A 57,671-nucleotide genomic window follows, 5' to 3' on the forward strand; every position below is an offset into this window, starting at 1 on the left:
TCCCAATACAAAAAAAATGAATTTATTCATTTCGACTTTAAATTTTGGATTGTTAATAGAATCTGATTTTGTATATAATGGATAGGGAGACGCCAACATGGCGTCTCTACGTGAGGAAATGAAAATTTATTTTGTAAAAAAGAAATTAAGACCTGCGCTTACAGCTTGTCTGTCTGTTTTATATATTGCCTTGGCTCCTAAAAAAGGCTCGATATAAAACCTGTCGTTTAACTTGACACAATATTTTAATCCCGCTTCTATACTTACCTTTGTTTCCTTTTCAGGTATATGTTCTACCCCCCAAGGACTAAGATAAAAACCTAGTCTGCTTTTGGTAGTCGGATATGAATATAAGATAATGCTTTCGGGTATCAGGATTCCTATCAAGCCTAAAATTCCAAGCCCGGTATTTTTACTATCTTTCAATAGATAAAAACCAATTACTTGCCCTGCTCCTGTGTAAGCATAGAATTGATTTGAAGAGGTAACCCCTATTCTTCCTGAATAAGAAACTCCAAACCTTTCCCCGGATGCTTCAAGAATAAATCCTCCAGCATTAGTATTGTAACTTTCTATATAATTGGAGTGATGAATTTGCGCTCCGAATTTTACAGTAGCTTCACCTGCAAATTTTTCAAAGTTGGATTTTGTCTGCGCAAGTGCTGTTCTAAAAGTCAGACACGTCAGAATGCAGGACAACATGAAATACTTTTTCATTTATAAAATGATCTGTTATAAAAATCAGAATTAAAAATATTGAATACTAAAGCAATCTATTGATCACTAAAGATTAATGGTAATTTATATGAAACTAATGATTATTTAACTTTTCAGTAACTCCAATAATTACGCCAAAATTTCCATCGGTCTGGATCCAGTTCTTCTCTGGTATATAAGCCCTCGATACAAAGCCATCCAGGTATAGAGCATTTTTACACCCGGCATCTTTAAAGTATTGAGCAAAATCATAAAAGTTAATTTCGTTTTTTGATATGGCAAAGATAATATTTCCGTCCGGCAAAATTCCAACACCATTTCTGATATTAAGATTTTGGGAACCCTTTTGAAAAACAGGATGAATGGTTCCATCTATAACCAGCATAGGCCCGGACTGAGTAGCATACTTAATATCTTTTGATTTAAACTCCGAAGTTTGAGAGATATATGCTTTATTATTGGTGGTGATATAAAAAACTCCATTTGGTTTCATATGGAAATTACCATTCCCGGAACCTGTATTTAATTTGGAAATTACTTTAGCATCTTCTATATACAAACCTTGAGGAGAATTATCTTTTTGGTACATCCCTCCATTCATGGCAAATACTAGTTTTTGATGATTTTCCTCAGCTAATAATTTCAGATTCTGAAGGCTTCTGATAATATTGCCATCTTTATCTTTCCAATAAAATTTAAGATCTGCTTTATTTAAATCAATCGTATAGGAAACTATGTCATTTTCATAATTTTTAAATCCATATAGAAAAAACAATGTTGACAGGATGCATCCAAAGACCAGTATACCAGATAATACTCTGCTTATTTTCATAAAAATAATTTAATTAAAATGGGAAAAATTTGAGCGTCTTTCGTTTTTTCATTTTTCTTAATGGCATCCTAAATAGCAATATACGTAAAATTTTTATTGTATAACTTTATGAACAGACAGTCTGCTTGAGCCGCTTATTGGTTAAATTGAAAGTAATTAATTACAATAAAGATCAATTAAAATACCTTGGTTCAAACTTATTAGATAGTAAAATATGTTAAAGGGTGGCGGGATTTGAACCCACGACCCTAAGTATAATTCTGTCATAAGCTATATGCCATTCAACCCTTTTTAGAAACAAAAGAGACTTCTTCATGCGCATATATGACAACTGTATACGTTTTAATTAAAACCTAATAATCGAAATTTTTTATGCCCGAAACCTTCGCAGATAAAGTAGTTGATTTCAATCGTCATTTACAATATATGGGTGAATTACCAGAAGGTTTTCAGGTAATGAATCCCTATCTTCATAATCCTGAAACAATGGAGGTTATGAAGCAATTTTATTATAAATATTATAACGATCAGATAAAACGAAAATTTATCATTGGAATCAATCCCAGCAGACACGGAGCCGGTGTTACAGGTGTTCCTTTTACAGATACCAAACGGTTGGAAAAAGTTTGTGGGATAGAAATGAAATCTGCCTATACTCATGAAATATCTTCTGTATTCATGTATGAAATGATTACGGAATACGGAGGTGCTGAAGATTTCTATAAAGATTATTATATCAACTCTCCATTTCCTTTAGCAATTATCAGACAATCAAAGAGCGGTAAATGGCTCAATGCGAATTACTATGATGATCCAGCTCTTTTTAAATTGGTGAAAACTTTTATGATCCAGTCTTTGCAAAAGCATATCAGTCTGGGATTAAATACTTCTGAAGTATTTGTATTGGGAAAGAAAAATGCAGAATTCATACATTTGCTAAACAAAGAAGCAAAGCTATTTGATTGCATAAAAGTTCTTGAACACCCACGTTTTATTCAACAGTATAAATTGAAACAAAAGGATTTGTATATATACAAATATATTCAGGCATTGAAAAGTTAATGAACTATACTTCTCTATTTTTATTTATTTAATAGAAGAGTGATTGCAAATGAAGGCATCGGAAAAACATATCATTTACACCATTGGGCATTCCAATCATAGCCTAGAGGAGTTTATTGGTATTTTAAAATCCTTTGACATTAAATTACTCGCTGATGTGCGTCGTTTGCCAGGATCACGCAAGTTCCCTTATTTCAATAAAGAAAGTCTTAAAATCTCTTTAGAAAAAAAAGAGATAAATTACATTCATATTGAAGGTTTGGGCGGAAGAAGAAAAATGAGACGAGACTCGAAAAATAACAGATGGCGCAATGAATCTTTCCGGGGCTATGCAGATTATATGGAAACGGAAGAATTTACCAATGCAGTAAGTGATCTGGAATCCATTGCTTTGAAACAACCGACATCTTATATGTGTTCTGAAGCAGTTTGGTGGAGTTGTCACCGATCAATGATATCTGATTATCTGAAAGCAAAAGGTTGGACTGTATTACATATAATGGCAGCAGGAAAAGTCCAGGAACATCCTTATACCTCTCCTGCACTAGTGAGTGAAGGTCACGTTTCGTATTCAGATGCAACTTTGTTTTAATTAAAGTAATGTTTATGGCAGCACAATTTAAAGTAGGCGAAAAAGTTAGCTGGAACTTTGAAGCAGGAAGAGTTTCCGGAACTATTATAAAAGTTCATACTAAAGATTTTGTTTTCAAAGGCTATACACATCACGCCTCGAAAGATGATCCTCAATACGAAATTAAAAGCAGTAAAACTGGACATATAGCAGCGCATAAGGGAACAGCGCTTACCAAAGAATAAAAGATAAGCTGCTTAAAATCGGGAAACAGCTTTAAATAACAATTTCCGGATAGTATTAAAAGTACTTAGCACCTCATTTTACTAAGCAATATAACGCTTTAACTGCTTTTTACAGAAGAAAAAACTTAATCAAACTTTAAGAGATTTCTAGACCTGTCCAGACTTGCTTTCTCTTGACGTGGCTATGTTTCTCAACAACTTACTAAAGCCTCCCATAGATTTTAGCAATGTACCTAACATAAAAAAAAGGTGCCAGTATTTAAACTCTGACACCCTTTACTAAGAATCTTTACTTAATACTTCAACGCATCCCGACAATTATAAACTAGTTTTTATCCATAGACACATGTCACACTTGAGAAAGAGCAGGGAACACAGCTAATTGATACATTACTATGGAATTATCCTCCTAAATCTACTTCAATTTTATTTTTTATAAAATAGTTTAAGGTATCCATGTATTGAGCAGGGCTATATAATCCAGAATCTAATTGAATACGATGTTTTTCATTAACAAAGTTTGAGTATTTAAGTAATGTATCGTTTGGATAATTTTCATTAGATTTTAGATATTCTAAGTAAACACCAACAATCATATTTTTATAACTTATTTTTTGATTATTTGTAATTGTGTTAATCCAACATGAATCACATATTTCATATCTACCAAGCGGCAATAAACCCAAACCTTTGTATAATACTAGAAACCTATCGAGAAATTGTTCATCGGTCATGGTAGTATCATACATCTTTTCAACAACTGGAATTAATGTTTTTTTGTTGAGTTGTGCTTTCTTTTTAAAGTCTAACTCAATATACTTTTTATGACAATCTTTTGACCAATCTGAGCACTGATCTGTTTCTATTTCATCATAATTTGTCCTTATTTTTTCGCTAAGTTTATTACAAGAAATAAGTAAAACCGTAAAAGAAAGATATATTAAACGTTTCATTATTCTATTTCTTTTTAACTTTTTTATCAGTCTTCGCAGGTTTAACATAATTTTTTTATACTTGCATCACTTTGATTTTTACCGGCATCCATATTTCCAAAATTCCAAGATCGTGGAGTGATTTCTTTTTCTCCCGATAAACCACCAACTCGTCCTTGAACATTATCAAAGGAATATTCAGCTTATTGAGGAATAATCAGGAGTGGGTTCAAATCCCGCCACCCATTAATTCCGACTCTTGTCTTCATATATGCAAGTTATAAACTTGCATATGTATGTAGGATTAAGTCACAGACTTAATCCAGAAGGGGATAATCTTTTATTAAGGAGTATAAAAAGAGTATTAGTTAAAGTTACACTGCTTCATTCTATTCTACTCTGAATGAAGTCTGCTACATCATAAAATACTGCTATATGAGTTTTAACTTCTAAAACTAGTGTATTTAATTCCTAATAGTTGTAACTTGAAGATAACAGAAAAGCGCATACCCGAAGTGTTCTTTATGGAAATTATTGAATCCTTCTACACTTTTCGTTATTGCTTCACCATTTGCTTAGACCACTATCAAAAAATGTAGATAGTTTCAATTGTTTTTTATCAAAATTAAAATTTACGGTTACATTTTTTTTCTTGTCTTTCACTCTTCTGTATATCCTTATAGAATTCTCAGAGTCTGTAACACGTATATCGAAATCATTAGCTTTAATTTTATATGAATCAGTGGACAGTAGTACTTTATTATTTTGTATAAAAAGTCTTACAATTGTATCGCACGAACTACCATAAAAGGAGACTTCTGCAAAAACCAGCTGATTCATTGAATATTTATTTATACCAATAATTGAAGCATTAAATTCATAATTTTTCTTTATACTTTCCTCTATATCTTTAATCTTTTCATCTTTACCAGCTTTGATAGCTGGTATATCAAATGAAGCTACAGAAGCTCTCTGGTTAAGACACACACAAACATTTAATTGCTTTTTATCTTGCTTGATTAAAAGGATAAGTAACAATACATTTACGATAATCTTCATATATTATGTTGTTCTACAATTATCTTCTCTTTTAATGACTTCGGCCTAACTATCAAAATAATTACTCCCCCCTGGTTTAAGTCTGTGACTTAATCCTACAAATATATGCAAGTTTATAAGTTTCATATATGAAGACAAGAATCGAAATTAATGGGTCGCGGGATTTGAACCCACGACCCCTAAGTTACAGAATAATTAAACCCTTCAAAACACAAACTCCTACCTTTATATGATCCATATAGGATCGGAACCTGCTAAGATTACAGGTTATTTTTCAACAACTTACTACACCCTCTTACAGCTTTTGTAACCGACTCCAACAAAAAAAAGGTGCCAGTCTTTAAACCCTGACACCCTTTTAATATGGATATTAGGATATTATACCTATAATATTCTTTTATAAATACAATTGCTTTTAAAGTCAGTTAAACATGAATCTGAGAATAAATACTGTTCTTTATCCCCTGACATTGTCATTGATATATTTATGGTATCGCCTCTCATTTCATATTTTCCATAATATATCCTCTTTCCCATCTCAAAGTGATTAAAAATGAATTTAAAGTTTCCATTCGATTTGAATCTATACTCATAAGACATACCAGGGTTGACTTGTAGATATCTACTATTTTTAATCTTACATTGACCTTCTTCTTTTTTATATGAATTTTCCATATAAGAAACAGAAAACATACATGTTACAATCAAACTAATTATAAGTTTCATACTTATTTTCCAGTTTTCTGTTGTGTGGTTCCACTAGAATTAGTTCTTTTCCCTGAGGAGTACCTCCGGAACTTGTAATTTCCACTTCATATGCCTTTGAATGATCGACAGTACTATCAGGATTGAGAGGTACGACATTCGTTTTTTCTCCTTGAGGTATTCGGTCTTTATCATAAATAACCGGTCTAACAGTTTTTTTACCATCTTCATTAACAACATCAAGACTATTATTATATAGTACATCAGTAGCTAAAATGGCTAACTCATAATCTGATAAAGGAGCCATCGTTCCCATTAATGATCCATCTGCATATATATCGATACCCCCTCTGGTTGAAGTCTATTTGACTTCAACCTTCAAATGAGAGCAAGTTTATTAACTTGCGGGATGTCACCAATAAACTCAACATCTATCATCCCTCTTTTCCTTGAGGATGAGACAACCTAAATATAAGTAAGTTTTTTAACATGCTTTCTTTTGGTATAAAGACAATGGATTTGAACAAACATCACAGAAACAAATATGATACATTTATAATTTCTCTGTATGCAAGTGGAAAAGAATACCTGTTACCAGAGAAGTTCAGATATCTAGTCCCTTATTCTACTGCATCATCATGGAGGAATCTAATAATGGACGCCTATATGGGACATGAATCCCGTTCTATACAATATGAATCATTACAACTGTATGAGATACTTGAGGAACACAAAAATCTAAAAAGAACTGTTAAATTACTTTTTAAAGTATGGCTTACTATTGCGTCTTTTCTCAAGCCTATCCTGAAGAAATCAGACAATGAAATTTTTATTACACAGTTACAGAAACTCTCTAATGTATTGCCCCGGAAGATGGTTCTAAGACTCACTGGAATCAGTGCTTCTTCATTTTACTACAGAGTTCATAAGCTAAAAATAAAATGTAGCCTCTCACCTGTTTCTCTTTGTCTAAAAAGACATCCACTTCAGCTTGCAGTAAAGGAGGTAAATACTATGAAAGCTCTCTTTTCTGATATCCGCTTTACCTGCTGGCCTATAGCATCTATTGCTCATTATGCCCGAAGAAATGAATTATTGTATGCTTCACTAAGCACATTGTATAAATACAGTGCACTATTGGGATTTAAAAGACGTTTTCCGAAACCTGATGAAAAGACTAAAGGTATCGTAAGTACCGCACCAAACCAGTTTCTTCATGTAGATACAACTTTTTATACTTTACAAGAAGGGATTAAATCAGCCATAACTTTAGTCTCAGATAACTTTTCAAGAAAGATACTTGGATGGAGTATCTCTGAAAAACATGGTGCAGAGAACGTGAAAGCTGCATTAGACATGGCCATTCAGACTATACAACTATATCATCCCAAACATGTAGTTGTGACTCTTGTAGCTGATGGTGGAAGTGAAAACCATGCTCTAAGTATTGAAGAGCTTATCGCTTCTACTCCCCTTCCTGGGATAACAAAAGTTATAGCATTAAAGGATATAGCTTTTTCAAACTCCCCTATTGAAGCCATCAACAAAATCATGAAGCGTTATATAAGACATAAACTACCACAAACTTTCAATGAACTTTTAGCCTGTATTATAAGATCTATCGAAGATTATAATATTTACAGACCTCATTATGCAATCAATGGACTTACTCCTATGGAAGCTTATACTCAGAAGATTCCTGATATGGAGTTTTCCGAACAAATAAGACAAGCCAAAGCCATAAGACTTGAACAAAACAGAAAAAGTACCTGTCAGAAGTGTTAAGTTACTTCTTTCAGATACCTTTTATTCTTGTACTTTTAAAATCTCTTTCTTAAAAAGAACCTTTTTTGAGCTCACTTTACAATCTTCTTTAATACTTTCATTTTCATACACTTCGTTCTATCGAAGTGTTATTTACGGAAAGATTGTGGGAGTTGCTGAGCTTACTACCTCCTCCTACAACCTTTGTAACCGTTTTTGTAACCGAACATAACAAAAAAAGGTGCCAGTAACTCTGACACCCTTTTTACTATGGAGCTTTTAATTAGTGATTATTATAGTTTCTCATGTGTGTTTGTCGGGGGGAAGCCACGGAAAAAGAATTATCAAGAATGACTTGTTGCAGAATATAAAATTATCGCAAAAGCACGCCACGAAGGGAATTCCATTTCTTTTTCTATTTTATTATTCTTATACATACCGTCAATCCCCATTGAAACACCCATAATTCCTTCTAAATAGTCGGGAATCTTATCATTCTCCAAACTAAGTTCCCCAGTTTCAAGCTTTAATTTAAGCTTTCTAACAAATTCGAGAAAATCTTCTCTACTCTCTATTTTTTTAATTTTATCTAATAATTCCATAATTAATTACTGCTTTGCATTAGGTCTAACAACAATTGAGGTTCCATCATTCTCTGTTGTAAATTTTCTATGAAACTCTTCCTTAACAGACTCATAATCGACTTTTTCATACTTAATCTTTTTACCAGCTTTTTGAAAACTATATAACCTTCTATTATCGAGTGACCAGATTTTCCCATCATATTCAACAATTTTAATAGGGGTAATATCTTCTGCTTTATGAACACCCTTTTTTAAATCAGCAATAAAAGTTTTTAAATCTCCTTTACCATTCTTAAACTGACCTGCAATGTCATTTTGTGTAAATCTTATAGTATTAGGGTCAATAGTCCCTACTTTAGGAAGTTTTTTAAAGGCCTTGGAGTCTAAGAATTTATTAAGTATAGGTGTTCCTGTTTTCTTTAATAAATAAGCCGCCCCTAATTCAAATGCTTTGTCTGTAAAAAACTCACCAACTTGTTCAGGAGTAGCATTTGGTAGATTCTTTACATCTTCAATTGTTTTATCAACATAAGCATTAAAAGCCTTTTGCGTCTCTGTTTCAATTCCTGCAATGTCATAAACTGGGGCAAAGGTACCTTCAAATAGAAATTGACCCGTTCCTTTAACTGCCTGCCAACCATCATTTATTATCTCTGTAGGATTTTCAGTATATTGATTAACTTTCTCTTTTACTGCTTCAACTTTCTTTTCAACTGAATTCTCAGCTCCATTAAAAAGCCTAACCGTTGTATTATACCATTCAGGCATCCAAGGCTCTAAGCCATCTAAGTCAATTGCTCTTATTGGAGTGTTACCCGCAAAATGGTATGGACTATACCATGGGTATTTTATAGTGAGGGGATCTACACTTAAAAACTTTGCTAATTGAGTAATATAATATCTTTCCCCGTAATCTTGCCATGAATCAAGCTCATCTATATTCTCTTTACCATTAAACCCAAAACGATAGTTATTGGAGTTAAATGATTTCGCGATCATACCGAATGGATAATAATCCGTAGCAGAAATAACTTCTATCTGATTATTAACATCCCTTAGCTCACCTATTACAGATCTAACGTTACCCAAATGATCTGTCAGCTCATAAGATCTCACCTCGTTTCTCAGTACGCCCAACCTTGAACTACCGTAGATGTATTGCTCATCTAATGTTAAAGAACCTGCTGTAGGGACTTCATAGGTACTCATGACATTTCCCTGAGCGTCACGAATATAGAAAGTTTTTGTAACATTTCCATCCTTGTCAGTTACAATTTTCACGGTTCTATTCCCCGAGGCATCGTACTCAAAGCTCAGATTTGATTTCGAGCTTCCTCCTTCTCTTGTTACTGCTTTTATCTTTCCATAAACGGTCCATTCTATGTTTTTGATCTGTTCCTGAACGTCTTTATTCAGGTTGCCTATCTCATCATATTCATAGTTATCAGTTACCTGATTATCAACATCTGAGCTATGAATACCCGTCATTGATGGCAAATCGGAAACGGATCTCAGTTTATTGGTATTGGCCAGATAACCTGCTTTCTTGTTTTCATAGTTATAGCTTAACTGATCAAACTGAACACCACTCTCATTATATCTGTTCAGGCTTGTGATGTTGCCATTGGCATCATAAGCGTAAGTGTTTTTATAAGCGTCACTTCCAAGGCTCTTACCGGATTTGATCCTGTTCAGCTGATCGTATTCAAATTGCTGTGTCCAGGCTTGATAAACGCGCTGCCCTCCGACAGTCGAATAGTTCACTTCCTTGTTCAGACTTGTCCAGGTAGCAATATTGCCATTGTACAAGCTGGTATTTTTACCCTGATCATTTAAAGCTACAGGAGTTGACTGTAATCCCTGGGCACCTCCGCCAATAGTAGAATAATCTTTCTTACCATTCTGATCATAGTAACCAAGTGCATAACTGAACTGATCTCCTTTCACACCTTTGATCCACCCCTGAAGCGTATAGGCATAAGTCTGAATCTCAGCATTGTTCCTTCCGATCTTTGCCTGAGCAAGAGGGCCATGGGCATAATAATCGTACTCGGCTTCTTTTACCCAGTTTACACCGTCAGTGCTGGTAGATACCTGAGTAATTCTGTTATCTCCATCATATTCATATTTATGAATCAGCTGATCACTCTGCCCTTTCTGATAATAAACGTAGTTTACTTTTCCTGAAACAAGATCATACTCATAATCCATACGTTTGGTCGCCTGTGTACCTCCGGATTTTATCTCCTGAACCAGTGTTTTGACATTACCATGAATATCATAAGAATAATGTGTTGCTCTGTCATACACTCTCAGACCATTTTCATCTGTAATATCCTTATCAGAATAAGTTACAGAAGTTACTCTCGGTCTCAGGTTCTGCTGTTCAAAGCCCTGAAGAATGTCTTCAAATACTACCTCATCATAATAGGTAGATGTGATCTGTTGTTTAACACCACTTGTCAGGAAGGTTAATTCTATAGCATTGTATTCAACCTGGGACTCATGTTTAGGTGTGCTAAAGGTTGCCTTTGTGATCAATTCCCCAACCTCTACGATACGGCCAATCTTGTCATACATTGTATAGCTATACGCTCTGGCCTTTTCCGTAGATGAAGACATACCATTTAAAGCTTCGGTAACACCTTCATATTGTTTTTCATTCAGGTAATTTTCAATGTTATACTGTTTGCTGTTCTGGCTTAATACCAGTCTGCCCAGCTCATCATACCAGAATCTTGATCCAAGTTGCTGTGCGCGGTCTCTCAGACTCTTTACTTCTCCGTTACCATTTACCAACGTTCCGTTCTGAGCATCTGCCAGTGCAACAATCGGAGTCTGAGAGCCTGAGCCTGTGCCTTCCGGCATCCAGCGGTAACCTCCATCTACAGTTTTCATAACAAGTCCTGATGTACCAGTAATGTATCCTGTAAGTCTGTCTGTAAAACTTACACTACGCAATGGTCTTCCCGGCATTCCGGTTCCTTTATCATCTGTAATATCTGCATCATTACAGATTTTCAGATAAGAAAGACTTCCGGTAAGTAAATTAGAAGGTTCTGTGGCCGGAGTGCTGCAGCTTGCCTGAGTTTTCTGGCTGCTTGTAAAGGTCCCAACGGGCTGTAATCTGTATGCAGTACCTCCGTTTCCTACAACATAGCCATATCCGTCAGCATCCACATGAACTCCGAATAATTCTTCGGTTGCTGTAAGTGCAATACTGTAATTGCTCATATCGCTGCTGTACAACAGGCTCTTTCCTTTGATCATCCACACTTTTGTACCTCCTATGATCACGATAGAACGCACCTCTCCTGTACCAGGAGGAGTTGAAACCGTAGTCCAGGTGTTTCCTGCATTATTGCTGTAGAAAATACTTCCGTTAACAGAACCGGCTACTGCCTTATCTCCTGAAGAAGCTACTGCACTCAGATTTTGAGTAGATCCAATTGGCTTAGGCTGCCAGGTTTCTCCTAGGTCAGAAGATACCAGCACTGTCCCCTGATTTCCTACAGCTATAAGTTTGTTACCCTGAGCCATTGCTGTTATTGGCTGTACTTTTATCGGAAGCGCCTTGCTCCATCCTCCTCCCTGATAGTAGTAGATGTTTTTCGTTCCTGCTGCCAGGTTAACAGACACTTCTCTTATCGGTGCATTTAAAGGATCAGGATTGCTTCCCTGCCATGTACCGCTGCCATTTCTCACATATATACTTCCTGTTTCCGTTACTGCCACATTGCCATATGCCTCGTTGATTGTCCCGCTTACTCCTGCTTCGTCAGTAAGGGCAAATGTGGAAGTATTATAGGTCTTCATACCTGCGTCTGTTGCCAGACGGAGTGTCCCTGCATCCAGGTAAGCATCTTTGATCTTCACAGTGTTAGTACTGATCACCTTCTGATAAGTCCACTGGAAGTTGTTGTTATCCTGAATTGCTTTCTTAAACAATTCGCTATTGTCTCCATCCGTATATAGGGTAAGGTTTCCGGACGAAGTTGACGTAAGAAGGTTAGTCGGTTGAACGGCAAATGCTTTGTTCACCCAGCTGCCGCCCGAAAGTCTTTGATAAACAGATCCGTCATTGAAGGTAGCCAATGCATCTGCTCCTCCTGCACCTGCTGTCAGGCTCAGGTCAGAAAGCATATAAACATTGACACCGGATGGCAATGTAAACTGATTAACAGGTGTAACTGTACCACTGCTGTTTAATGTTAGTTTTACAATTGTATTATCAGTTTTCAGTGCATAGACACCATCGCTGGTTTTGTAAATTTCATACACACCTGTCACAACCGCATTGTTGCTGTTGGTTAGTATAAGAGTATTATTAGGAACCGTTCCGGTATTCAACTTGGTTCTGTAAAGATTGTTATCTCCTCCAAGCAGTAACCAGTCATGGGTTGCATTGACAATCAATGATTTGGTTGTATAAGCATTATATCCTGTAATATCGATTTTCTGCCAGCTATTGGTTCCGGTTCTGTATGCTAAAGAAGAAGCTAGAATAACTTCTCTGTCACTTACGGCCGTTCCATTGTTGGCAAAGAGGGTTCCGGCAACATACATTGACTTTGTAATATTATTTAACTGAGTGGTACTTGGAGGGGTGGTATTATTATTGACTGTAACAGTACCGAAACTGCTCCAATTATTACTATTTGCATAGTTACCGGAATTTGAAACGGCAGATACCATAGAGCCGCTCAGTTCTGATATCCTGAGAATATCGCTACCGGAAGTAACTGCTGTCCACGATTTACCATCAGAACTTGTATAGACATTCCCTTGCGGATTACCTGCATCTGTCATCAAGGCTGTATAATTGCCTGATTTCACGATGAGCTGCCTGAATTGTTTCTGTACATTTCCACTAGTCCAAACGCTGAACTTTCCATTTGACACCTTCAATATTACTCCGTTGCTTCCGGTAATGAACGTATTCGTACCATCATTAGCAATTGCGCTGTATGGCCCTGCTCCAAATTCCTGGATATTGAAGATACTGCCTCCATCAGTGCTCATATAAAGTACCGATACGGCCGGATTTCCTTTTGTTCCTGCCACAAGGATCTGGTTATTATCGTTCCAGACATCCGTAATAGATACTATATTGGTATTTTTCAGAGCATAGTTAGGTGATGACCAGTTCACCCCTCCGTCTGTTGTCGTCCACAGAGTACCGTCATAAGCCATTATTCTACCTGAAGATGATGTAGTAAAGTATACATCAATAAGATCCAATGAAGTCGGAGAAGAGAACAATGTCCACTCACTTCCGTTATTGGAACCTTTTATAAACAGACCATTCTTACCTACTGCAAAATATGCTGGTGAAGCACCTGTTACAGTATTGATATCCAGAATATCTCCGAACTCCAATCCCATATTGGCAGTCCACTCTTTCCCGGTATCAGTGGTCTTATATAATTTTGTTTCCGAAGAAGTATTTGCAAAAAGAAGTCCCTTTTGTGCAGTCACATAATCTATCGCCCCTACGCTATAACCGTTAGGCAGAGTAAGTGCCGGCTTTGTTTCCCACAGATCCTGACGGCTGTGATCAGGCATATCCTGACTGATCAGTTGGTTCAAACTGTTGTATTTATATGTGGTTGACAGATTGTGATCTGTGTAAACATTAGGCACCTTTTTATCCTTAAGATCTGTGATGATGCCCGCTGTTATACTTTCGCTTAAAGGTGTCACACCTGCAGGAGGAACGGTCCTGACAAGGTTTCCTGCCTGATCATAATAATACAAGGTATAATGTTGTTCGCTATCGCTGTAGTCAATAGTAAGCTCTTCTTTCAGGCTGTCCATAACGGAAGAGACATAATCATTGACAAATTTCTTTTTAGCTTCTTGAATATATGCATAGTAGGCTGCTTCGACATTGGAAGTATCTACATTTTTAATAGTAACATTACACTGATTCACTGTTATAATCCCGGGAACTTCAATATCCACCACATCGCACATGATATTGGAAGGCTTGCAGTCTTCAGCTGATCTTTCTGAAATTGTTACTGATTTGGTGAATGGTAAAGTACATACACTTCCCTGCTTCGGAGTATAAACAAGGTTTACAATACCAGCTGTTCCCACTTTTACCTGTGATTCGTATTGATTATTAGCATTAATACCAGTACCTGTCCATTTGAAAGTATAGGAAGGAAGGGTCGCTGCCGTCAGAGATACAGGATCTTTTCCCGGGCAGAACTCTAGTCTGTTGTAATAGATCTTTCCTTCAAACGGTGTATCATTAATAAAAACATCCCCTGGTTTAGAACAATTTTTACTGTCAGAAACCGTAAATGATTGTACCACACCTGCTGCAAGTTCTTTGTTTATGATACCTGTAGAAGTTGTTGTAAATGTTGCATCAGCCCAGGTAACCTTGTAAGGAGCAACTCCACCGGAAATGTTCAGAATTAATGTACCATTCAATCCTGCACAAACAGGTGATTGAGATTGTTGAGTAAAGATAAGTTCGCTTGACGGACCTGTTACAGTATAAGTTCCTGTAACAGTACATAGATTTGCATCTGTCACCTTCACTGTATAAGTTCCCGGATCAGGATTATCAAGACCTGGGTTCTGAGAGGCGAAAGTTCTTGTAGCTCCTCCTGATTCTACTACTGACCAATCGTAAGTATATTCTGGGGTACCGCCGCTTACATAAAAATTCACATCAAATACCTCAGAATAGCATGTTCTGGTAAAGGATGTACCGTTAAGATTCGTTATAGCAAGAGGATTGTTGGAACAGTTCACCGGAGGGACTGAAGTATATTTCACTTCAAATGGGCTCTCAACCACACAGCCTCCGGGCGTAATAACTGCGACAGTATGTTTGCCTGCACAAGCATTCAGGAATTTGACTGTACTTTGATTTTTAAGAACAGAAAGATCCTGATATTTTAAATAGTTCTCCAATGGAGTTTTATCCCATAGAATAGCATATCCATCATAATTTGTTATTCCGGTAAGACTTAAAACAGCCTGACCGTTGCAAAGGTCAGATCTGGTATCCTGAGAAGTAACGGTTACATTGATAGTTTGTCCGCACTTATTGGAGTTGAATTCAACGCTGTCTTTACACCCTCTTTTGTCCGTCACAACCACCTCATATGTTCCGGAAGGAAGTTTATCCTGACTTTTCAGGCTTCTGTCAAAAATGTCTCCCCCCTTCCAGTTATAGGTAAAAGGAGCCAGGCCAGAACTATTAATTACCGTAGCTGTAGTTCCTTTTAATTCTACCAGGGGCTCAGGTTTACTTACTGCACATGGATTATAAACAAATGTAAACGTGCCAGGACAATTATTGGCATCAGTAACGTTAACAGTATAACTTGTACCAGGAACAAGGTCAGTTCTTTGAGCAATATCCTGATTGTTATCTGTCCAGACGATGTGATAATCCTTTTTACCTTTAGATACGATTATTTTAACTCCACCTGTAGATAATTCCTCTTTAGATATCTCAAGAGATGCCGGATTATCCAGAATAATATCCACAGTTTCTGTTTTGCAAAGAGTATTATTCGGAATAACAGAAAGACTATATCTGCCTCCTTTTAATCCGGATTTAATCGACGCATTTGCACCTGTAGCCTGAAGAGCTGGATCTACCCAGGCAATATAATAGTTATTAGGAATAGAAGTAATGGTGATACTTCCGTTAGTTCCGTCATGACAAAGAGGATCTGTTAATTTGTATCGTATCTCCGCATTACAAACTGTAGGAGGTATACAACTATTAGGAATTTCGAATGTAAATGATGATGTATTTCCTTGTCCATCTGTAGTTACAAGATTCAGATAATCCAGAGACAGAGAAGAAGCAATTGCAGAAATATTGATTTGTTTGCCTGATCCCACCGGGTTGTTATTAGCCGGGTTATACCAGGTATAGGTAATCGGTTCAGCAACAGGTGTAGCGTTGGCACTGCCATCTTCATTTACCTTGCTTAATTTTGCTTCATAATTGCATCCCGCTACCAATGTAAATCGGGCTGCATTGATCGGTCCATCCTCAAGTGTTTCATCAACAGGACTGTAATAATATGTACATTTGGTTATATTATTCACCAAAAGCAGAGAATAACTACCTTCACCGATATATGAAAGGGTTGTTCCTTGAACAGGGCTATAAATATTTGTACCCGTCCAATAAGCCGTAACATTTGCAGGAGGATTGGTAAGTATTATGCTGCCATCTGTTTTCCCCTTATAGCTAGGCTTAATTTTGGTAAACTGCGGCTGATAATTATTAGACTCCGGTGTATTACATACAATATTGCATGGAGTGACAAGATCACTGTAAGTATTACAGTATGAATCTGTGATTTTAACCATGAACGGTCCATCACCAATATTATTCGGGATAGTATATGGCCCAAGCTGAAGATTTCCTGAAGTTGCTGTCAGATTTTCAAGGGAGCTAGGAATACAACATCCCAGATCCAATCTATAAGGACCGGAAACAGCATTGGTTATATTAATTGAAAGCTGATTTTTGCACTCACTACCGGCATTAGCGGTAGCCGAAATGCCCATGGTGCTTTTAGGAGCAGGATCAACTTTTACAATGATCTCTCTTGTAACTTTGCTTATGTTATCAGTAATGCTCAGCTCAGATTCTCCTTCTGCCAGGTTATACATAGTTACCGGAGATGAGCCACCGCCCCTCGAATCCTTATTATTCTTGTTGACTACTGTATAATTCCCACTTCCGTTAGTAATGGTAAGTATCACATACGGCTTGGTGCCACATTTCTCAGGATATGCCTGATAAGTAACTCCAAGAGTCGGACAACCCGTATCTTTAGAAGGATCACATGGAGGACAGTTTCCTGAATTAGGATCACAAGGGCAATTTAGCGGATCTGTCTGATCACACCCAAACTGACAGTTGGGATCTAAGCCGGCCAAACATGGACAGTCAGGATCAACTGTAGGATTACATTGTGGGCTGCATCCTGGATCGGTTGCCAGATTGCAAGGACAATTCGGATCTGTTGCCGGATTGCAAAAAGGTACACATCTGCCACTTCCTTTAATCCCAGTCTGAATGATATCTCCGTTACAATTCACAGAAGTGATTATGGAATCCTTACATGGACGGTTTATCAGGCTTGCATAAGGTAAAAGATTTCCATCGCTAGCTCTTATTCTATATTTACATGATGTATCAGGACATTCTATTTTGATGAGGACTTTCTCATTTACCTGGTAACTTACTATAATATTACATTCAGTTTCAACAATGTTGGTAATAGAAAAAGGCAATTCAGGACCTTCACAGTTTTTGGAATCCAATACCCTTACACTATAGTTCCCTTTTGTAGTATAGTTACGAGACCCTACGTTAGTGATTGTACCATCTGACCATTTGTATTTGTATTGACCTCCGTTTCCTCCACTTGGGGTTGAAACAGTGGCAGTACCACCATTGACTGATACAGTTGCAGTAATCCCTGTTAATGGCTGTGTAATGATATAAGTAAGCGTTGACTGACTGCATCCTGGCCAATTTATAACAACTGTGTTTGTCCCTGCTGAAAGATTGCTATTGGTATTTCCGGTTACATTCGGATATCCTGTCCAAACGATAGGACTAGTGGATGTTGTTGTTGAAGTTCCGCCACAGCTACAGTTTAAAGCTGCGGGTGAAAGTATCTGGCCTGACCCAGTTTCAACTCCATTGGCATCACAAAGGAATGTATTCCCTTTTATGATTGAACTGCCGGTAAGATTGGTGTTCTGCTTTACTCTTATAGATGCACAACTTTCCAATCCATCTATTAAACCGTTATTTATAAAATTCAATGTATATAGCACACTTCCTGCATAACCTTTATAAACAGAATTACTGTTAAATGTAGTGGTAGAAGTAGCGACAATGATATATCCCTTATTCTCGATATCTTTATTATTATTCAGACTACCGTCTACAAATAACTTGCAGTAGTTTCTGAATAGAGATGTTGGTTCATTGTTATTAAAAATTCCTTTAACGTTAAATGTACCTCCATTGATGGTAGTAAATTTATTATTAAAATTGCCTGTTACTGTAATTGTTCCAGTGTTAAGATAAGAATTAGCAGAAGTGTTAAAGCTAAGATCTCCGTTAACAGTAATTGTACCATGGTTTTCGAGTGCACCATTAAATCCAATGCTGCTGGTAGTAAGTATACCATAGTTCTTTACAGTACTGTTAGCAAGCAAATTAAGGTTAGGGGCATTTAACTTTGCTGTTCCATTAACTATAAGAGTAAAAGCTCCAGGAGTTCCGGAATAGTTAAAATTCTGAATAGTTGCATTTCCGCATACAATCAATGTTCCTCCAGCTACAGAAAGGTCTCCCGTAAAGGAAGGTGAAGTGATATAGACAGTCTGCCCTGCAGCTATTGAAACTGTTCCGGAACTTTGGTTAAAATTGACAGCACCAGATGGAATAGAAGAACAAGAATAGGAAGATACAGCCTGTGTCATGCAACTACCCGGATTTCCTGTTGGAAGATCAGAACTGCCTCCACTTCCTCCTCCTTGACTTACAGGCACATCTATAGGTACACCATCTTTATAAACTACCACCTTTCCATCATTGCCTCCATAACAAGTTACAGGAGTTGTAACTACAGTAAAATTACAGGTAGTACCTTGTCCTACAATTGTAAAAGGTAATGGATCTCCCGTACATCCTTTGCTGTCTCTTACAGTTACTGTATAATTACCAGGAGTGGAAAAAAATTTGCTTCCTGTAGTAGTTGTAGTAATTTCGGTTGACGACGCCAGTTTCCAGTCATAATAGAATTGTCCCTGATTACCTCCTGTTGGAGTGCTCACTGTAGCTGTTCCTCCATTAACAGAAACAGTGGCCATTATTTTGTTAGGTGTCGGAATAGTAAATTGCTGGTTAACAGCATTACATCCGGTAATATTAACAGAAACATTATAAGTGTTAGCTGCAAGTCCTGTTACAGTACTACCTCCTAACATAGGAGTTCCTGAGCTCCAAGTAATCGTTCCTGAGACACCGGAACCAGCTCCTGTAGCATTACAGCTGCAATTGGTAGTTGCTCCGCCCTGTATAGTTCCTGCGCTGACAGTTTCTATGCCATTTGCATCACAAAGATCAGTTAATCCTTTCACCACACCAGATCCATTGATGGTTGTGGTTCTTGAAACTTTAACAGCTGCACAGGTAGTTCCCACTCCGTCAATAACACCATCTACAGTTAAATCTTTCGTTGAAAGCAAACTATTTGAATAACCTTTATACAGCTTACCCCCAGTGATATTGGTCAAGTTTCCTATCGCAATTTTACCATAGTTTTCGATAGTAGTAGAATTTGAAAAGCTGTTGCCAACATTGATCTTGCAAAGATTTATAAATCCGGAGCCTCCGTTATTGTTAAAGTCCCCGGTTATTTCCATTGTACCTCCGTTTGTTGCAGTATTGTAATTATTAAATGTTCCGCCTACCTGAACTCTTCCTGCATTATAAAACTGGCCCGTATTGGCATTGATGTTTAGAGTCTGAGTTGCTGTAAGAACACCATGATTATAAAGCTTTCCATTAAATCCAATGGTATTGGTAATAGAAAGGTTTCCATAATTCTTAAGCACGCTCTGATAATCAAGATTGATATTTGGACTTGTAAGCGTCGCTTGGCCATTAATAATAATTGTTATGGGCTTGGAATTATTATTCATCTCAAAATTTGTGATCGTCGCTCCTCCGCAAACAACAAGAGTATTCGTTCCTAAGAACCTTACACTACCATTAAAGGATGGAGAGGTCAGATACAACGTTTTGCCATCCGGAATTTCGACCAATCCGCTGGTAGCATTACTTACAATAGCCCCTGAAACCGGAGTCCCGCATGAATAAGACGATATTTCAGGCGTTACACAGGTTCCACCATTATCCAGCACAACTAGCTTACCATCTTTATGGATTTCTGCTTTGCCGTCCTTTCCTCCAAAACAGGTGACTCCCGTAGGTACTATTGTTATGTTACAATTTTGTGAGTAAGCCGCTAAACTCGCAAAAAGTAGTCCCAAAAGTATTCTTAAGCTTTTCATCTCTAAAAATTAAATTCTTAATTAGATCCTTGGACAGCCTTTTTACAAACTGTCATTGTATAGTTAGGTACTTCAATCTCTACCTTTGTATATATCTTATTATTATTTGCATCAACAGACACAGCGTCAGCAGTGAAGAGATTCAATGAACACTCATTGCCAGTGCAAGCTGACACATCAGTGACCGGCTGGATGTTTGTAAAATAACTGACTGTGTTGAAATCAAGAGCAGCGGATGCGCTGCCTATTTTTCGAATATTGATGCTCACTGTACTACTTGTAGAGTAAGTCAGCTCACCTAATAATACACCGTTGACATTTACAGAACTTTTCCACTTGGGTGCAATCGAAGTTAATGTAATAGCAGGATCTCCGTTTGCATTAAGCGTATTGATGTTAAGCAACTTTCTTATAGGATATTCATAATACTTTATCATTGCATTGCTAGACAAGTTAACTTCAGTTGAAGATACCAGCTGTGCACCTTTATCATTAATCACTTGCTTGTTCAGCATATTAAGGAATCCAATTATATTTTTGGATGCTCCGGTAACCTGACAGTTTGGGGCAATGGTACATGGCTTTAAGGAAGTATTTTCTACCTCTCCGTTTATTTCAAATGAGGCTTTCTGATAGCTACTTTGCAATTCTGGAGCAATTTTGTCAATACTTGCAAGTAAGGAATTATCAGAAGTTTTATAATAACCGGTATAGTACACGGTCATTTTGAAATGTGTAGCATCTGTAGGGTTAAGACAGCAGATCTTAAGTTTATTAAAATCTACCTCCATTCCGGCAGGTAATGAACTGAAGTTAAGTATTATTTTAATTGTCTTAGTCGGAGGTGTAAAGGTATTATCAGCAGAAGAAGATAATTCACCTGTCAGAATTCTGGTTGTCTCGTCATATGTTCCTGTCCATCTGATAGCAGGGATTGTGGAACCTATCTTAAACTCTCTTATGAGAGTACCTCCAAGCATTAATAAACTTGTAGAGGGAGGGCAGGCCACTACTATAGGAGAAGTATTTTTTAATATCTTCTTTCTTTGAGCCTGTATGACAAAATCCTGTATGTCCGAAGCGATTGGACATAACCCACAATCCTCATAACGTTGTCTTGCAACAGTATTATTAATCTGGTTAATATAAAACTCCTCATCTTCCTGACAGTTTACTACCATATCTATATCAGTATTTGTTTCAGGATCATGAACCTTCCTGATACATCTTCCTTGTTGCAATTCTGCTCCAAGAGGGTATACTTTCTGATAAAATTTTCTTATTCTGTCTCCATAGAATCTTGAGCTCCAGACAAAGCAGGTTTGTTTGCTGTCAAAATATGGTATTGAATAATAAGTATCTTTCACTTCCACCTGGCTCTCAGTACAATTCCGCCAGACCCACCAGCCGCTGCAGTTCCTTTGTGTTTCTATACGACTGGAAGTATATTGTCTGAATTGAAAAAACGGGGAAGCCTCGTCTGTAGATGTAAAATCCGGATCTCCGATACAGCCATTATAATATCCACCTTCAATAGCTTTTGCAGTAGCAAGATTTCTTAATACTTTCTGGCGCTCAGTAAGATATAAAGACTTGAACATATTCCAGGCAGATCCAGAAGTCATCAGATTGGATGGACAGGTAGGGCCCGGACAGGTAACAGAGGAAACTGGGCATCCCACGCCAAGGTTGGCAACCTGCACCATTGTAAGGGATGTATTACTTCCTACGACTTTATAATTATTGAAAAGTAATTTGAAATGCTTTTTAAGAATAGAATTACCGGCAAATAATGGATCATTGTCAATTATGCTGACAGTTCCATCTGAATTCACGAACTTATGCTCCGTATCATCCGAAATATTTTCTGAAGTGACAAGCTTATATTCAAACTCATTAATAGTGTGCTGTCCTGTACATTCTACAAAATATTTGTACTCCGGATGATATACAACCAGATAATTGGCGAAATGTGGTTTCCAGTAATTTTCAAAGATGGCGATATCCTTCAAATACTTTATAGGAATTTTATACTCTCCTATTTCTTCATTTACAGTTATAAGTTTTGAAGCTCCATCAGAGATAAATTCAGGGAAGTAAGTATTTCCGGATTTGATAACTTTAGCATAGACAAGTTTGCCATCAGTACCATAATAATTAGTCTCTTCATATTCCGCTGTACTTAAATCAATTTCATCCTTAAAGATAGATTGATTATAATCCGTTTCCGCATTAGGATATCCATCAATTATAATTCTTATTGGTTTGTGCCAATCTGCTCTTGAAACCTTGGCTCCATTCGTTAAAGTAATAGGAACAACAGAAAGAATATTATCAGGATTGAAAACTGACAACTTGAACTTAGATACATTGATATCTGTAATAGGAGTACCCATCATATTCCCTTCCGGATCATTGTTTAATGGGACATCATATTCAGATTCTGTTATATCTCCTTTATTGACAAAGTCGTCAGATTGAATACTGGGAGTTTTAGGAGACTCAAGATTTTTTTCCCTGATTTCAGCATATTGACCACCTATCGAAAGGTCCGCAAGCATACCGTTAAGAGCAGATACACAAGCTATATTGCTTCTGCAAAGGTCATAACACTTAGACCTCATTCCTTCTTTCTCCGATTCAGTTAGTTTTGGAGTTGTTACGCCATCTCTTCTGGAATCAATGTTGGTAATCAATGTCTCTACATTGTTCTGACACGTTTCGCATGAGTATCCACAACCTGAAAGGTCAGCAATATCGATAGAATCTTTAATGTAATCTCCAACCGGAATTACACATGTATAAGCTGAATTACTCAAATACTGGCTAAGGTAATCATTTAACTTAGCTTCATTGATTTTGATCTTTTTTGTTAATGTATACTCACCTGCATTAAGTACTTTCGTAATAGTGGTATTTCCAGTCTGGATTGTCCCATTTCCAAACTGATAGGTACTCGATAATGGCTGAAGAAATATCCTTTCTCCACAACTTTGTAGTTCTATTTCAGCATCCAGTACTGCAGACAAATTAATATCTTGTACAGCATTTTCAGATTTATTGGTGCACTTGATAATGTATGGTTTTGCTGAAAAGTTATAAGAGAATACATAACTTGTATTGTTTTCACTCACTACAAGTTTCTTAAGGTAGCTTTTAGACCTTTTATCTTCTGACAGAACATTTGAAATAGTTGAAAGAAGTTGAGAATTAATATGTCTTCCCTTTGGCCCTTCCAAACCTTTAACATTTTCAGGGCTTCCACCAGCTAGTGCTGTAGCAATAACTTTTCCGTCCATATCCAGATAAGAAACGCTTACCTGACCGTTCGGATCAACAACTACATTTTTCTTATAGTGTGCATTATTACCTACCTGTGTCCCAAAAAGTCTGGTTAACTCCTCCTGATCAGGTGTACCATACAAGTATTTTGTCTCATGACCAGACTTGATCTGATGAGCATCACCTACTCCTGATTGTGCAGCAATTCTTCCGGTATTGTCATTGGTGTATTTAGTCTGAGTATAGGGATATTTTTTTGCATCCGGAATCAGACCTTTATTTATAATATTAATCCCTTTATTTCCTGACGTTTCAAACGAGTTGGAAGGGGAATAATAATGAGAAGCCCCTGAACCCTCATCAAGAGTTGGAGAGTCAACATCACAACCTGCCCCTTCTGTGGCAATATCATAGCTGGATTTTGTTACAGGTAAAGGAGCTCCGTTTTCATCTTCTATCTTGTTGAATTGAGGATGATAATATAAATTATTGGCACCCTTGTCCGGAACCGGCAATATCTGAATAGCAGGCCTTCCGTTATAATCGTAGAATGTTTCTCCTACAATTGCTCTTTCATCAGTATTGACACGGGTAACTGCCTGTCTGTTTCTCGAAGAACCGTCGTGATAACTTAATACAACCTTGCTCTTTCCTTCTTCAGCAAAACTAACAGATGACTGCCAGTTCATACTTTGTTCAAGCCCTGCGAATTCGTAATAATGATCAGTAGAAATTCCGGCAACACTTGTTGAATTCTCCTCTAGAGTCCATTTACCTTTTACCGTTACCACTCCCCCATTTGCTATGTTTCTCCCCACAGGCCTTACTCTGTAAAAAATTAAACCCTTTTCATATATTAATGGAATTTTAAATGAATTTGATTTTAATTCCACTCTGGAACTATTCGTTCTGAAAAGTAGATTATCTCTTAATTGAATTTGTGCAAGAGGTAAGGTATTATTTATATTTTGCGGATCCTGATTGGAGATATATGTCCATTCTAGTTCATAACTTTCTGCATTATTTATTGTGTTCCATGAAACAAGAAGGCTTCCTTCTGTATTGACAAACTGATCGTCTTTTAAGATTCCTGTCACTGTTTGAGAATAAGGCATATTTTCATATACTTCCGTCTCAACTCTGAACTGTAACTTAATGTCTTCAAAGCCAGCAGCCGGTATGTTGACATTCGTAATACGGCCAGAGATTTTCAATGCATTCTCAAGTCTTTCCAAAGCAATTGGTGCATAATGAGCTGCACTCATATCTATTTTCAAAACAGAAATTTTATGACGATCAACAAGGACATTGTTTTCTTCTACTGTATAAGTAAGATCCACTGTAACCTCTGCAGTTCCATCAGTAGGAACATTGTTGGAAGTTAGAGGATAATACAGCTGAACAACACCAAATGCCTTGTTTACGAAAAATGTCCTGCTTGCCGGATCAGAAATCGTACTTTGCACAAGAGCAAAGTTTTGGTATTCTTCCCCCAGATTATTAGTTGCCGACACATTCATATCCGATTTGAGATAATCTGTTTTATCCACAAATTCCTTGGCGAATGCTGTATTGATCGATAATAAAAATGCTAGATAAATAATTATCCGGATCATAAAATAATTTTATTTATTTTTAAAAATTTTACTCTGGTTATTTCTGGACTCTTTAATGGTCATGACTCCTCTTTCAGTTTCCTTTTTGACCCTGATAAGTATACCTTCGTCATCATACTCATAAAAAGTAGCATAATTGTTTTCATCAAGTTCTGCTACCAGTTTTTGTGTTGAAGGATCATAAACAAAAGACTTCATATTACTTTTAAAAGGATGTACCCGAATGTCATCAAAAAAAGCATTATTTCCTTCGCTCTCATTTACCAATTCAATCTGAATATTTTTTGCATCAGAAGGAACAGTAAAAGATTGCTCAACTCTCTGCCATCCATCTATAATTGGGCCAGAAGGGCGAAAAAGTGGAAACTCATCAACTTCTCCATTATTAAATGTAATCTTGATTCCTGTGTTAAGAAATGTATTGGTTACATCTGTTAAAGGCTCTTTTACCCATGCAGATAATAAATATTTCTGATCCGGTAAAGGGGAAAAAGAAGTTATACACTCCGAGCAAGATACAGGAGTACATGATGAATAACTTTTAGAGATTGTTAACTGAAGATCATTTGACTTAACAACATTGGATGGGGTACCATCTGCACCTTTTCCTTCGACTGAGAAATTGGTGACTGCTATCTGATTTGTATATTGACTACCATTAGGAATTTTATAGAATAATCCAAGTTCAAGTTTATTATAGCCCAATAATTCCGAATTGATGCTAACCTGATTACCAGAAATAGTAATTGAATTGTTGATAAGAGTTCTTGCATTATTATCATCTACCTTATATAGGACTCCGGTTGCGTCAGGAACCAAGTCCAATGCACCAATGGAAAGCTTATCTATGATGAGCGTAAATTGATTCATCTTCTCTGGACCTGCATTTTCAATGACATAATTTACCATTATGTTCTCACCAAGTCTCACTGAAGAATTACTATTATTCTGCCCACCACATGCAAGGAATGCACCACCTTTCAATACGAAAGATCCAGCATTATTCCATGTTTGAAGAGAGTGTTCAAGATTAGGATCATTCTCCGTAACAGTAGACTGATAGCCAGCATCCTGTCTAGGTAATTTGGCTTGTGCTTTTACCTTTGCAAGTATATAAAAATATACTGCTGTACCACAAGTATTATTAAGCCTAACATTATTAATCACCAGATTCTTTTTATTCAACGGAAAAGGTACTTTGCTTACAACAAAGCCTTGACCGACTAAGGTGCTATTTGTCCAATTTGCATATGGCTTGAACTCGGAAACTGCTGGATTACTGTTTGTGCCGATATAGAATTTAAGAGCCTCATTGGTAAAAGACATTTTAGAATTCAATGAATATGTGATATTGTTAAAGTTATATGTACCAGGTAAATTTCCATTGGCTGCGTAAAGGCCTATTCTCACATACCCTTCTTCCCCTGAATTAAAAACTGCATCAGCAAGATAGGAATCAGCTATGGTCTTTGAGAGCGTACATCCAGTTGCTATATTTACGCTTGAAGAAACAGAGGCTAAAGTTTGATCTGTATATCCTATCTCAAATTTGTCGTTATATCCGCAAGAAGCAGGTAGGTCATCATCTTCATAATAAACTACAAAATCATTAGCTGCCTGAGCTGCCACAGGCATTCCTTCTACAATTATATACTCGAGACTTTGGTTGAGATTTAAAATCCTGTTGTTCGAATTGATAGTGCTATACAGTGTTGAGCTTTCTACTGATTGACCGCATACCTTATATTTCACTATAAAACTTGATTGTATTGGTGTTGTGTATTGGTTAAAGAAATCAATATGTGTAACCCTTGTGTTCTTCCTCATATTAACTCTAATTCCCCTTGCAGAAGAAGATGTAAGATAAGTGCCATTAGTCTCTATTACTATGTAGTTACCAGCACTTTTTGAACAATAATCTTTACAGGTGCTATAATCTAAACGTCCAAAGAAATGGTTCAAGGATTGTTTGTATGTACCGGGAGTATAAGTAATTTGTCCATATCCTTCATCCGTTTTAGAAGCAAATCGTTTGATAAGGCCACAACTGGTTTGTTCCTGTAATTGCTTTAAAGGATCATTTTCTCTGATTTTAACTGCCACCTGATGATTAGCATCTAAAGTCGCATTATTATGCGGTCTAAGATAGACCATAAAGCGATAGTAATTACCACCACCAGCATTGTCAATCTCAAAGATAAGACTATCCCCTACAACATTTGCAGATATCTGTTCACCATGATGATATCCATAATTATCGGATATATAACTCTGATCATAATATCTCCTGACTGTGATAAAATCAAAATCTGCTTTATCATAATACATCGCAAATCGTATCTTATTCACGAAATAAACATTACTTACAGTTATATCATAGTAAAATGGCTTATCTACACTTCCTTGGTTATGTGACAATCCGATAGAAGGCTGACGATCTCCTGAAGTGCCTTTTGGAATCGTAACAACTGTTTTAGCTTGGGTGGCGTTTTCAAATGGGCTGTTAGCAGGTGTAATTAGTTTGGCCTTCAAATCAAAAAAGATTTCTCTTGTTAAAAGAGCTGAGCAATCTTCATTCAGAAAATTATTTCTGATATTGAATATTGGAATATTTATGGAGTTCCAACCTGTGGTTATTGTCAATAATTCCACGTTAAAAATGATCTCGTGATTATTTCCGGATTGTACATCCGAAACCTTTGTCATTCTTACTTGCTCTGTACCTGCAGAAATATTGGTGCTAAATCCATCCGCACCAGGAAAGCAGAATTCATGAGGTATAGTAAGTTTTAGAACATAGTCTTTGTATAGATCAATGTTATATTTCATACTTACGCTAAGCTTAGTGCTTACTACATGTTCTTCAAAAGGATAATCTCTGGTTGAAGCAACCTTAACCTCATTATGTTCCAATACTCCCTGCGCAAATATGCTAGAACAAAACAACAACAATAGAAATGGAATAATTTTTTTCATAAAAGCAACATATGTATGTATTGCATTATTATTTATCTATATGTAATGTTAGAATCAGTTCTCTATTGAGCTGAAGTCGGATTACATGGATCTATGATTTTATTAATCTTCTTAGAAGATTTTGGTGCAACCTGAATTGCAGATCTTCCAGTATGCGATTCGGTATGAGTTATTGTCGGATTTTGTGACCTCCAGCTGAAATGATCATCATTACAGTCACCATAGTCATAGTCTTCAAATCCGTCAAAAGCACTCTCTTGATATCTTGAGTTGTTAGAAGTAGCTGTTGCTAAATTTCTTCCATATCCGAACTGTGCCATGGAATATCTGTCCAATGCATCCTTATTCTCTATCTCCATTCCTATCTGGTTATAATTTTCAATTTGAACAACAGATTGCCATTTAGTAGCAGGGATATTATTCACTTTATCAAACTTGCCGTCTGTATAAGTCCAGAATGGAATGAAGGTATCGGAAAAGTATCCATCTCGTTTAATATCAACATTATTGTTAATGTTTGCCTGATATCTCTCGGTAAGGTATGTCCATGCTTTATAAGATCTGAGGCTGCCACGTTTGCCAAGAACAAATGGATTTCCTTCTGCAACTTGTTTGTCATCCAGACAATTACAAAACGCCTTCCAAAAAAACTTGAACTCCGTCGCTCCCGCATTGATTACTCTGCTGAATTGCAGGCTGACATTATTAGCCAATGGATCATCCATACATGAAATTGATCCAATAGGAGTCATAGCCACATTCCTCAAGCCAGATCTGATGATTTTTATCCTTGTTATACCGGTAATCTCATTACCGTCTTTATCGATAATAATCTTTTTGCCTGTTGTAACGTATCTGTTATTATCATAATACCCAAGTTTATACCCACCAGACGATTCACATAACAGTTCATCCCCATCATTCAGAAAGGCTGTCTTAAAGTTATCCAATGTAAAGCTTCCTCCATTTTTATAGATGATGCCTTCATTGTTATATGCGAGTTTCATTTCATCATAAGCCCAGTATCCAGGATATTTAAAGGTCCATATAGGATCATGGAATTCATTATCAACTTTTGTCAACAACACTTCTCCTGTTTCCTTATCCCATGCAAGGTTTTCAGTAGTGATGGTCTGGCCGTTATCCATTGCTATGGTCTTTTCCAGAATACCGATTCTATTGATGACTTTTGTTGTTACCACTGACTTGAATTCTGTTGATTCAAGATTCCATGTAGGCATTGGAATTACTCCAACTATCGGTATTACCGGGAAAATACCCTTGACATTAAAATCAAGGCCTCCACCAGCAGTTACAGATTTATAATATTTAGTATCATGAACAATATCAACATCCACACCTAACTGAGTATTCAAAGACTCTCCTTCTATAGCAAGATTGGCAGGATTTATATATCGAACAGAATTACTTAAACTTCCATCTGTATTCTTTTTATACCTGTACTCCACATATGAAATAGGCTGAACATCCTCTCCATTTCCTGCAACTTCCGGCATTACTTTTTTAGATTTCTCCTTGCCGTGCATATCATTCAACTCTACTTTATATCCCTGGCTACAGGTAACGATATCTGTTGCTCCTACTTTTAGGAAGTTAAGAATCAGATTAGGTTTGTCTCTCTTGTGTTTAAGTTCTGTTCGTTCAGTAATAGTAGGAAAATCTTTTGCGGTATAGAATTCCTGTTCTACAAAACCAGTTCCATTACCTTTTAACTTTTCTACATCATAATTACTTGACAAAACTTTAACTGGGGTTGTCACAACCTTAGTATAGCCAACAGTCGGAGACGGAAAAAACATTTCTCCAAATGGTTCTTCTAAGTAAAACTCTCTGGATGGAGCTAAAGGCAGCTTTTGTATGCTGAAAACAGGAAGCCTGAATGGATTTTCATCATTTCCCACCATAGGCTCATAGGATGCCACCCCTGAACTAATTGGTCTCTTGGTTGGCTTGCCATTCTCGTCAAGCACATTTGACAGTTCGTTAGTAACATAGTCGTACTTCTGACCATAATATGCTACTTCTTTATTTCCGTTTGAAGTTGTTTCTTTGTAAGCCCCCATCATATTCCAGTTATCAGACATAATAACTGCTTTCACGCGATGTCCACCACCAAGTTTTTTCTTGTCAACATCGTTAAGTCTCACAAAAGATTTGTTGGATTCAATGGTGTTACTGTTACCTTTTGCTTCCATAACTGAAGCAAATCCGGCAAAGAAAGAAAGGATATTGTCTGCCTGCGCAATCATCGTTTTAATGACCTGCATAACACCATTTGTTTCTGCATCACCAAGCCCTTTCAATTCTCTTCCCAGATTCATCTTTGCGAACATCCATCCGTTTCTGACTATCGGATTAATGTTCCTGGAGTTTGAACCTTTGGTCTTATCAGGAATCAATTGAATAATTGCTGTTGTGTATTTATTTCCACCTAAAGGATTTTTTGCTATACTTCCGGAAATATTAATTTCTGTATAGCCTGGTACATATTCAAATTTATCTTGTACCAGAGGATTGGGGTCATTGATTACGTTTAGTTTTGCCTTATAATACATTAAATCAATTCCGTCCAGATATTCTTTTCGCAGTATTTCATTGGCATGATTTGCATCTCTCGCTGTAAATCCTTCTCCAAGGTCAACATGCAAAAACATCTTTCCTGCAAGTCCTCCATCTGTTATGTCAAAAAGTGTATTGTTGGGTGTTGTTGCGCTTGTTCTGCTGAAGCCTAAAATTTTAAACATTCTCATGGCTCGCTTATTCTGAACGTATGCATAGTCATCACTTTCGTAATGCACTCGGATTGTTCCTCCTGTGGGTGTATATATTTTGGTAAGCGAATATGCCTCAGATTGTTTGTCCTGGAGTGTCGTGTCCTGATCTGTATAAGGAAAAGCCTCATTACCTAAAGTTCCTGCCAACTCGCTTTGTCCTTTATAGCTACCCCATCTGTCATACTCCTTCAGGTTGTAAGCAGGATTAAAGTCTGAATAATCAAAAGCATATGGGTTCAAAACACCCTTTCCTGAAAAGCCATATGTAAACCAAACTTTCCTTAATGTCAGCTTTCCTTCTCCCTCTTCCAAAGTTGCTGAACTATTTGGTGTCTTAGGGCAAAGAGTATAATCATATTTAAAATGTACTGTTTTAACCGGCTCTTTAGAGCCGTTAAGTTTATCTGCTTTTGAGAAAAGATCTATTTTGTCAAGTTTGTAAAGAGTATTTTCTGCAGATGTGCTTAATCCTCCGCTTAAAGATTTTACGCCTCTGCCATCTTTTCTGGGGGACAGATGAAATTCAGCAACATGGGTTCTTGTTTCTATCGAATGTAGATACCATACTTCTTTCTTACCATAAAGGTAGTTAGCCTTATCATCATTGTCTTTAGTTTCTAGACCGTCAGTAAAAGAGGCCATATTTTCCTGATAAGGAGTTCTCCATTGAAAATTCTGTGAAGTTCTTACATAATTAAATTTAGTATAATTACCAAGGTCTCCATCTGAGGGCCCTGGAATATTGTCACTGTCTACATAATCACTGGAAAGAATACATGTAAGTAAATATGATGTAGCATGTGCTCCTGTCGTAACTTTATTGTAGCTTCTGTCTATTCCGCTTGTATTGCCGGTGCTTGCTTCTGTTGATGAATATTGTACCAGATTCTTTTTAATTGCGGATGATTTTGGTTCTGACTTAGTAGTAGCATCTACAGCAAATGTAACTTCTTCCTGATAATTATTGTAAACGGGAATTCCGTAGCAGTATCTTGAGCCACTATTATCGGTCACTCTTATCTCTGTGATATGATGACCTTTCCTGTACTGATCAATTCTGTCCAGATTATCTCCTACATAAGTAATTGCATTATCTTTTCTTGAATAACTGTTTGAAGAGGTATTGGTATTTACATCAAACTCATTAAGATGATGATTGCGGATAGGCATCAGGGAATATTTATTGAATGCTTCACCTGCAGTAATGTAAGTAAATTGGTTGTTACGTTTACGTCTTAACTGTCTTTTATTGTTTTGTCCTAAAGATGCATTTCCTATATTGGGTTTCTTCTTGTCAAACATACTCCCATCAAGCATTCCATCATTTGATATAAGATTATATCCTAATGTGCTTGAACCTTTCTGGACATTATTCAAAAAGTCTCCATCTGTTTCTGGTGCTGTTTCACCTATCTTTTTAAAATAAACCATTTCTCTGGCAGTATTATAATCAGCAGTAGGATCGTTAAAATTCTGAAACTGACCATTTGACCAACGCGAACTTACAGTGCCGACATGGCTGTATTTAACATCCACATTTACCTTCATTGAAGGTGTGGAACCTGATCCAAAACCAACTCCAAGTTCTCCGACATGATTTTCTTCAATATTGATCGGATCTCCAACATTCCCGACATCTCCACGGAACAATCTGTACGATCCTCCTACACCCTGACCAGAAACACTAAATATATCATAAGTATAATTGGTCAAAGCAAGATTTTTAGTTGCATCATTAAATCCACCGCCATCTTTTTCTCTATTGAAATCATGCATTGCATCATCACTCTGACCATCAAGGCCAGAATACATGTAACCATAAGCAGGGTTCTTTTTTGATGTACTCTTTAGAAACTGACCAGTATAGTATCCCCCAATGCCAAGTAATCCCTGCTCAACAGCTTCATTACTCAATTCAAAACTGAGGTTAAGTGTAGCATTAGTATTGATAAGATCATGACTAACTGATGGCGTGTAAGTCGGGAATGCAAATCCCATAAAGGAATCGTGCCCTCCAGATCTTTCTGTTGCTTTACCTGCTTTATCTTTTCCAGTATAGGAATAAGATGTAGATAGGGACATTCCTTTTAGACCTTCTCTTGTGCTGTATGGAAAGCTCAGATTAGCTCCGAATCCTGTTTCGCTCCTTCCATTGTCCTGTCTGGGCCCAAGACCTACACTAGGGGTTATGCCAGCTCCATCTTCAGAACTCATATTAAAATCAACCCCTAACCCAACTTTGTATTTGGATTTACTGCTTAAAGGTAAATCAATTGAAGGTCTTATGCCCATCCCAAAGCCGAATCCGTTATAGTTGTTATAAAACAAATTCATAGACTGAGTTAGTCCTACTTTAAATCCCCATGCTTCGAGCTTTGCAGGATTGAATGAAAAATTAAGACCGAAAGTCTGATTAGGTTTAACATTATAAATAGTTTCAACCTCATCACCAGCAAAGTCATCTGGCAAGCCTCTCACGTTTCTATTTATCGCACCAACATTTACATTCCAACCTAGGCCTACCCAGCTTGCTTCAGCATCGGGCGTTATACCTGCTGCATAATTCAAATTGATAGGATATCCTCCAACATCCATTAATGGAATATTATAACTGAAATCCCCTGTAAACGGATCAACCATGTTGTCCATACCAGCGGGAGCAAATTGTTGAGTCTCCGGTTGAGAAGGTCCTGATGTTAAAGCCAAAGCTCTATATGGCAAGGCTCCTGTTATAAAATTGAACAGGAAAAATATCGAAATCGGACGTTTATATTTTCTTATTGTAGCCAGCATTGTCGCTATAATTTTATTTCAGGTAATGATTGATATTGCTTTTCTGAAAGATCTATTCTTAAGTCTCTTTTAAATCCCAGGATATCTCCTTTTAAGCCTGCTGTAAGGCTTTTAAATGAAATGCTTGATGGTATCAAGACAGATAAATGATGTGGCTGTCCCATTAATGTTGATGGAAAAATTTCAACTATTGAATTATGGAGAGTATCCGTTTTATCTTTTACAAAAAATAGATTTTCCTTCAATGAGCTAAAAAATTGCTCTTTATTGAAAGCTTTATTAACAGAAGGATTTTTATACAGTATTTCAATGTTTATGTAATGATAGCCTCTTTTGGTTTTGAAATTTTCTTTATATAAATCTAATGAAGTATCTACATTTTTTACTGTACTCATTGCTGCATCAAGGACTGCCGGCTGATACCATATTACGGCATCATATTCAGAATTTTTCATTATGTCATAAGTAATCCCCTGCTGTTTCTTGAGCCAGTTCTGATACTCAGGAATAGTAAGAGCTGCAGACGTGTGCCATGTAGTACTGTCTATTATTCTGACATTCGAATTAAAAGAATCTTCCTGTACTGTAACTGTAGGAGAATTCCTTTTTTCGCAAGAGAATAAAACAACAACTAAGGCCACCCATACGAAAAACTTTAATGGATGAAGCATTTATTAATTATTTAAATAAGCATAGTATACCTGACCAAGAGGATTAAAAATTACATCCTTTTTGCAGTAAAATCGAACAATCTAAAAACTCAAAAAGCTAAATAATTCTGTTTTATCTATCTACTTCTAAAAATCACAAGTCGTCACAAAAAGCTTTTGAATAATTACTTCGTCAAAAATTATAAGACAATATTAGAGTAATTCTTCTAGACAAAAAAAAATCTATCTATTGAACTTTAAATTTACTTGTGTCATAAATTATAAAAAAACAAAAAAAGATTTTTATTTAATAGGCTATAATACAAATAATTAATTTTATATACCTCTAATTTTATATACCTGCCATTGGCGTAATAAATGATTAAAAAGTAAATAAAAAAGTTATTCACATCGAAAAAAGTAGTCTTGACACTTTTATTTAATTAAATAAATTCTTGTTAAAAGAATATCAATTAAATATTAATTTATTACTTTTTCATTACTTCAATAAATCATTCTTCTAAAACTTTATCAATTTAAAATCTATCATATTTATTACATTCAAGGTATACACTTACAAAGTTTAAAGTATCAGTGATTTTACTATCAGTACTTTCGACTAATAAATGAATCAGCCAAGCGTTTTTTTTATCCTGAATTAAATAAAAGCCTTTCCAATGTTTTAAAAAGTAAGAATTATATTTACCTATTTTCTCACAATGGCTATTGAGACCAATATCATTACAATTAAAGAGCCTCCTCTATTTAGTTTTGCAGAATGTCTTTGGTTTCTGAACAGAAATTATGATGACTGTTCTCATACAGTGAAAGAGGATGCTGTATGGAAGGCTTTGCAGCTGGGAGAAGAGAACTATCTTCTTAAGATTTATGAAAAGGATAAAACAATAAACATAGAAGTGGTTGTTGGGGCTGCAAGTGTAAAAAGTAAAAAGCTTCTAGAAACTTTTATAATTGATTGGTTTGACCTTAATAACATTCTTGAACCATTTTATAAAGTACTTAGAAAAGACAAGCAATTGTCTTATATGTATAAGGACTTTTATGGTCTTCGTCTTATGGGCATTCCTGATCTCTTCGAGTCTCTTTGCTGGTGCATCATTGGTCAGCAGATTAATCTTTCTTTCGCATACAAATTGAAACGAAGATTGGTAGAGAGGTATGGTACAAAGCTGGAATATGAAGGATCATCATTTTATATATTCCCTGATTTCAAAGTACTTGCACAAGCCGCAGCAGAAGAATTAAAAGCGATGCAGTTCTCTTCTGCCAAAGCAGCATATCTGATCAACATCGCTCAAGTCTTCTCAGATGGAGTGTTAAGTAAAAGTATTCTTAAAGCATTACCTGATCAAGAAAGCAGATATAAGCTACTTACAAGCTTCCATGGAATAGGCACATGGACAGCCAATTATGTACTTATGAAAACAATAAGAGATCCGAACAGCGTTCCACATGGAGATGCGGGATTGCTTAAAGCTCTTATAAATCATGGTATTATAGATGATAGAAAGGATACTCAAAATATTAAACTCTTTTTTGAAAGATATAAAAACATGGAGAGTTATATCGTTATCTATTTATGGAGAAGTCTGGCTATCCGTTAAATTCAGCAAGATTCAGATTGAAATATGTCAATTAATATTTCATCTTTGATTATCTTTTATATAAATCACGATATATGGAGTGCAATAAAATTGATTTTGAGAGAATTGCCAAAGCAATTGATTTTATCTCAAAAAATATAAAAGCCCAGCCTTCCCTGGAAGAGGTTGCGGAAATAGTTCATTTGAGTCCATATCATTTTCAACGATTATTTACAGAATGGGCCGGAGTAAGTCCTAAAAAATTTCTACAGTTTCTTACGATTGAGTATGCTAAAAAAGTACTTGAAACTTCAGCTTCAAAATCGCTTGCAGAAACAGCCGAACAGTCGGGTTTGTCAACAACCAGCCGTTTGCATGATCTCTTCGTAAACATTGAGGGTATGACTCCAGGAGAATATAAAAACGAAGGTGAAAATCTTACGATCAGGTATAGTTTAAGAAATAGTCAGTTTGGGGATTATTTAATTGCTTCAACCGGTAAAGGTATAAGCAATTTATACTTCTTTGACGGTGAAGAAAAAAGTGTGATAGAAGACCTGAAAGCTTCATGGCTCAGGGCTGACATTATAGAAGGCACCGATGATGATCAGGCAAAAGTAGCACGTTTCTTTGCTAATGATTTTACTGATTCAGAAAAAATAAAACTTCATTTAAAAGGGACAGAGTTTCAAATTAAAGTGTGGGAAGCCTTATTAAAAATACCTCAGGGAGTCCTAACTTCTTATGGACAAATTGCAGGAAGCATGAATCAAGCCAATGCCTCAAGAGCTGTAGGAACAGCTATCGGAAGTAATCCTGTAGGTTTTATAATTCCATGTCACCGTGTAATAAAGAGCGTTGGAGGTATAGGCGAGTTTCGTTGGGGAAGTCACAGGAAGAAGGCTATGATTGGCTGGGAAGCAAGTCAGCTGAACTCAGATTAAAGATTATGAACTTTCTATTGCTTTCTCAAAGAAATTTTCGTCCATAGGAAAAATCAAACTGAAAAATTAGTTAAGATTGAAAGTATATACACATTCTCCGTTCCTCTCTGCATAACTTAGTTTAATTTTTTTCAGAATTACTCATTTCCGTTTTTATTAGATTGTCAGGAAAGTCATTCATCCAAATAATCGCTATTTGGTATATAAAAATTTCCTTTTTGTCTATTCTTGCCAACCTCCTCACGTGATTGAAGTAATTTAGCCTTAGAAACTCAATCTAACTACTGTAAACAATGAAAAAGATATTATCCACGGTTATATTTTCTGCATTTATAGCTTTTACTTCTTTCGCTCAGAATCAGGGACAACATCAGGGACATCAACATGCTGAAGGTGGTCATGAGCAAAAGACTCCTGAACAAAGAGCAGAAAATCAATCTCAAAGACTAACTAAAGAATTGTCATTAACAGCGGATCAGACAAGCCAGATTAAAACAATTATTCTAACTCAGGAGCAAAAGGTTGAGGAGATAAGAACAAAGTACAAAAGTGCGACAGATAAAAAAGCTGAACGTCAGGAAATTCAGGATCTAAGAACCAGTAGTGAAGATGAAATTGAGAAGGTATTAACAGCTGATCAGTCAACTAAATATAAGGAACTGAAAAACAAAAAGCAGAATCATGATTCCCCAAATAATGGAAAAGGCCAAAAGCATAACTGAGTAAGTTTTTAATTTGTCCTGTTTTCAGCAAGCCATCTCGTCCCGGTGATGGCTTGTTTTTTTATATATCATCCACATGTTATTGTTACCTTAATCTTAATCTTTTCAATTCTAAGACCTAATCTAAATAGCTGATTAGTGTTTTTTGATAAAGCAATTTTATAGAAAAGAATAGATTGATTATAGCCTCCTTTAGAATCCGTCTGTATCGGCCTTTACTATATTTCTTAATCCTATTTCCGGGGTTGTTGGTTTAAAACTAAAATACTTTTCAAATTTGCTACTGTTAAAAAAGTAGTCTCTTTCATTCTGGTAATTCATCTCTTTTAATTCTTTCATTATAGGAATAAATAAGCCCAGTATTCCTATCAACCATGATGGTAACACCATATATCTAGGAGTAATTCTCATTTCTTTAGCGAAAAGTTCTATCCATTGTTTGCCGGTTATTTTTGTTGCATCAGTTGGTAAGTGCCAGACTTGATTATAACAATCAGGTGTATTGCCTAATAATGCCGTGGCCTTTGCAGCATCCGGGGTATAAGTGAAATTATGAATTTTATTTACACTTGCCATCCAATTTGCGGCCTTACCCTTTCTTAAATTTTTATATACAAGCTCATTCATAACACTATTCTTTATGGAAGGACCATAAAAGTCTGCTGATCTTGCTATGAGTGCTGTTAGTCCGTTTTTAGTCTCTTTCATAATCTTGTCTGCAATTGCAGCACGAATCTTTCCCTTCTGACTTGATGGCTTTACAGGTGTTTCTTCTGTCATGTTTCCTATATAATCCGGATCATACATGTATACATTATCAAAGAAAACCAATTTTGCATTATATCTTTTGCAGGAATCAATTACTTGATTGATCAACGGAGGCCACTTTTGTTTCCATACGCTAAGCTTATATTCGAATCCGATGGTTAAATAAACAATATCTGATCCCTGTATTGCTTTGTCTACATATGAGGGATCTGATAAGTCAGCAGGAAATAGTAGATCATTCGGATTTACTTTCTTAGGATTGCGACTTACAAGTCTGATGTCTTTTGTGTATGCCAAAAGTTCTTTGGCAAGATCTACTCCAATTGCACCGCCAGACCCTAATATAGTTTGCATGTATTTTAAGTTTAATTTATGTTCTGAAAGATCAGAAAAATTTACGTCTAATGTCGGATTTAATTTATCCTTTTCAATTATTAATTTTTAATATGTATAAAGTCAAATAGCTTTTAAGATATTAAATCTTAAAAGCTATAATGAATGATAAGTTAAGATTAATTACAGTGTTACCACTACCTTTCCTCTTGTTTTGCCGGTCTCTATTTGTTTGTGAGCTGATTGAATGTCATCAAATGAAAACGTTTTCGAGATATGAGATTTTATAATTCCCTTTTCAAGAAGTCTTGCAAGTTCTTCCATATCTTTTCCATTGGAAGTTACAAGAAAATTATAAGCGATTACTCCTAACTCTTCTGCTTTCTCCTTCAAACCTTCCTGTAAACCCGAAGGTATACTTATAACAGTCCCTCCTTTTTTAGTTGATAATAATGATCTCGAAGCATTATCACCTCCCATAGTATCCAATACAAAGTCAGCATCTTTCACAATTTCCTCAAATCGCTGTGACTTGTAATCTATGTGCTCATCAGCGCCCAGACCGAGTACAAAATCCTTGTTTTCTATGGAAGATGTCCCTATAACATATGCTCCCAGATATTTAGCAATCTGAATAGCATAATGCCCTACACCACCAGCTGCAGAGTGTATAAGCACCTTTTGTCCTGATTTTACTTTAGCATTATCCACCAAAGCTTGCCATGCCGTTAATAAAGCAAGTGTAGCACCAGCAGCTTCCTCATGGGTAATATTGGAAGGTTTTTTAGCTATATGATTTGCAGGGGATACTACATATTGAGCATAGGCAGATGCCAGTCCAGGGAAATTTACCATCCCAAATACAGCATCACCTTTCGCAAAACCTGTTACCTCTTCTCCAACTTCTCTTACTATACCTGATATATCCCATCCAAGCACCAGTGGTAAATTATCCTTGAATCTTCCTGCAAGTCCCTTGCCGGATCGGGTTTTTACATCAACCGGATTTATGCTAAAGGCTTTAACCTCGATTAATACATCATTTTTCCCTGCCAATGGTACATTAATATTAGTAGGAATAAGTTTTTCCGGGCCACCGAATTCGTTAATTATAAATGCTTTCATATATTTTTGTTGTTAAATTTATATCACAAATGAACAAGGAATTTATATACCTCATCTTGTACTATCTCAGGTTTATCCTGTATATTTAAAGGCATATGGTTAAGGAAAATATTTATCAACCTTTTGAGATTTTTTTTCAGGAACTGGAGGAAGCACCTATTTCCGGACATTCTCATAACTTTTTTGAACTTGTCTATATAATTGATGGTACTGGTAAGCAATGCATTAATAAAAACAAGTTTGACTACTCAAAGGGCCACTTTTTTTTATTGACTCCCAAAGACCATCATTCCTTTGAAATTGAAAAGACAACTAAATTTTTCTATTTAAGATTTGGAGATATTTATTTAAAATCAAAAGAACAAAAAGACCCTTCATATTTTGAAGCCTGGACGTCAAGATTGGAGTTTATTTTTCAGAATGCGAGTAATCTTCCCGGTTGTATTTTAAAAAATATTGAAGACCGGATACTTGTAAAGAACATTGTAGATAGCCTTATTAAGGAATATATTAATAGAGATGTTTACCACCAGGAAGTAATCAATCAGCTTGTTAATACCGTAATTGTACTAGTTGCAAGAAGCATTTCAAGGTCTTTCCCTTTGAAGCTCCAAGAGAAAGGATCTTCTGAAGCTATGCTGTCTATAGTAAGATATGTTCAAAGTAATATTTATAAACCCGAAATGCTGAAATCTGAACAGATCGCCATGCATTTTAATCTATCGCAATCTTATGTGGGTGAATATTTCAAAAAACATACAGGAGAAAATCTTCAGCAATATATTACCAATTATAAACTACAGCTAGTAGAAACCAGGCTCCGATACAGTGATCTTAGGATAAATGAAATTGCATTTGAATTAGGATTCACGGATGAAAGTCACCTGAACAGAATTTTTAAAAAATACAAAGGTACTACTCCATCAGACTTCAGAAAAAAAACACTTAACCCTTTATAATACCCTGATTACATAAGGTCCTAACCTCCTCTGAAAACCTTTGAACATTTTCAAAAGTTAATTACAAAAGAGGTTATGAAAAATTTTCTATATAAAAGTTCTAATAATATTCTGATATCAGAAAGGGAAAATCCATGGCCAGCTCTGGTTTTGGATGACTGGATCAAAACCTATAAAACTCTCCATCTTTGGATGCAGGTTATAGGTAAAATAAAACTTAGCTTCTCTCCTAAGCTTAATCACTGGTGGCATATAACTTTTACTCCAACAGCTGAAGGCCTTACAACAGGACTTATCCCTTATCACAATTCATACTTTCAAATAGACTTTGATTTTATAGATCATAAACTGTATATCAAAACCAATGAAGGTAAGTTTGACAGCCTGGATCTATATTCCAGATCTGTTGCTGATTTTTATATTGAAACAAAAGAGAAACTGAGACATCTTGGTATTGATATTAACATCTGGACCACTCCTGTTGAAATGGAAGAAAGAATTCCCTTTGAAAGAGATTTTACACACAAGACATATGATAAAAAGTATGTCGAAACCTTTCATAAAATTCTATTGTGCGTAGATCATGTCATGAGGGTTTTCAGATCCGAATTTACCGGGAAGAGCAGCCCTGTTCATTTCTTCTGGGGAGCAATGGATATTGCAGTGACCTTCTTTTCCGGTAAACATGCTCCTACACATCCTGGAGTGCCTAATGTGAGTAAAGAGGTAATGGTAGAGGCTTATTCAAAAGAGTTAAGCAGTTATGGTTTCTGGCCTGGTCTTGGGCTTGGTGAACCTGCTTTTTATGCTTATGCGTATCCTCAACCGGACAAATTCAATACAGCAAAAATGCCTGAGGGAGCCTATTACAATGAGACCTTAGGGGAGTTTATATTGCCTTATGAGAAGGTAAGAGAATCAGAATCGCCTAAAGAAATGATATTATCATTCTTTAAAGCTGTATTTATAGCATCTGCAAAGCTAAACAACTGGGATGAAGGTCTAATCTGTTACAAATAAATGAGGCATTAAAACAAAGACCTTCCTTTTGTTTATGATAACTATTTTTTGAGGTCTTTAATGAACATACAGATCACTTTGTCATTGTTTTCCTTAAGGTAGGCTACATCTGCAGAATCAAATTCTGCCATAGCTTTATACTTAATTCTAATGAGTCTTAATCCCTGCAATATATTCATCAGCAATAGTGCATATTCCTCTTTATTCACCTCACGAAACTCTTGCTTATCTATACCAGTCTGAATAATGTTGCCGACCAGCTCAATTTCAAGTTTGTAAAAGTCTTCTACGACTTTACCAAATATTGGCTTTGAATTAAAAAATGACTCTGTTTTAAGTTTGGAAAGGTTGAGGAGGTTTTGAAAATAGTCAAGACGGTATTTCACATAGTGTTTTAGCTGAGAAGCAGCGTCCGTTTCGGCATTCATATGTTTATTCATTTCAGCCAGAAACTCCTCCTGTTCTTTTTTGATTACAGCCTGAAAAACAGCTTCTTTGTCGGGGAAATAATAGTAAAGTGAAGCTTTACCCATTCCCACATCTGCAGCTATTTCATTCATGGTTGTTTTACATAAACCATAGTGCCCGAATCTTTTCTGGGCAGCATTCAGAATGATATCAAGCTTTGAAGAGTCTTCCGATTTTGTTTTTTCTGTCATTCAAAAATATTTTCAAACTCTAAATTTATCATTTTTTTTGATCTTTTTACAAAAAAAGCTTACACTACCAGTTGGCAGGAAATTCAGAATGCTGTGACCATTTTTCTGCGGCTTGCATATTAGTCTGTGAATCGTTTTCCAGTTGTTCCTGAATGTATTTTAACGGAAGCCTTATATCATAAAGTTCCAAAAGGATTTTAAAGCTTTTTGCAAAATCTTCTTTAGCTTCTTTCTTGTTATTTCCCCATGACAGGGCTCCTATTTTTGTATTCAGAAATACAGTATAATCATCAATGGGATTAGTATTAAAATAAGAATATTGAGAAGCCCCGAAAAACATACGAGACAACCATGCTGATTTTACCTGAAATGTGATTTCTCTTTTCATAACCGGACTATTTTTGTTGGAAGAAAATATTTCCCTCTGCCTAAGCAGAGGGAAATTACAAATAAACACAAATTAACCAGGTACAATCTTCTGAAAACAAAAGACCGTATCGGGCTCTAATTTTCTGATATTAATTCTTTGTTTAATTGAAATTCGTCTTGCACTTCAGAAACAGTCTTTTTATTTCTGTAAGCAATTTTTGAAACTGCAACAAACAAAACCGGGACTATAAATATGGCCAAACCCGTCGCTGCAAGCATACCACCAAATACTGTCCACCCAATTGTCTGTCTCGATACTGCTCCTGCACCTGTTGCAAAAACCAGAGGCAAAACTCCAAGTATAAATGCAAAAGATGTCATCAGGATTGGACGTAATCGAAGTCTTACGGCTTCAAGGGTCGCTGCAACAATCTCCATTCCATGATCCACTCTTTCTTTTGCAAATTCCACTATAAGAATTGCATTTTTAGCTGCAAGTCCGATTAGTGTAATTAAACCAATTTGTGCATATACGTTATTGCTCAGTTTAGGAAGCAAAGTAAGCGTAAGTATGGCACCGAAGGCTCCTAGCGGCACGGCTAGCATTACAGAGAATGGTACAGACCAGCTCTCATATAGCGCTGCAAGAAACAAGAATACAAACAATACAGATAATGCAAATATATATACTGTAGTTGATCCTGATTTAATCTCCTCTCTGCTCAATCCGGAAAACTCATATCCATAGCCAGCTGGCAGCACTTGTTCTGCTACTTCTTTCAATGCTACGATGGCTTCACCACTGCTATAGCCAGGCTTAGGCACTCCGTTTATTTCAGCTGATCTGAATAAGTTATAATGAGGCACAACAGGTGCGCTTTCAATAACATTATACGAAACAAGTGTGCTTAAAGGTATCATCTGACCTTTATTATTTCTTACATAATATTGATCAAGATTATTCATGTCTTTTCTATATAAAGTATCTGCCTGTGCCACAACTCTGAATGTACGTCCATAGGCAGTGAAATCATTGATATACTTCCCTCCCATATAGGTCTGAATGGTACTGAACACTTCAGTGACAGGCACTCCCATCAATTCGCATTTAGTTCTGTCTACATTTATTTTATAACCGGGAGCTTTTGCCGTAAAGAAAGTAAAGGCTCTTGCAATTTCAGGTCTCTTGTTAGCTTCCATTACAAATGATTGAACCACCCTTTCAAAACCTTTAATGTCATCGTTACTTTCCCTTTGTTCCAATACAAAGCTGAAACCTGAAGCATTACCTAAACCTGGAATTGGCGGAGGGGGAATAACAATGATGTTGGCTTCCTTAATTTCTGAAAATGCTTTCTGGAGCTGACCAATAATGGCTTCTACCTGCATGGCCTTATCCTTTCTGTCTTTCCAAGGTTTCAGCTGACAGAATAAAGTTCCGCTGTTGGATTTCGAAGCAAAGGTGATTGCATTCAAGCCTCCAAGTGCAGCATAGTGCTGAATGGCTGGTATCCCGTCTATTATTCCCATCATTTTTTTCAACACTGTTACTGTTCTTGTTGTAGAAGATGCTTCAGGAAGTTCAAATGTGATCAGCAAACGACCTTCATCTTCTGTAGGAATAAAGCCCGTTGGTTTTGCTTTAAACATTCCTACTGTTCCAGCAAATAAACATACCAGTAATACCAATACAAGTGGGGCCTTTTTAATTGTTTTCTGAACACCTGCAGAATAAGAAGCTGTAACTCTTGCAAACCAGTTATTGAATTTAAAGAAGAACTTGTTCAACCCTTTTGAATTCTGATCAAGATGCATCGGTTTAAGTAGCAATGAACATAAAGCTGGAGTAAGAGACAAAGCTACGAAAGCTGAAATCAACACGGAGACTGCGATTGTAATTGCAAATTGCTGATACAATCTTCCTACGATACCAGGAACAAATCCTACAGGTACGAACACCGCAGCAAGGATGAGGGCGATGGCAATTACAGGTCCTGAAATATCCTTCATGGCTTTGATAGTTGCCATTTTTGGAGAAAGACCTTCGTGATCAATATAGTGTTGTACAGCTTCCACAACAACAATGGCATCATCCACAACTATACCAATGGCGAGTACGAATCCGAACAATGTCAGGGTATTTATTGTAAATCCTAAGGGGATAAAGAAAATAAATGTACCTATAATGGAAACCGGTATGGCAAGTATCGGGATCAATGTCGCTCTCCAGCTTTGCAAAAATAGGAACACAACGATTACAACCAATATCAAGGCTTCCACCAATGTATGTACTACTTCATTGATTGAAACGTCCACAACCGAAACTGATTCAAATGGTACCACATATTGCACATCGGAAGGAAATGATTTTTTCAGTTCGTCCATGGCTTTGGTAACTCCTTCTGCCACTTCCATTGCGTTACTTCCTGGCGCCTGATAAATAAGAAGGTATGATGATCTCATGCCGTCTACAAAGTTGTTGTTGGCATAATTGTATTTCCCAAGCTCTATTCTTGCAACATCTTTCAGATACACAATAGATCCATCCTGAGGTTTGGTGCGAACTACTATATTCTGGAAATCCGATTCTTTTTCAAGCATACCATTGATCTGAATGGTATATTCAAATGCCTGATCATTTGCCTGTGGAGCGGCACCGGTAGAACCTGCTGCCACCTGCATATTTTGCTGCTGAAGCTTTGTAATTACTTCACTTGCTGTAATTCCATACTGCGCAAGTTTGTCCGGTTTTAACCAGACACGCATACTGAAGTTATCTGCTCTGCTGAAGATATCCCCTACTCCTTTCACCCTTAAGAGTGCATCTTTTATGTATATGTTTACATAGTTATCAAGGAATTTTATATCGTGTGTACCTTTAGGGGAATAAAGAGCAACGAGCATCAGAATAGAAGGATTACGCTTTCTGACTGTAAGACCAACTCTCTTTACATCATCAGGAAGCTGTGGAGTAGCAACACTCACACGGTTCTGAACATCCAGTGTTGCAATATCTACATTTGTGCCCACATCAAAGGTAACGTTCATTGTCATGCTTCCGTCACTTGTTGCATTGGTTTGAATGTATGACATCCCGGGAACACCGTTCACCTGCGACTCTATAGGAGTTGTCATGGTACGCTCAACTGTCTGAGCATCTGCTCCTGAAAAGGCTCCTGTCACCTGAACCAATGGCGGCGTAATTTCAGGATACTGACTCACCGGAAGGCTTATCAGCGTAAGTATCCCTACGATTGTGATAACAACCGAAATAACAATTGCTGTTACCGGTCTTTTAATGAATATATCTGCTATCATATATTTTCCTTTAAAACCCTAAGTTTATTTAGCGGAAGCTGTCGGCTTCTCTGTGTTGATTACCACAGCCGAACCATCACGAAGTTTCTGTACTCCGTCGACAACAATATCTTCGCCTTCTGATAGACCATCGTATATAACTATATTATGACCAATGACCGGTCCAGGTTTAATTTTACGCTGTCTTGCTGTATCCTGACTTACAACATATACAAAGAATTCTCCCATTTGCTCAGTCACTGATTTCTGAGGAATAACAGGAAGTTTCGATGCATTTTTGTTTTCAACTCTTATGTTACAGCTCATACCTGCTCTTAAATTTCTTTGACCGTTAGGAAATGTAAGTCTTACTTTTAATGTTCCTGTTTGTCTGTCTACAGCTCTGTCAAGAAAGAGAATTTTCCCTGGATGACTATAAACACTGCCATCTGGCAATACTATAGTAAATAAGGAATCATTCTTGGAAATCTTTCTTTTTTCCAGTTCAAGAAACCTGTTGATCTCCTTTTCACTGATTACAAAATCCACAGCAATAGGATCGTTGGATGAAATTGTATTGAGTCTGGTTTGTCCGCCTGTAACAAAGGCTCCCTTTTTTACAAGAGAAATACCAATTGTTCCGTCAAACGGAGCATATATAGTTGCATGTCTCAGATCGGTCTTTGCTCTTAATAATTCAGCTTCTGCAACTGCAAGCTGGTTCTCTGCATTTTCAAGATCTGTTGCAGAATATTCAAGTTTCTGCTGAGTAGCCATTCCTCTTTGTCCAAGTTCGCTATAACGCTTTGCATCATTTTTCGCTTTTTCAAGATTTGCTTTTGCAATCTTTACATTGGCTTCAGCTTGAGCATTAGACGCAGCATATTTACTTTGTTCAATTTCGTATAGCTTTTGCCCTCTTCTGACTAGCTGTCCTTCCTGGAAAGATATATCTGTTATGAAACCGCTGACCTCACTGCTTATTTCTACTTCATCCAATGCAACTACATTTCCCGGATAGAAGCTATGATAAACGGCATCTTCAAAATTTACTTTCTGCAAGTTTACAGGAACGTTTGTTGCCTGCATATTTGGAGCAGGACCTTTACATGAAAAATTCAGTATTGCTAACCCGACTAACAAAAAAGCACCTGATAATAAATTTCTATTCATATCCATTGGAGTATTCTGGTTATTTGTGTTTTCTTAAATCAATTTGTTACTTATTAAATGAGGAGCGACTAGAACTTATTTTCTGATATTCCCCATTGCTTTGTCATAATCTGCTTTTGAAAGCAAGGCTCCATATAATGCGTTATAATAACTTGTCTGAGCATCTATCAATGAGGCCTCTGCTGTCGTAACCTCTATGTTGAGAGCGATTCCATGTTCGTATTCAGCTCTCAATACCTGCAAGTTTTCTTGTGCTAGGTCAAGGTTTCTTTTCTGAATCTTTAAAGATTGCATGCTGTTCTCCAGATTTATCAATGCCTGATCTACTTCTAGGTTAATTCCTTTTTCTAGAGCAACTTTATTATTATCAATCACCTCTTCTTCTATCTTCTTTTGCTGCACTTTATAGTGCGTTGCAAAACCTGAGAATATTGGTACTTGTAATCTAAGCCCAACCGATGAATATTGATACCAGCGGCTACTTTGCGTAAGGTTTTCAATCTTGGAGGCCGAAGGTGTATATCCTGTGGAAGCAACTGCAAAGAGCCTTGGGTAATGACCTCCCCTGGTAGTCTGAAGATCTAACTTGCTTAATCTTTTTTGAGACTCAATGATAGAATATTCAATCCTGTTCGAATAATTAACTTTTTGTTTGGCTCCCAGGATTTGTTCCACCTCCAACAGTACATTTTCAGATAATGTATCTGTAAGATTTAATGGGTTTTCCTCTGGCAGGTTCATTTGATATCTTAATATGGCACGGCTTAATTCAACTGCTCTTATTGTCTTTTCCTTCTCCTCTCTCATGTTATTAAGGCTTACCTCAATTCTGCTCACGTCTATCTTTCTGGCAAGGCCAGTTTCATATCGGGCAATAGTCTCTTTGTACAAAGAATCCATCCTTTCAAGATTCTTGTGAATTGCTTTAAGTTGCTTCTCATTCACCAGCACTCCGTAATATGCCTTTGTTACATTTACAGTCATATCAATCTGTGACTTTTTAATTGTCTGATCAGCTATAACTTCCGAAGCATTTGCAGCCTTCAGCCCAGAGAAATGAGCCATATCAAATAGTACCTGAGATGCAGATACCGAAGGGACAAGTTGATTGGGTAGGGCAAGTTGCAAAGGAACAACAGCTCCGGGAGCTGCAGAGGTCATCAGTCCGATTCCACCTTCAAGGATATTTTTCTGTACCTGAAAAAAGTGATTGAAATCTGCATTTCCACTCACTTGAGGAAGCAATAAAGACCTTACCTCTCCTTTTTTAGCCGAGGTCATGTTTCTCTGTAAAACTGAATTTTTAACAGTAAAACTATTGTCCATAGAATAATCAATAGCCTCTTTTAATGAAAAAGCAGTGGGCCCATCTGATAGTGTCTGGGACCTTATACTTGTGACAATACCAATTAAAAAAAGCAAACAATAAATAACTCTCATAAAATACATACGTGCAATACGCTAATTATCAATAATATATTTGTCCGATTAATATTTTTTTCGAACATTAGACTAGTTTGGTTGATAAAATTATAAAGCAAATGTAAATTAAGTTTTCGACTATTTTACTAAATTATTCGAAAAGTTTTTAATTATTTTTGGGACTCTGGTTTTAAAAAAATGGGATGAAAAAATGAATTCTCAACATAAATGATTCAGATAAAAAGTAGAATTATTTAAGGTTTATTAAAAAGCAAGAATTGATATTATGAATCAAAAATAAGGGAAGACATGTAGGTTATAATAGACGAAAATGATAGTTTTGGCCTATTAATTTAATTAGTATATGTCAGAGGATTCTCCATTCAGAAAGGATAAGAAACAAGATCTTGAAAATCAGTTAATATATAGAAAGTCGTTATTGAAAGGGCAAACAAAAAAAATTGCTCAGGATAATATTAAACTTAAAGAGAATCTTAGACAGGTTGTGAGAAATTTTCTAAAGAAAGAAGAGGAATAGGTATAAAAAAACGAGGAAGTACCGGTTTCCCGATGACTCCCTCTTTGGCAACCTTGGATTTATTGAATATTTTTAAGAAACCATTTTTATATAACTTTCTTTTTCTCCTTCACAAACGGGACAACTATAATTATCAGGAAGCAGATTAAATGGCACACCTGGATTGATGCCGGCAACTACATCACCTATTGTCTGATTGTATATTGTAAAACAGGTTTTACACTGAAAGAGATCGATCTCAGGTTTAAGCAATCTTGTTTGAACAGGAGCCTCATCTTCTTTTTTCTTATTTAACTGCGAATAAAAAATAAGACAAAGACTTTGAAGCTTTTCAGCCAGTTCACTTTCAGAAATGCTTTCTTCAAATGATATCAATTCAGAATTGGTGGGATCAAAATCTTCTGTGTGAAATATGGAATAAGTATTTTGAGCCTCATTATAATTGAACCTGATAATGATGTTACCATAACTGTCAGCTTCCTGCGTGCTTATTCCAAAGCAAATCCCATATGTACGTATATCTTTTCTGTCAAAAATATTTACGAGTTTGTTTTTAAGCTCAAGAGCCTTAAGGTTCAGATCCGGCAATTGCCAGTGCAACTCAAGCGCAGAATGCCTGATGTTGATTCCATGCTTACCTAAAAGGACCTCCCATTTTACCCGCTCTTCATCCTTGATATCTTTTATAAGCAACGACTTCCATGTTGTCAGATTAATTTTACCAATTCTAGCTTCGTTACATATTTCACAAACATCAAGTATAAACTCAATCGGATATTCATAATTTCTCCTGTAAATCCCAAGCCAGTAAACACCTGCCATAGGGTTAAGACCTTCATAGTAAGGGATAGATCCTTTTACAATATTACATTTGCCGTCTACAGCTCTGCTATTGCTGATAACGTCTGTTGTTATCTTATTGAAAATTTCATTAAGGTCAGCAGGCTTGTTTTTATAATATAGTTCTTCGATTTTCTTTGAAAGAGGAGCTACATCATCTATATAAATTAATGCAGGCCATAATTCTCTTTGTGAAAATCCTGGAAGCTGTACATATAAAAACCAATAATTGCGGTGGTGAGAGGCAATGAAATTCAGATGCCCGGTAAAATGAGGTATCAGTCTTTGTGCAGGATCGGTTATATTGATTTTAAGCTTTGGCTGATAATCGAACTCCTCCAATACATCGAAAAAAGTATCAGCAGTTACCCAGATTGTAGATGGATATAGTCCCACACTTGCAGATGATGTTACTATATTGCTATGTTGTCCGGAAGATGATTCACATAAAAAGCTTAGCGATTTCAGATCATCTTTGAGCTTATTAGCTGTTTTGTCTGGACAGGTTAAATATATTTCCTGCCTTGAACCGAAATTAATGCCAGAGCAATTATGTTCTTTGGCACTCAAAGCAATTTTCTCAAGCTCTCCCGGAGATATGATTCCACCAGTTGTAAGTATTCTGATTACCTCTTCCATAGTTATTTTTGACAGGATTAAGTCTAGTTAATGAGCCATTGCCAACTTTTATTAAAATATAAAATCAGTAGACATAAAGTTAGATTGACGGTCTTGGGTGATGCCTCTAAACATTTCTTTATTGGCAGAAATTTCTTTTGCCGCTACCATAGCGCGGATGCTAAAGGTTCGCAGAGCGTCTACTACAGAAAGTGTACCTTCTCCTGAATCTTTTCTGCCGTTAAACGGATATACATCCGGACTACGCTGACACTGACTGTTAATGTTTACACGGCAAACCTGATTTACGAATTTATCAATAAGGCTGGCCATCTCTTCTCGATCTGTACCAAACAGACTTACTTGTTGTCCATAATTTGACTCCACCATGTATTGTATTACTTCTTCTATCTTTTCGAAGGAAACTATCGGTACCACCGGACCAAACTGTTCTTCATGATAAAGTTTCATATCCTTTGTAACAGGATACACAGCTGCCGGTGCATAGAAAGTTTGATGGACAGTTGCTCCTCCTTCGTTGATGATGGAAGCACCCTTAGAAATTGCGTCTTCAATCAGTTCATTAAGAAATGTAGGTTTTTCTGGTTCTGGTAAAGGAGTGATCTGAACATCTTTTTCCCATGGCATTCCCCATTTCAGTTTTCCCAGTGCTTCCGTAAACTTATAGTTAAACTCATCTACCACAGATTTGTGAATAAACAGAATTTTCAATGCAGTGCATCTCTGTCCGTTATAAGATAAGGATCCAAGAATACATTCATTAACTGCGAGATCTATATCGGCATGGTCTAAAACGATTGCAGGATTTTTTGCTTCCAGTGCAAGAACCGAGCGAAGTCTGTTTGGCTTTGGATGCTGCATCTTTAAGATATTAGCAGATTTGCTCGTTCCGATAAAAGCAAGTACATTGATTTTGCCGGTTTTCATCAATGGCCCAACTGTTTCACGGCCTCTGCCAAAAACTATATTGATAACTCCTTTGGGGAATGAATTCTTAAAGGCTTCCAAAAGTGGTCTGTGCAACAATACTCCTATCTTGGCAGGTTTAAATAAAACCGTATTCCCCATTAACAACGCCGGAATAAGAGTGGTAAAAGTTTCATTTAACGGATAGTTAAATGGCCCCATACACAATACAACACCAAGCGGGCACCTTCTGATTTTGCCAATGATTCCCTGTTCAAATTCATATTGAGCAGAATCTCTGTCTAGATTTTTGTAAGCATCAATTGTGTCAATGATATATTCTACTGTACGATCAAATTCTTTTTCTGAATCCTTTAAAGTCTTGCCTATTTCCCACATGAGTGTTTTTACAACAAGTGCTCTTTGACCTTTCATTGCAACCACGAATTTTTCCATGGCTTTGATTCTGTCTTCGACTGCCATCGTTGGCCACTCCCCGGTACCATTATTATATGCAAGGTATGCAGCATCAAGTGCTTCCAGCGCTTCCTTTTCGGTAAGTAATGGAGATGTGCCTAAAAGTTTTTTAACAGGACCATTATCAGTATCAAGGCAAACTGGAGAAAAAATATCCTGCATTCGGCCATTCCAATGACGGATCTCCCCATTTATGAGGTACTCTGTATGACCTATTGGTGATCCATAAGAGTATTGGGCAGGGATTTCTTCTTCAATTGGAAATAACGTTTCCAGATTCCACCAGATCAGATCTTTAGTTGTCATAGAATATTTCTGTTTTGTTTCTGATAATGTCTTTAAACAAACATAAATAAAAAAAATAAAAATAAGTAGTATTACTTACTTTTTTTGAAGATAAATTATATTTAGCATTAAATGTTAACATAAAATATTAAAAAGTATACATTTTATCCTAAGGTGCCTTTTAAAAACAGGTTATTTTATTAAAAAAGTATGATATTTTTAATTAATTAGTCTAAATATTATTAAGATAATCTGTTTAGACATCTTTTGCAATGATATTGTTATATCTAATTAAATTCCTTGTAAACAATATGTTAATTTCTGAGTAAATTCTTTTAGTAAAATCATTACATACGTAATAATACGTATAATTAGACCGTAAAATAAAATGATTTAGCAAATAAAAAAAGCTACCCAAAATTCAGGTAGCTTTTATTTATTAATTAACAACTAAACAATTCAAGCTCAATCAAGCATTTACCATTGAAAATCCTGTTAATCATTAAATCAATTACTTGATTAAACCTCTGAAGGGTTGATTAATACTGATATTTTCTGAATGCTTAATCCCTTTTAGGCTTTCACAAGCGAACCTTCGAGGATTGCCTTGACCTCAGGCTTGCAACTGCCACATCCCATTCCTGCTCCAGTAGTTTTACATAAGTCTGAAAAGTCTTTACACCCTTTTCTGATTGCAGTTTCGATATTGCCCTCTCCAACATTATTACAAGAACAAACAAGCTTACCTATGACTGGTTCAGCTCCCCCACCTTTTCCTCTAAGCAATTCTGTCCTTTTGTCAGATAATTCAGTTTGGTTTTGAATAAGTTCTTTAAACTCCAGAAACTCTGATTTATCTCCAAGTAAAATAGCTCCGACAAGTTTATCTTCATGGACGATACATTTTTTGTAATATCTCTGAGCCTGATCCAGAAAGGTTATTTCTTCATATTCATCTTTCCTGTCGTATGGTACTTCTGACAGACCTAGTGAGCAAAGCGCCAACCCTTCCATTTTTAATATGTTCATTGAAAGAGTTCCTTTGTAATAACTCAGCATATCTCCATTGAGATATCTGGCAATCACTTCGGCCTGCTCTTCTGCAGCTGCTGTAATTCCATAGAGATTATTATTAAACTCTGCCAGCTCTCCCATGGCAAATATATTCGGATCACTAGTCTGAAGGTATTCATTTACGACAACCCCTCTTTTAGCTTCCAAACCTGCCTGTTTAGGTATCTCAATGTTCGGACTTGTTCCGATAGCAAATACAACAGCTTTACATTCAAGCGTACGTCCACTTACCAGCTTTATTCCGGTAAGTTTTTCTCTTCCGGTAAAATACTTAACCTGATCATTGTAGAGTATTTCAACTCCTCTGTCTGTAACTTCCTCGTGCAGCAGTATACTGGCAGTCTCATCCAATTGCCTGTCCATTAGTCTGGAAGAACGTTGCAGTACTGTAACTTCGATACCTATATCTCTCAAAGATGCAGATAACTCCAGGCCAAGCAAACCAGCTCCAACGATCACAACATGATCCCCGGGAGCAGTATATTCTTTCAGTTTGTCTGCATCATGACGGGTTCTCATAGAAAATATACCTTCAAAGCTCAGGTCAATATCTTTTGGGAGAAAAGGCCTGCTTCCCATTCCTAGTATTAGAATATCATAACTATGAACTTCACCCTTCTCATCAGTAACGGTTTTATTTTCCTTATCAATGGAGGCTATACCATTACCTTGATGTAATTTAATTCCAAGCCCTTCACTCTCCTCGCATGTAAGCTTTACAAGTTTGTGCCATGGCAGTGCTCCACTGATATAGTCCGGAAGCATTACCCTGTTATAAAAAGGAAATATCTCTTTGCTGAAAACATGAATTTCATCTGTTGTATTTATTTCCCGATAATAACTTACAAACTTGCATGCGCCTGCACCTGCACCTATTACTATAATTTTCTGTTTAGGCTTTTGGTATTTTACTACTTCTACTGCAGAAAATTTAAAATCCGGTTCTTTGGATATTGGATCTATTAATGATCCCGTAAGGTTATTGGCTCTGGCAAAGCTTCTGTTCAGGATGCGCCCCCAATGCATTGGAAGGAAGACAACACCAGATTTTATATCCTGAGTTATCTTGGCATTTACTCTGACGCTACCTCTCTCATTGTTAATTAATACAGGATCTCCGTTTTTTATACCTCTGATCTCTGCATCGAGCGGGTGAATCTCAACAAAAGGACTGTCAATATGCTTCTTGAGTTTATTAACCTTACCGGTTTTAGTCATGGTATGCCACTGGTCACGAATCCTTCCTGTAGTAAGGATTAGCGGTAATTCAGAAGTGATAGCTTCAGAGTTGTTGTCATCCGGCACCGCATGAATTTTAGCTCTTTTATTAGGAGTATAAAACTGTTTATCGGTAAATAATCTTGGAGTTCCTTCCGAATCAGGTGAGGGAACAGGCCATTGCATAGATCCTTTTTCTTTTAACTTTTCATGACTAAGGCCACTGATATCAATATTGGTACCCTTAGTTAACTTGCAATGTTCAGCATAAATATCGGCAGGGCCATTATAATTAAAGGCTTCCCCATACCCCATTTTTTTTGCTAGCCTAATAAGGATTTCAGAATCAGGAATAGCTTCCCCCGGAGCCTCTGTGATTTTATTTAGATAGCTTATACGACGATCGGAATTAGTCATAGTACCGGACTTTTCAGTCCAGCCTGCTGCAGGAAGAACAAGATCAGCGAATTTTGCAGTATCTGATGTGTTAAAGACATCCTGAACTACTACAAACTTGGCATTTTTTAAACCTTCTTCAACGATATTTGAATTCGGAAGACTTACCAGTGGATTTGTACACATAATCCAGATGGCTTTCATTTTTCCACTTTTTAAGGATTCAAACATTTCAGTTGCAGATAGCCCTGGTTTGTCAGGGACAGAAGGTACTCCCCAGAAGTCTGCAATTTCTTTTCTGTGTTCTGGATTTTTCATATCTCTGTGAGCAGATAACAGATTGCTTAATCCTCCAACTTCGCGACCTCCCATGGCATTTGGCTGCCCTGTAAGAGAAAAAGGGCCTGAACCAGGTTTCCCGATTTGGCCTGTAATCAGACTTAAGTTTAATAAGCTTAAATTCTTATTAACTCCAACAACGCTTTGATTTAAGCCCATAGCCCACATTGTAATAAAGCCTTCAGCCCTGCCAATATATTCTATAGCCCAGCGAATATCATCCAGTTTAACTCCACAAATGTTAGCAGCTTCTTTAAGAGAGCGTTTCATTACCTGCTCTTTGTAAGCTTCAAACCCATCAGTGTGGTTTATGATAAAATCGATATCTATTCTTTCTCTTTCTATTAGTCCTCTTCCTATCGCATTATATAGGACGATGTCAGTTCCTGGATTGATCTGCAGATGGATGTCAGCCATGGAGGCTGTCTGGGTCTTCCTTGGATCTACAACTATAATTTTGGTGTTGGGATTTTGAGCTTTGTGAGCTTCGAGTCTTCTAAAAATAATCGGATGGCACCAGGCTGGATTTGCGCCAGTTATCAAAAAAGTATCCGCCAGTTCAATGTCATCATAGCTTACAGGTACTGAATCTTCTCCAAGTGCAAGTTTGTATCCGGCAACAGCTGAGCTCATGCATAATCTTGAGTTTGTGTCTATGTTGTTGGTTCCCCAAAATCCCTTTACCAGTTTATTCGCAACATAATATTCCTCAGTCAGCATCTGGCCTGAAGCATAGAGTCCAACGGAGTCCGGACCATATTTTTGGATAAAATTTTTGAAGACTGCGGCAGCTCTATCCAATGCACTATCCCATGAAACTCTTTGCATCTGGTCTCCCCTGCTGTAGCGCATCATCGGATACTGCAATCTGTCACTTTTATCATTTACCGTGTAGTGAAGATTCATTCCTTTGGAACAAAGCATTCCCTTACTTCCGGGATGATCTGGATTACCTTTTACATTGATCTTTCCCTTTTTATCTTTTTCAACTATGATACCACAACCAACTCCGCAATATGAGCAAGTAGATTTTAAACTTTCTTTATGGTTTGATGACATAGTATTACAATTTTAAATTACAAAACTCAGCTTGTTTTACATTTCTGGTATTATACTTACTACATTGATGGAGAAAAATAGTTAAATTTAGATTTTGTACTTAAAATTTAAACCTATTTTTCGATTTTTTATATCATTTTAGCCTTAAATACCTCACAAATCAAACATAGTGAAAAATGAATTAAAAAGTAAGTAAAACTACTTATTTTTTTAGATTAAAAATAAGTAGACTAAAAAATAGCTTTTATTGAATTATTCTAATATAAAGTGTTTGAAATTTACTTCTGGATAGATAAAAATAGAATTTTAAGGCAATTTGAAACGGTAGTCAGAGCTTTAACTTACACTTAGTACAAGAAAGTAAGAATAAAGAACTGGTTTGTATGGAAATAAGTTTTTTAGCTTAAAAAATAAGTCATCCTAATTTAAAGAGACCTCAATTAATCTCTGACTGCATCAAAAAAATGGACATTTACAGTAAAAGTCAGTATAATTAATTGATCATTCGAAGATGAATGTGGCCAAGCAGAACTTAAAAATTTATTTTAAACATTGCTCCCATTTTAATAAATGTATAAATACAAATCTCTTTTTCGGGTATACTTGGGTGAAACAATGAACTTCAATTTCAAATTTTTACTTAAAAACTTTAATATTCAATAGAAATATCCCCTCCAGGCTCATCAATTTTATAAATTAAGGTAAATATTACTGTTCCTTCAAAAACACCATTCCCTTTCCAACTTTATCCTTTGCTATATCAGAAATTGTAAATGCAACAAAATCATCTTTGACACCAATTTCTGTTCCGTTGGGTTTTCCAAATACTTCC

32 protein-coding genes (1 of these 32 only partly in view) are annotated in these 57,671 nt (G+C 36.5%); 10 read left to right on the forward strand and 22 right to left on the reverse strand.

Translation table 11 applies throughout. The features are described 5' to 3' along the window. Positions 1–126: 126 nt before the first annotated feature. Positions 127–717 carry a hypothetical protein gene (locus tag K350_RS0100295; RefSeq protein ID WP_028978211.1) on the reverse strand — a complete coding sequence of 197 codons (591 nt, stop codon included), beginning with the start codon at positions 715–717 and terminating at the stop codon, positions 127–129. 94 nt (positions 718–811) lie between these two features. After that, the gene (locus K350_RS0100300; RefSeq protein WP_028978212.1) at positions 812–1,549 is read right to left on the reverse strand and encodes a phosphodiester glycosidase family protein; all 738 of its coding nucleotides are present in this window, start codon (positions 1,547–1,549) and stop codon (positions 812–814) included. Between the two features lie 372 nt (positions 1,550–1,921). Here K350_RS0100300 and K350_RS0100305 point away from each other — a divergent pair, with 372 nt between their 5' ends. The 3 genes from K350_RS0100305 to K350_RS0100315 are packed head-to-tail and all read left to right on the forward strand — an operon-like array spanning position 1,922 to position 3,427. After that, the gene (locus K350_RS0100305) at positions 1,922–2,611 is read left to right on the forward strand and encodes an SMUG2 DNA glycosylase family protein (RefSeq protein ID WP_028978213.1); all 690 of its coding nucleotides are present in this window, start codon (positions 1,922–1,924) and stop codon (positions 2,609–2,611) included. A gap of 49 nt (positions 2,612–2,660) precedes the next feature. Beyond that, a complete protein-coding gene (locus K350_RS0100310; RefSeq protein WP_028978214.1) occupies positions 2,661–3,203 on the forward strand; it encodes a DUF488 domain-containing protein in 543 nt (180 codons plus the stop codon). 14 nt (positions 3,204–3,217) lie between these two features. Beyond that, positions 3,218–3,427: a hypervirulence associated TUDOR domain-containing protein gene (locus K350_RS0100315; protein ID WP_028978215.1), complete on the forward strand. Its 210-nt coding sequence runs from the start codon at positions 3,218–3,220 to the stop codon at positions 3,425–3,427. 401 nt (positions 3,428–3,828) lie between these two features. Here K350_RS0100315 and K350_RS0100320 read toward each other — a convergent pair whose 3' ends face one another. From K350_RS0100320 to K350_RS0100335, 3 genes are all read right to left on the reverse strand, one after another. Next, positions 3,829–4,380: a hypothetical protein gene (locus tag K350_RS0100320; RefSeq protein WP_028978216.1), complete on the reverse strand. Its 552-nt coding sequence runs from the start codon at positions 4,378–4,380 to the stop codon at positions 3,829–3,831. 543 nt (positions 4,381–4,923) lie between these two features. Continuing rightward, the gene (locus K350_RS0100325; RefSeq protein ID WP_028978217.1) at positions 4,924–5,418 is read right to left on the reverse strand and encodes a hypothetical protein; all 495 of its coding nucleotides are present in this window, start codon (positions 5,416–5,418) and stop codon (positions 4,924–4,926) included. 709 nt (positions 5,419–6,127) lie between these two features. Further along, positions 6,128–6,430 (reverse strand): hypothetical protein, encoded by a 303-nt coding sequence (locus K350_RS0100335; RefSeq protein WP_028978219.1) that lies wholly within the window; start codon positions 6,428–6,430, stop codon positions 6,128–6,130. Between the two features lie 206 nt (positions 6,431–6,636). On the opposite strand from K350_RS0100335, the gene K350_RS0100340 reads away from it, so the two are divergent. Continuing rightward, positions 6,637–7,908, forward strand: coding sequence for a DDE-type integrase/transposase/recombinase (locus K350_RS0100340; protein WP_162144104.1), 1,272 nt, complete (start codon positions 6,637–6,639; stop codon positions 7,906–7,908). Between the two features lie 323 nt (positions 7,909–8,231). Here the strand turns inward: K350_RS0100340 and K350_RS26770 are convergent, their stop codons facing one another. The 6 genes from K350_RS26770 to K350_RS0100370 form a co-directional block, all read right to left on the reverse strand. Beyond that, positions 8,232–8,489 carry a DUF7660 family protein gene (locus K350_RS26770; RefSeq protein ID WP_037573461.1) on the reverse strand — a complete coding sequence of 86 codons (258 nt, stop codon included), beginning with the start codon at positions 8,487–8,489 and terminating at the stop codon, positions 8,232–8,234. Positions 8,490–8,495: 6 nt separating this feature from the next. Beyond that, complete coding sequence (locus K350_RS0100350) at positions 8,496–20,561, reverse strand: RHS repeat-associated core domain-containing protein (protein WP_028978221.1); 12,066 nt, start codon at positions 20,559–20,561, stop codon at positions 8,496–8,498. Between the two features lie 17 nt (positions 20,562–20,578). Beyond that, on the reverse strand, positions 20,579–25,459 hold the full coding sequence (locus K350_RS0100355) for a hypothetical protein (protein ID WP_028978222.1): 4,881 nt from the start codon (positions 25,457–25,459) through the stop codon (positions 20,579–20,581). A 9-nt stretch (positions 25,460–25,468) separates the two neighbouring features. Next, positions 25,469–28,435, reverse strand: a complete 2,967-nt coding sequence (locus K350_RS0100360; protein ID WP_156026789.1) for a hypothetical protein — start codon at positions 28,433–28,435, stop codon at positions 25,469–25,471. Between the two features lie 62 nt (positions 28,436–28,497). Further along, entirely contained in the window at positions 28,498–34,023 is a 5,526-nt protein-coding gene (locus tag K350_RS0100365) for a hypothetical protein (protein ID WP_028978224.1), read from the reverse strand. 5 nt (positions 34,024–34,028) lie between these two features. After that, complete coding sequence (locus K350_RS0100370; RefSeq protein WP_028978225.1) at positions 34,029–34,694, reverse strand: hypothetical protein; 666 nt, start codon at positions 34,692–34,694, stop codon at positions 34,029–34,031. Between the two features lie 698 nt (positions 34,695–35,392). On the opposite strand from K350_RS0100370, the gene K350_RS0100375 reads away from it, so the two are divergent. From K350_RS0100375 to K350_RS0100385, 3 genes are all read left to right on the forward strand, one after another. Beyond that, entirely contained in the window at positions 35,393–36,298 is a 906-nt protein-coding gene (locus K350_RS0100375; protein WP_028978226.1) for a DNA-3-methyladenine glycosylase family protein, read from the forward strand. Between the two features lie 74 nt (positions 36,299–36,372). After that, a complete protein-coding gene (locus tag K350_RS0100380) occupies positions 36,373–37,221 on the forward strand; it encodes a methylated-DNA--[protein]-cysteine S-methyltransferase (RefSeq protein ID WP_037573469.1) in 849 nt (282 codons plus the stop codon). 293 nt (positions 37,222–37,514) lie between these two features. Further along, positions 37,515–37,943: a hypothetical protein gene (locus K350_RS0100385; RefSeq protein ID WP_028978228.1), complete on the forward strand. Its 429-nt coding sequence runs from the start codon at positions 37,515–37,517 to the stop codon at positions 37,941–37,943. Between the two features lie 192 nt (positions 37,944–38,135). Here the strand turns inward: K350_RS0100385 and K350_RS0100390 are convergent, their stop codons facing one another. Together K350_RS0100390 and K350_RS0100395 are read right to left on the reverse strand one after the other, a co-directional pair. Beyond that, positions 38,136–39,065: an NAD-dependent epimerase/dehydratase family protein gene (locus K350_RS0100390; protein ID WP_028978229.1), complete on the reverse strand. Its 930-nt coding sequence runs from the start codon at positions 39,063–39,065 to the stop codon at positions 38,136–38,138. A gap of 162 nt (positions 39,066–39,227) precedes the next feature. Then, on the reverse strand, positions 39,228–40,169 hold the full coding sequence (locus K350_RS0100395; RefSeq protein WP_028978230.1) for an NADP-dependent oxidoreductase: 942 nt from the start codon (positions 40,167–40,169) through the stop codon (positions 39,228–39,230). Between the two features lie 95 nt (positions 40,170–40,264). Between K350_RS0100395 and K350_RS0100400 the strand changes: the two genes are divergently transcribed. Beyond that, a complete protein-coding gene (locus K350_RS0100400) occupies positions 40,265–41,128 on the forward strand; it encodes an AraC family transcriptional regulator (RefSeq protein ID WP_028978231.1) in 864 nt (287 codons plus the stop codon). A gap of 75 nt (positions 41,129–41,203) precedes the next feature. Next, on the forward strand, positions 41,204–42,148 hold the full coding sequence (locus K350_RS0100405) for a DUF5996 family protein (RefSeq protein WP_051312727.1): 945 nt from the start codon (positions 41,204–41,206) through the stop codon (positions 42,146–42,148). Positions 42,149–42,189: 41 nt separating this feature from the next. On the opposite strand, the gene K350_RS0100410 is transcribed toward K350_RS0100405, so the two are convergent. The 5 genes from K350_RS0100410 to K350_RS0100430 all read right to left on the reverse strand — a co-directional run bounded on the left by K350_RS0100410 (position 42,190) and on the right by K350_RS0100430 (position 49,086). Next, the gene (locus K350_RS0100410; RefSeq protein WP_028978233.1) at positions 42,190–42,807 is read right to left on the reverse strand and encodes a TetR/AcrR family transcriptional regulator; all 618 of its coding nucleotides are present in this window, start codon (positions 42,805–42,807) and stop codon (positions 42,190–42,192) included. Between the two features lie 64 nt (positions 42,808–42,871). Next, entirely contained in the window at positions 42,872–43,195 is a 324-nt protein-coding gene (locus K350_RS0100415; protein ID WP_028978234.1) for a hypothetical protein, read from the reverse strand. Between the two features lie 116 nt (positions 43,196–43,311). Continuing rightward, positions 43,312–46,494 carry an efflux RND transporter permease subunit gene (locus K350_RS0100420; RefSeq protein ID WP_028978235.1) on the reverse strand — a complete coding sequence of 1,061 codons (3,183 nt, stop codon included), beginning with the start codon at positions 46,492–46,494 and terminating at the stop codon, positions 43,312–43,314. Between the two features lie 24 nt (positions 46,495–46,518). Next, the gene (locus K350_RS0100425; protein WP_037573630.1) at positions 46,519–47,646 is read right to left on the reverse strand and encodes an efflux RND transporter periplasmic adaptor subunit; all 1,128 of its coding nucleotides are present in this window, start codon (positions 47,644–47,646) and stop codon (positions 46,519–46,521) included. Between the two features lie 75 nt (positions 47,647–47,721). After that, positions 47,722–49,086, reverse strand: coding sequence for a TolC family protein (locus K350_RS0100430; protein WP_028978237.1), 1,365 nt, complete (start codon positions 49,084–49,086; stop codon positions 47,722–47,724). A gap of 346 nt (positions 49,087–49,432) precedes the next feature. Here K350_RS0100430 and K350_RS32175 point away from each other — a divergent pair, with 346 nt between their 5' ends. Next, positions 49,433–49,606: a hypothetical protein gene (locus K350_RS32175; RefSeq protein ID WP_156026791.1), complete on the forward strand. Its 174-nt coding sequence runs from the start codon at positions 49,433–49,435 to the stop codon at positions 49,604–49,606. A 72-nt stretch (positions 49,607–49,678) separates the two neighbouring features. Here the strand turns inward: K350_RS32175 and K350_RS26775 are convergent, their stop codons facing one another. The 4 genes from K350_RS26775 to K350_RS0100460 all read right to left on the reverse strand — a co-directional run. Beyond that, a complete protein-coding gene (locus tag K350_RS26775; protein ID WP_051312728.1) occupies positions 49,679–51,085 on the reverse strand; it encodes a rubredoxin in 1,407 nt (468 codons plus the stop codon). 51 nt (positions 51,086–51,136) lie between these two features. Next, on the reverse strand, positions 51,137–52,774 hold the full coding sequence (locus K350_RS0100445; protein WP_028978238.1) for an NADP-dependent glyceraldehyde-3-phosphate dehydrogenase: 1,638 nt from the start codon (positions 52,772–52,774) through the stop codon (positions 51,137–51,139). Positions 52,775–53,326: 552 nt separating this feature from the next. Further along, positions 53,327–56,839, reverse strand: a complete 3,513-nt coding sequence (locus K350_RS0100455; protein ID WP_028978239.1) for a nitrate reductase — start codon at positions 56,837–56,839, stop codon at positions 53,327–53,329. A gap of 708 nt (positions 56,840–57,547) precedes the next feature. Beyond that, positions 57,548–57,671: the final stretch of a hypothetical protein gene (locus K350_RS0100460; RefSeq protein ID WP_028978240.1), read on the reverse strand. The gene runs 224 nt beyond the window's last position; the window shows 124 of its 348 coding nt (coding positions 225–348); its start codon lies off the right edge, out of view; its stop codon occupies positions 57,548–57,550.

It is taken from the genome of Sporocytophaga myxococcoides DSM 11118 (assembly GCF_000426725.1).
In the GTDB taxonomy this organism is placed as follows: domain Bacteria; phylum Bacteroidota; class Bacteroidia; order Cytophagales; family Cytophagaceae; genus Sporocytophaga; species Sporocytophaga myxococcoides.

Excerpts from the sequence above, each read along its gene's own strand:
- K350_RS0100335 (WP_028978219.1), bottom strand. The coding sequence starts at position 6,430 with ATGGCTCCTTTATCAGATTATGAGTTAGCCATTTTAGCTACTGATGTA.
- K350_RS26770 (WP_037573461.1), bottom strand. The coding sequence starts at position 8,489 with ATGGAATTATTAGATAAAATTAAAAAAATAGAGAGTAGAGAAGATTTT.
- K350_RS0100315 (WP_028978215.1), top strand. The coding sequence starts at position 3,218 with ATGGCAGCACAATTTAAAGTAGGCGAAAAAGTTAGCTGGAACTTTGAA.
- K350_RS0100365 (WP_028978224.1), bottom strand. The coding sequence starts at position 34,023 with ATGCTGGCTACAATAAGAAAATATAAACGTCCGATTTCGATATTTTTC.
- K350_RS0100425 (WP_037573630.1), bottom strand. The coding sequence starts at position 47,646 with ATGAATAGAAATTTATTATCAGGTGCTTTTTTGTTAGTCGGGTTAGCA.
- K350_RS32175 (WP_156026791.1), top strand. The coding sequence starts at position 49,433 with ATGTCAGAGGATTCTCCATTCAGAAAGGATAAGAAACAAGATCTTGAA.
- K350_RS0100360 (WP_156026789.1), bottom strand. The coding sequence starts at position 28,435 with ATGAAAAAAATTATTCCATTTCTATTGTTGTTGTTTTGTTCTAGCATA.
- K350_RS0100410 (WP_028978233.1), bottom strand. The coding sequence starts at position 42,807 with ATGACAGAAAAAACAAAATCGGAAGACTCTTCAAAGCTTGATATCATT.
- K350_RS0100305 (WP_028978213.1), top strand. The coding sequence starts at position 1,922 with ATGCCCGAAACCTTCGCAGATAAAGTAGTTGATTTCAATCGTCATTTA.
- K350_RS0100420 (WP_028978235.1), bottom strand. The coding sequence starts at position 46,494 with ATGATAGCAGATATATTCATTAAAAGACCGGTAACAGCAATTGTTATT.
- K350_RS0100325 (WP_028978217.1), bottom strand. The coding sequence starts at position 5,418 with ATGAAGATTATCGTAAATGTATTGTTACTTATCCTTTTAATCAAGCAA.
- K350_RS0100445 (WP_028978238.1), bottom strand. The coding sequence starts at position 52,774 with ATGACAACTAAAGATCTGATCTGGTGGAATCTGGAAACGTTATTTCCA.
- K350_RS0100390 (WP_028978229.1), bottom strand. The coding sequence starts at position 39,065 with ATGCAAACTATATTAGGGTCTGGCGGTGCAATTGGAGTAGATCTTGCC.
- K350_RS26775 (WP_051312728.1), bottom strand. The coding sequence starts at position 51,085 with ATGGAAGAGGTAATCAGAATACTTACAACTGGTGGAATCATATCTCCG.
- K350_RS0100385 (WP_028978228.1), top strand. The coding sequence starts at position 37,515 with ATGAAAAAGATATTATCCACGGTTATATTTTCTGCATTTATAGCTTTT.
- K350_RS0100355 (WP_028978222.1), bottom strand. The coding sequence starts at position 25,459 with ATGATCCGGATAATTATTTATCTAGCATTTTTATTATCGATCAATACA.
- K350_RS0100405 (WP_051312727.1), top strand. The coding sequence starts at position 41,204 with ATGAAAAATTTTCTATATAAAAGTTCTAATAATATTCTGATATCAGAA.
- K350_RS0100320 (WP_028978216.1), bottom strand. The coding sequence starts at position 4,380 with ATGAAACGTTTAATATATCTTTCTTTTACGGTTTTACTTATTTCTTGT.
- K350_RS0100310 (WP_028978214.1), top strand. The coding sequence starts at position 2,661 with ATGAAGGCATCGGAAAAACATATCATTTACACCATTGGGCATTCCAAT.
- K350_RS0100395 (WP_028978230.1), bottom strand. The coding sequence starts at position 40,169 with ATGAAAGCATTTATAATTAACGAATTCGGTGGCCCGGAAAAACTTATT.
- K350_RS0100375 (WP_028978226.1), top strand. The coding sequence starts at position 35,393 with ATGGCTATTGAGACCAATATCATTACAATTAAAGAGCCTCCTCTATTT.
- K350_RS0100370 (WP_028978225.1), bottom strand. The coding sequence starts at position 34,694 with ATGCTTCATCCATTAAAGTTTTTCGTATGGGTGGCCTTAGTTGTTGTT.
- K350_RS0100350 (WP_028978221.1), bottom strand. The coding sequence starts at position 20,561 with ATGAAAAGCTTAAGAATACTTTTGGGACTACTTTTTGCGAGTTTAGCG.
- K350_RS0100295 (WP_028978211.1), bottom strand. The coding sequence starts at position 717 with ATGAAAAAGTATTTCATGTTGTCCTGCATTCTGACGTGTCTGACTTTT.
- K350_RS0100340 (WP_162144104.1), top strand. The coding sequence starts at position 6,637 with ATGGATTTGAACAAACATCACAGAAACAAATATGATACATTTATAATT.
- K350_RS0100430 (WP_028978237.1), bottom strand. The coding sequence starts at position 49,086 with ATGAGAGTTATTTATTGTTTGCTTTTTTTAATTGGTATTGTCACAAGT.
- K350_RS0100415 (WP_028978234.1), bottom strand. The coding sequence starts at position 43,195 with ATGAAAAGAGAAATCACATTTCAGGTAAAATCAGCATGGTTGTCTCGT.
- K350_RS0100380 (WP_037573469.1), top strand. The coding sequence starts at position 36,373 with ATGGAGTGCAATAAAATTGATTTTGAGAGAATTGCCAAAGCAATTGAT.
- K350_RS0100300 (WP_028978212.1), bottom strand. The coding sequence starts at position 1,549 with ATGAAAATAAGCAGAGTATTATCTGGTATACTGGTCTTTGGATGCATC.
- K350_RS0100455 (WP_028978239.1), bottom strand. The coding sequence starts at position 56,839 with ATGTCATCAAACCATAAAGAAAGTTTAAAATCTACTTGCTCATATTGC.
- K350_RS0100400 (WP_028978231.1), top strand. The coding sequence starts at position 40,265 with ATGGTTAAGGAAAATATTTATCAACCTTTTGAGATTTTTTTTCAGGAA.